The organism is Paeniglutamicibacter psychrophenolicus (genome assembly GCF_030812255.1).
GTDB lineage: Bacteria > Actinomycetota > Actinomycetes > Actinomycetales > Micrococcaceae > Paeniglutamicibacter > Paeniglutamicibacter psychrophenolicus_A.
In genome coordinates this window covers 1-56060 of the sequence record NZ_JAUSSH010000002.1, presented here as the reverse complement: position 1 = coordinate 56060, position 56060 = coordinate 1, and the positions used below count along the sequence as shown (strand labels likewise).

Annotated in this window: 57 protein-coding genes and 1 riboswitch (1 of these 58 running past the window's edge); of the genes, 25 read left to right on the top strand and 32 right to left on the bottom strand. The window is 66.9% G+C overall.

Going from position 1 to position 56060, the window contains the following annotated elements:
- The 11 genes from J2T21_RS03335 to J2T21_RS03285 form a co-directional block, all read left to right on the top strand.
- On the top strand, positions 1–937 hold the 3' portion of the coding sequence (locus J2T21_RS03335) for an ABC transporter permease (protein ID WP_307578477.1). It extends 95 nt beyond the left edge of the window; only the last 937 of its 1032 coding nucleotides appear in the window; the start codon falls outside the window, past its left edge; the stop codon is at positions 935–937.
- Positions 930–1997 carry an ABC transporter permease gene (locus tag J2T21_RS03330; RefSeq protein WP_307578475.1) on the top strand — a complete coding sequence of 356 codons (1068 nt, stop codon included), beginning with the start codon at positions 930–932 and terminating at the stop codon, positions 1995–1997. Before J2T21_RS03335 ends, J2T21_RS03330 begins: the two co-directional genes overlap by 8 nt.
- Positions 1998–2090: 93 nt before the next feature.
- Positions 2091–3155, top strand: a complete 1065-nt coding sequence (gene rhaS, locus J2T21_RS03325; protein ID WP_307578473.1) for a rhamnose ABC transporter substrate-binding protein — start codon at positions 2091–2093, stop codon at positions 3153–3155.
- Positions 3156–3265: 110 nt separating this feature from the next.
- A complete protein-coding gene (locus J2T21_RS03320) occupies positions 3266–4717 on the top strand; it encodes an L-fucose/L-arabinose isomerase family protein (protein ID WP_307578471.1) in 1452 nt (483 codons plus the stop codon).
- Positions 4714–5079, top strand: coding sequence for an L-rhamnose mutarotase (locus J2T21_RS03315; RefSeq protein ID WP_307578469.1), 366 nt, complete (start codon positions 4714–4716; stop codon positions 5077–5079). The genes J2T21_RS03320 and J2T21_RS03315 overlap by 4 nt, the downstream gene beginning before the upstream one ends.
- Complete coding sequence (gene rhaI, locus J2T21_RS03310; protein WP_307578467.1) at positions 5076–6248, top strand: L-rhamnose isomerase; 1173 nt, start codon at positions 5076–5078, stop codon at positions 6246–6248. Before J2T21_RS03315 ends, rhaI begins: the two co-directional genes overlap by 4 nt.
- A 65-nt stretch (positions 6249–6313) precedes the next feature.
- Positions 6314–8350, top strand: coding sequence for a bifunctional aldolase/short-chain dehydrogenase (locus J2T21_RS03305; RefSeq protein WP_307578465.1), 2037 nt, complete (start codon positions 6314–6316; stop codon positions 8348–8350).
- Positions 8351–8355: 5 nt separating this feature from the next.
- Positions 8356–9870, top strand: coding sequence for a rhamnulokinase (locus J2T21_RS03300; protein WP_307578463.1), 1515 nt, complete (start codon positions 8356–8358; stop codon positions 9868–9870).
- A complete protein-coding gene (locus J2T21_RS03295; protein ID WP_307578461.1) occupies positions 9867–10874 on the top strand; it encodes a pirin family protein in 1008 nt (335 codons plus the stop codon). Before J2T21_RS03300 ends, J2T21_RS03295 begins: the two co-directional genes overlap by 4 nt.
- Positions 10875–10951: 77 nt before the next feature.
- On the top strand, positions 10952–11335 hold the full coding sequence (locus tag J2T21_RS03290) for a ribonuclease E inhibitor RraB (protein ID WP_307578459.1): 384 nt from the start codon (positions 10952–10954) through the stop codon (positions 11333–11335).
- Positions 11265–11696: a GNAT family N-acetyltransferase gene (locus J2T21_RS03285; protein ID WP_373457884.1), complete on the top strand. Its 432-nt coding sequence runs from the start codon at positions 11265–11267 to the stop codon at positions 11694–11696. The genes J2T21_RS03290 and J2T21_RS03285 overlap by 71 nt, the downstream gene beginning before the upstream one ends.
- Positions 11697–11709: 13 nt before the next feature.
- Here J2T21_RS03285 and J2T21_RS03280 read toward each other — a convergent pair whose 3' ends face one another.
- Both J2T21_RS03280 and J2T21_RS03275 read right to left on the bottom strand, forming a co-directional pair.
- Positions 11710–11901, bottom strand: coding sequence for a DNA-binding protein (locus J2T21_RS03280; RefSeq protein WP_307578456.1), 192 nt, complete (start codon positions 11899–11901; stop codon positions 11710–11712).
- Positions 11898–13301, bottom strand: coding sequence for an MFS transporter (locus J2T21_RS03275; RefSeq protein ID WP_373457883.1), 1404 nt, complete (start codon positions 13299–13301; stop codon positions 11898–11900). Before J2T21_RS03275 ends, J2T21_RS03280 begins: the two co-directional genes overlap by 4 nt.
- Before the next feature lie 75 nt (positions 13302–13376).
- Here J2T21_RS03275 and J2T21_RS03270 point away from each other — a divergent pair, with 75 nt between their 5' ends.
- Positions 13377–13814 carry an SRPBCC family protein gene (locus J2T21_RS03270; RefSeq protein WP_307578454.1) on the top strand — a complete coding sequence of 146 codons (438 nt, stop codon included), beginning with the start codon at positions 13377–13379 and terminating at the stop codon, positions 13812–13814.
- A 101-nt stretch (positions 13815–13915) separates the two neighbouring features.
- On the opposite strand, the gene dnaB is transcribed toward J2T21_RS03270, so the two are convergent.
- Complete coding sequence (gene dnaB, locus J2T21_RS03265) at positions 13916–16417, bottom strand: replicative DNA helicase (RefSeq protein ID WP_373457897.1); 2502 nt, start codon at positions 16415–16417, stop codon at positions 13916–13918.
- A gap of 620 nt (positions 16418–17037) precedes the next feature.
- On the opposite strand from dnaB, the gene J2T21_RS03260 reads away from it, so the two are divergent.
- A complete protein-coding gene (locus tag J2T21_RS03260; RefSeq protein ID WP_307578450.1) occupies positions 17038–17469 on the top strand; it encodes a DUF1801 domain-containing protein in 432 nt (143 codons plus the stop codon).
- A 90-nt stretch (positions 17470–17559) separates the two neighbouring features.
- On the opposite strand, the gene J2T21_RS03255 is transcribed toward J2T21_RS03260, so the two are convergent.
- The 16 genes from J2T21_RS03255 to J2T21_RS03180 form a co-directional block, all read right to left on the bottom strand.
- Positions 17560–18069 carry a flavin reductase family protein gene (locus J2T21_RS03255; RefSeq protein WP_307578448.1) on the bottom strand — a complete coding sequence of 170 codons (510 nt, stop codon included), beginning with the start codon at positions 18067–18069 and terminating at the stop codon, positions 17560–17562.
- Between the two features lie 68 nt (positions 18070–18137).
- Positions 18138–18251, bottom strand: a riboswitch (SAM riboswitch).
- A gap of 141 nt (positions 18252–18392) precedes the next feature.
- Entirely contained in the window at positions 18393–19019 is a 627-nt protein-coding gene (locus J2T21_RS03250; RefSeq protein ID WP_307578446.1) for a dihydrofolate reductase family protein, read from the bottom strand.
- Between the two features lie 237 nt (positions 19020–19256).
- Complete coding sequence (gene rplI / locus J2T21_RS03245) at positions 19257–19712, bottom strand: 50S ribosomal protein L9 (RefSeq protein WP_113763847.1); 456 nt, start codon at positions 19710–19712, stop codon at positions 19257–19259.
- Between the two features lie 15 nt (positions 19713–19727).
- Positions 19728–19967 (bottom strand): 30S ribosomal protein S18, encoded by a 240-nt coding sequence (gene rpsR / locus J2T21_RS03240; RefSeq protein ID WP_007269381.1) that lies wholly within the window; start codon positions 19965–19967, stop codon positions 19728–19730.
- A gap of 62 nt (positions 19968–20029) precedes the next feature.
- Positions 20030–20623: a single-stranded DNA-binding protein gene (locus J2T21_RS03235; RefSeq protein WP_071213680.1), complete on the bottom strand. Its 594-nt coding sequence runs from the start codon at positions 20621–20623 to the stop codon at positions 20030–20032.
- Positions 20624–20667: 44 nt separating this feature from the next.
- A complete protein-coding gene (rpsF, locus tag J2T21_RS03230; protein WP_071213679.1) occupies positions 20668–20973 on the bottom strand; it encodes a 30S ribosomal protein S6 in 306 nt (101 codons plus the stop codon).
- 182 nt (positions 20974–21155) lie between these two features.
- Positions 21156–23279, bottom strand: coding sequence for an acyltransferase family protein (locus tag J2T21_RS03225; protein WP_307578435.1), 2124 nt, complete (start codon positions 23277–23279; stop codon positions 21156–21158).
- A gap of 66 nt (positions 23280–23345) precedes the next feature.
- Positions 23346–23954 (bottom strand): GNAT family N-acetyltransferase, encoded by a 609-nt coding sequence (locus tag J2T21_RS03220; protein WP_307578433.1) that lies wholly within the window; start codon positions 23952–23954, stop codon positions 23346–23348.
- A 36-nt stretch (positions 23955–23990) separates the two neighbouring features.
- On the bottom strand, positions 23991–25268 hold the full coding sequence (locus J2T21_RS03215) for a M18 family aminopeptidase (RefSeq protein ID WP_307578431.1): 1278 nt from the start codon (positions 25266–25268) through the stop codon (positions 23991–23993).
- A gap of 82 nt (positions 25269–25350) precedes the next feature.
- The gene (locus J2T21_RS03210) at positions 25351–25515 is read right to left on the bottom strand and encodes a hypothetical protein (protein ID WP_307578429.1); all 165 of its coding nucleotides are present in this window, start codon (positions 25513–25515) and stop codon (positions 25351–25353) included.
- Positions 25516–25528: 13 nt separating this feature from the next.
- Positions 25529–26242 (bottom strand): response regulator, encoded by a 714-nt coding sequence (locus J2T21_RS03205; protein WP_307579525.1) that lies wholly within the window; start codon positions 26240–26242, stop codon positions 25529–25531.
- 8 nt (positions 26243–26250) lie between these two features.
- Complete coding sequence (locus J2T21_RS03200) at positions 26251–27585, bottom strand: sensor histidine kinase (RefSeq protein ID WP_307578427.1); 1335 nt, start codon at positions 27583–27585, stop codon at positions 26251–26253.
- 30 nt (positions 27586–27615) lie between these two features.
- The gene (locus tag J2T21_RS03195) at positions 27616–28479 is read right to left on the bottom strand and encodes an ABC transporter permease (protein WP_307578426.1); all 864 of its coding nucleotides are present in this window, start codon (positions 28477–28479) and stop codon (positions 27616–27618) included.
- A gap of 2 nt (positions 28480–28481) precedes the next feature.
- Complete coding sequence (locus J2T21_RS03190; protein ID WP_307578424.1) at positions 28482–29426, bottom strand: ATP-binding cassette domain-containing protein; 945 nt, start codon at positions 29424–29426, stop codon at positions 28482–28484.
- A 147-nt stretch (positions 29427–29573) separates the two neighbouring features.
- Positions 29574–30242, bottom strand: a complete 669-nt coding sequence (locus J2T21_RS03185) for a response regulator (protein ID WP_307578422.1) — start codon at positions 30240–30242, stop codon at positions 29574–29576.
- The gene (locus J2T21_RS03180) at positions 30230–31471 is read right to left on the bottom strand and encodes a sensor histidine kinase (protein ID WP_307578419.1); all 1242 of its coding nucleotides are present in this window, start codon (positions 31469–31471) and stop codon (positions 30230–30232) included. The genes J2T21_RS03185 and J2T21_RS03180 overlap by 13 nt, the downstream gene beginning before the upstream one ends.
- Positions 31472–31604: 133 nt before the next feature.
- Here J2T21_RS03180 and J2T21_RS03175 point away from each other — a divergent pair, with 133 nt between their 5' ends.
- From J2T21_RS03175 to J2T21_RS03165, 3 genes are all read left to right on the top strand, one after another.
- Complete coding sequence (locus J2T21_RS03175) at positions 31605–32678, top strand: CPBP family intramembrane glutamic endopeptidase (protein WP_307578417.1); 1074 nt, start codon at positions 31605–31607, stop codon at positions 32676–32678.
- A gap of 71 nt (positions 32679–32749) precedes the next feature.
- Positions 32750–33391 (top strand): hypothetical protein, encoded by a 642-nt coding sequence (locus tag J2T21_RS03170; RefSeq protein ID WP_307578415.1) that lies wholly within the window; start codon positions 32750–32752, stop codon positions 33389–33391.
- Between the two features lie 11 nt (positions 33392–33402).
- The gene (locus J2T21_RS03165; RefSeq protein WP_307578413.1) at positions 33403–34182 is read left to right on the top strand and encodes an SGNH/GDSL hydrolase family protein; all 780 of its coding nucleotides are present in this window, start codon (positions 33403–33405) and stop codon (positions 34180–34182) included.
- Here J2T21_RS03165 and J2T21_RS03160 read toward each other — a convergent pair.
- From J2T21_RS03160 to J2T21_RS03140, 5 genes are all read right to left on the bottom strand, one after another.
- Positions 34179–34814: a response regulator gene (locus tag J2T21_RS03160; RefSeq protein WP_307578411.1), complete on the bottom strand. Its 636-nt coding sequence runs from the start codon at positions 34812–34814 to the stop codon at positions 34179–34181. The two genes, J2T21_RS03165 and J2T21_RS03160, sit on opposite strands and share 4 nt — an antisense overlap.
- Positions 34814–36037, bottom strand: coding sequence for a sensor histidine kinase (locus tag J2T21_RS03155; protein WP_373457896.1), 1224 nt, complete (start codon positions 36035–36037; stop codon positions 34814–34816). Before J2T21_RS03155 ends, J2T21_RS03160 begins: the two co-directional genes overlap by 1 nt.
- A 665-nt stretch (positions 36038–36702) precedes the next feature.
- Complete coding sequence (locus tag J2T21_RS03150; protein WP_307578407.1) at positions 36703–38115, bottom strand: phytoene desaturase family protein; 1413 nt, start codon at positions 38113–38115, stop codon at positions 36703–36705.
- The gene (locus J2T21_RS03145; protein WP_307578405.1) at positions 38105–39544 is read right to left on the bottom strand and encodes a glycosyltransferase family 87 protein; all 1440 of its coding nucleotides are present in this window, start codon (positions 39542–39544) and stop codon (positions 38105–38107) included. The genes J2T21_RS03150 and J2T21_RS03145 overlap by 11 nt, the downstream gene beginning before the upstream one ends.
- A gap of 88 nt (positions 39545–39632) precedes the next feature.
- Positions 39633–40079: an SRPBCC family protein gene (locus tag J2T21_RS03140; RefSeq protein WP_307578403.1), complete on the bottom strand. Its 447-nt coding sequence runs from the start codon at positions 40077–40079 to the stop codon at positions 39633–39635.
- Between the two features lie 150 nt (positions 40080–40229).
- Here J2T21_RS03140 and J2T21_RS03135 point away from each other — a divergent pair, with 150 nt between their 5' ends.
- On the top strand, positions 40230–41957 hold the full coding sequence (locus tag J2T21_RS03135) for an alkaline phosphatase D family protein (RefSeq protein ID WP_307578401.1): 1728 nt from the start codon (positions 40230–40232) through the stop codon (positions 41955–41957).
- A 27-nt stretch (positions 41958–41984) separates the two neighbouring features.
- Here J2T21_RS03135 and J2T21_RS03130 read toward each other — a convergent pair whose 3' ends face one another.
- From J2T21_RS03130 to J2T21_RS03100, 8 genes are all read right to left on the bottom strand, one after another.
- Positions 41985–42938 (bottom strand): acyl-CoA thioesterase, encoded by a 954-nt coding sequence (locus J2T21_RS03130; protein WP_307578399.1) that lies wholly within the window; start codon positions 42936–42938, stop codon positions 41985–41987.
- 162 nt (positions 42939–43100) lie between these two features.
- Positions 43101–43655: an NAD(P)H-dependent oxidoreductase gene (locus J2T21_RS03125; RefSeq protein WP_307578397.1), complete on the bottom strand. Its 555-nt coding sequence runs from the start codon at positions 43653–43655 to the stop codon at positions 43101–43103.
- Positions 43656–43738: 83 nt separating this feature from the next.
- Positions 43739–44986: a class I SAM-dependent methyltransferase gene (locus tag J2T21_RS03120; RefSeq protein WP_307578395.1), complete on the bottom strand. Its 1248-nt coding sequence runs from the start codon at positions 44984–44986 to the stop codon at positions 43739–43741.
- A gap of 95 nt (positions 44987–45081) precedes the next feature.
- Positions 45082–45483, bottom strand: coding sequence for a TnpV protein (locus tag J2T21_RS03115; protein ID WP_307578393.1), 402 nt, complete (start codon positions 45481–45483; stop codon positions 45082–45084).
- A gap of 32 nt (positions 45484–45515) precedes the next feature.
- Positions 45516–46199 (bottom strand): recombinase family protein, encoded by a 684-nt coding sequence (locus J2T21_RS03110; RefSeq protein ID WP_307578391.1) that lies wholly within the window; start codon positions 46197–46199, stop codon positions 45516–45518.
- 995 nt (positions 46200–47194) lie between these two features.
- Complete coding sequence (locus tag J2T21_RS03105) at positions 47195–47566, bottom strand: hypothetical protein (RefSeq protein ID WP_307578389.1); 372 nt, start codon at positions 47564–47566, stop codon at positions 47195–47197.
- Complete coding sequence (locus tag J2T21_RS20820) at positions 47567–47962, bottom strand: J domain-containing protein (protein WP_373457882.1); 396 nt, start codon at positions 47960–47962, stop codon at positions 47567–47569. It lies immediately after the preceding gene.
- A gap of 245 nt (positions 47963–48207) precedes the next feature.
- Positions 48208–48630, bottom strand: coding sequence for an Hsp20/alpha crystallin family protein (locus J2T21_RS03100; RefSeq protein ID WP_307578386.1), 423 nt, complete (start codon positions 48628–48630; stop codon positions 48208–48210).
- A gap of 117 nt (positions 48631–48747) precedes the next feature.
- Between J2T21_RS03100 and J2T21_RS03095 the strand changes: the two genes are divergently transcribed.
- From J2T21_RS03095 to J2T21_RS03060, 8 genes are all read left to right on the top strand, one after another.
- Positions 48748–49083, top strand: coding sequence for a MerR family transcriptional regulator (locus J2T21_RS03095; protein WP_307578384.1), 336 nt, complete (start codon positions 48748–48750; stop codon positions 49081–49083).
- A 71-nt stretch (positions 49084–49154) separates the two neighbouring features.
- The gene (locus tag J2T21_RS03090; protein WP_307578382.1) at positions 49155–49382 is read left to right on the top strand and encodes a hypothetical protein; all 228 of its coding nucleotides are present in this window, start codon (positions 49155–49157) and stop codon (positions 49380–49382) included.
- Between the two features lie 203 nt (positions 49383–49585).
- A complete protein-coding gene (locus J2T21_RS20815; protein ID WP_373457881.1) occupies positions 49586–50158 on the top strand; it encodes an alpha/beta hydrolase fold domain-containing protein in 573 nt (190 codons plus the stop codon).
- Positions 50158–50526 (top strand): alpha/beta hydrolase, encoded by a 369-nt coding sequence (locus J2T21_RS03080; RefSeq protein ID WP_307578377.1) that lies wholly within the window; start codon positions 50158–50160, stop codon positions 50524–50526. Before J2T21_RS20815 ends, J2T21_RS03080 begins: the two co-directional genes overlap by 1 nt.
- Before the next feature lie 85 nt (positions 50527–50611).
- Complete coding sequence (locus J2T21_RS03075; protein ID WP_307578375.1) at positions 50612–50836, top strand: helix-turn-helix domain-containing protein; 225 nt, start codon at positions 50612–50614, stop codon at positions 50834–50836.
- A 385-nt stretch (positions 50837–51221) separates the two neighbouring features.
- On the top strand, positions 51222–51656 hold the full coding sequence (locus J2T21_RS03070; RefSeq protein WP_307578373.1) for an Hsp20/alpha crystallin family protein: 435 nt from the start codon (positions 51222–51224) through the stop codon (positions 51654–51656).
- A 1463-nt stretch (positions 51657–53119) separates the two neighbouring features.
- A complete protein-coding gene (locus J2T21_RS03065) occupies positions 53120–53704 on the top strand; it encodes an SOUL family heme-binding protein (protein ID WP_307578371.1) in 585 nt (194 codons plus the stop codon).
- 626 nt (positions 53705–54330) lie between these two features.
- Entirely contained in the window at positions 54331–55521 is a 1191-nt protein-coding gene (locus J2T21_RS03060; protein WP_307578369.1) for an AI-2E family transporter, read from the top strand.
- Positions 55522–56060: the final 539 nt, after the last annotated feature.

Sequence of the window (56060 nt, the reverse complement as noted above, 5' to 3'; positions counted from 1 at the left end):
CCTGGTGGCCCTGGTCATCGTCACCGCGGCGGTCAACCCGCTGTTCCTCTCCCCGCAGGGGATGAAGGACCTGATGCTCAACGCGACCATCATGATGCTGCTGGCCGCCGGGCAGACCATGGTCATCGTCACCCGCAACATCGACCTGTCCGTCGGGTCCATCCTGGGCCTGGTGGCCTTTGGCACCGGCAGCATCTTCGCCGCCGTCCCCACCATGCCCATCTGGCTGGTGCTGCTGGTCGGCGTCGGGTTCGGCGCGCTGCTCGGCTCGCTCAACGGGCTGCTGACGGTGTGGGCGAAGGTCCCCTCGCTGGTCATCACCCTGGGCACGCTCTACGTCTTCCGCGGCGTGAACAACGGCTGGGCCGGGCCGCGGCAATTCTTCGCCGGGGACCGGCCCGAGGCCTTCGGGAACCTCTCGGTGGACACGCTGCTGGGCGTGCCGATCATCACCGTGCTGGCGCTGGCCGTCGTGATCGTGCTGGCCGTGTACCTGGCCGGGGCACGGTCCGGGCGCGACCTCTACGCGATCGGCTCGGACCCCGAGGCCGCCAGGCTCTTCGGCATCAACACCTCCACCCGGGTCTTCACCGCGTTCCTCGTCAACGGGGCGTTGGCCGGGCTGGCCGGGGTGCTCTACGCCAGCCGCTTCAACGCGGTGGGCGCGACCACCGGCAGCGGCCTGGAACTGGACGTGGTCGCCGCAGCGGTGGTCGGCGGCGTGGCGATCTTCGGCGGATCGGGCACCGTGATCGGCGCCGCCATCGGCGCGATCCTGCTCAACACCATCACCAGCTCGCTCACCGCGCTGCGCGTGGACAAGTTCTGGCAGCAGGCCATCGTCGGCGTGCTGATCATCACCGCCATCCTCATCGACCGGCTGGCCTCGCTGCGCCACGCCAAGCACCTGCGTGAAAGGGAGGGCCGCAATGTCTGAGCACGCCACCGTGGCAGTGGACACCACCGCCCCGCTCGCCGACGTGGTGCCCGTTCGCGGGCCGCGCTGGTACGCCGGGCGCGACGCCACCATGGTCTACATCCTGTTGGCCTTCCTGGCCTACGCGGCACTGTCGATCCCGCGCTTCGCCTCCCCGGTCACCACCGGGTTCCTGTTGCTGGACGTGGTCCCGACGCTGCTGATCGCCATGCCGATGACGCTGATCATCGTCACCGGGGAGATCGATTTGTCCGTGGCCAGCATCGCCGGGCTGTCCTCCGCGGTGCTCGGCGTCGCCTGGGCCTCGGGCACCGGGATCTGGGTGTCCATCTTTCTGGCGCTGGGCGCCGGGCTCCTGGCCGGGATCTTCAACGGGGTGCTCGTCGCCTACGTGGGGCTGCCCTCGCTCGCGGTGACGATTGGCACCCTGGCGCTCTTCCGCGGGCTGGCCCTGGTGGTCATCGGCGACAATGCGGTGGCCAACTTTCCCAATGAGATCACGGCGCTGGCCTCGGCCAAGCTGGGCACCAGCGGCATCCCGCTGGTGATCCTGCCGGTGGTGTTCGTCGTGCTCGTCTTCGGGCTGGTGCTGCACCACACCGCTTTCGGCCGCGGCCTCTACGCCATGGGGTATTCCAAGGACGCCGCGCACTTCGTGGGCATCAACGTGGGCAATTCCAAGTTCTGGCTCTACGTGGCCTCCGGGCTGGTCTCCGCCGCGGCCGGGGTCTTCTGGACGCTGCGCTACACCAGTGCCCGCAGCGACAACGCCTCGGGCCTGGAGCTGACGGTGATCGCCGCGGTGCTGCTGGGCGGGGTCTCGATCTTCGGCGGCAAGGGCTCGATCCCCGGCGTGCTGGCCGGGGTGCTGCTGATCGGCTCGCTGAACTACGCGCTGCGCCTGGGCCGCGTCTCGGACGTCGTGCTGGTGACGGTGACCGGGCTGCTGCTCATCGCCTCGGTCATCGCCCCGTCGGTCTCCGCGGCCGTGGGCCGCTGGCGGCACAGCCAGAGGCTGCGCCGGCACCTGGCCCGGGACCAGGGGGCCGAACCCGGCTAAGCACCCGCGCACCCCACCGCACCGCACCGCGCTGGAACACCGCACCATCCCACACCCGGCGGGCCACCCGCCACCGAGGAAGGAAAACCCGCAATGTCCATCCCACGCACCACACACACCAAACGAGTCGGCGCCCTCACCGCGACGCTCGCCGCCGCGGCCCTGGCCCTGAGTGCCTGCGCCGGGGGCGGCACCACCCCGGCAGGATCCGAGGGGGCGAGCGGGTCGGCCAAGACCGATGCCACCATCACCTTCATCCCCAAGCAGTTGAACAACCCCTACACCGACGTGGTCCTGGGCGGCGGCAAGACCGCTGCCACGGCGGCCGGCTTCGCCACCGCCAACGTGGTGGGCCCGCTGGAGGCCTCGGCCTCGTCCCAGGTCACCTTCATCAACGCCGAGACCCAGGCCGGCACCAACGCGATCGTGATCGCCGCCAACGACCCCGACGCCGTCTGCTCGGCCCTGGACGAGGCCCGCACCGCCGGGGCCAAGATCGTCGCCTTCGACTCGGACACCAATCCCGAGTGCCGCGACGTGTTCATCTCCCAGGTCGTGGCCAAGGACGTGGCGCTGATCCAGACCAAGCTGATCTCCGAGCAGATCGGCGGGGCGGGCGAGATCGCGATCCTCTCGGCCACCGCGAACGCCACCAACCAGAACGAGTGGATCAAGTTCATGGAGGAGGAACTGAAGTCCAACCCCGACTACAAGGACATCAAGCTGGTCGCCAAGGTCTACGGCGACGACGACGATGCCAAGTCCTTCCAGGAGGCCCAGGGCCTGATGCAGGCCCACCCGAACCTCAAGGGCATCATCTCCCCGACCACCGTGGGCATCGCGGCCACGGCACGCTACCTGTCCACCAGCCAGTACAAGGGCAAGGTCGCGCTGACCGGGCTGGGCCTGCCCAACGAGATGCGCTCCTTCGTCAAGGACGGCACCGTGAGCGAGTTCGCGCTCTGGGACCCGGCACAGCTCGGCGAGGTCGCTGCCTACGCGGCCAAGGCCCTGGTCGACGGCACCATCACCGGGGCGGTCGGCGACAAGTTCACCGCCGGCGATCTCGGCGAGCGCACCATCGAGGACGGCGGCATCGTGATCGTCGGCCCGCCGACGGTGTTCAACAAGGACAACATCGACGACTACGACTTCTAGTCGCTCGACCCTTCCCCGCATTGTGCGGGCGTGCGGTCCGGAGCATCCGGACCGCACACCCGCACACCACCCACATGCTTCTTGTCCCGCAGACCACGAAGGAGTTCGCCATGCCCGAAACAAGTCCCCTGGCCGCGCTCTTGGAGCCCCGCACCAGGCCCAGGACCCGCATCGGGTTGGTCTCCGGGGGCCTGGGCGCCTACTGGGAACAGTTCCCTGACCTGTTGCCCCGGCTCAGGGAATCGGCCGCCTACGTGGCCACGCGCCTGGCGGAACCGGACGTCGAACTCATCGACGCCGGCTTCGTCTCCGACGCCCCCGGGGCCAACGCCGCGGCCCAGGTGCTGCGGGCGGCGGACTGCGACCTGCTGGTCGTCTTCGCCGCCACCTACCTCACCGCCTCCATGGTGCTGCCCATCGCCCAGCGCGCCGGGGCCCCGGTGCTGGTCATCGACCTGCAGCCCACCGCCTCCATGGACCACCCGACCTTCACCACCGGGGACTGGCTGGCCTACTGCGGTCAATGCCCGATCCCCGAGATCGCCAACGTCTTTCGCCGCGCCGGCATCGATTTCCGCTCGGTTTCCGGGCACCTGCGCCAGGACGCCGCATGGGAGCGCATCGGGAACTGGGTTGCCGCCGCCGCGGTGCGCGGGCGGCTGCGCACCGCCAGGCACGGGCTGATGGGCCACCTGTACCCGGGGATGCTCGATGTTTCCACCGACCCGCTGAACATTTCCGCCCGTTTCGGCTCGCACGTGGAAATCCTCGAGTTCGACGACCTGCGCGAGCGGGTCGCCGCCGTCACCGACGCCCAGGTCGCGGCACGCGTCGAGCTGGCCAAGACCGTGTTCCGTCTCGACACCTCGGTGAACGCGGGCGACCTTTCCTGGGCCGCGAAGGTCTCGGTGGGCCTGGATGCCCTGGTGTCCGACTTCGACCTGGACTCGCTGGCCTACTACCACCGCGGGCTTGCCGGGGAAATCCACGAGCGCCTCGGCGCCGGGATGATCCTGGGTGCCTCGCTGCTCACGGCCCGCGGCATCCCGATGGCCGGGGAGTACGAGCTGCGCACCTCCCTGGCGATGCTCGCGGCCGACACCCTGGGCGCCGGCGGCTCCTTCACCGAGATCCAGGCCCTGGACTTCGATGCCAACGTGGTGGAGATGGGCCACGACGGCCCCGCGCACCTGCGCATCTCCTCCGGGCAGCCGCTGCTGCGCGGGCTGGGCGTCTACCACGGCAAGCGCGGCTGGGGCGTCTCGGTCGAGTTCGACGTCCGCCACGGGGAGGTGACCTGCTTCGGGATCGGCGAGGACCGGGACGGGTCCTACAGCTTCATCTCCTCCGAGGGCACCGTGACCGCCGGCCCGCTGCTGGGCATCGGCAACACCACCTCGCGGGTGGACTTCGGCACCGACCCCGGGCTGTGGGTCGATGACTGGTCAGCCACGGGCGTCGGGCACCACTGGGCGCTGTGCACCGGGCACCGCTCGGCGCAGCTGGCCGCCGCGGCGTCGCTGCTGGGCATCGAACACCGCACCGTGGGAGCCCGATCGTGAAGCGCGTGTGCTTCCAGCTGCGCATCAAGCCCGCGCTCATCGCCGAATACACCCGCAGGCACGCCGCGGTGTGGCCCGGGATGCTCACCGCGCTGAAGGAAAGCGGCTGGCACAACTACTCGCTTTTCCTCCGCGCGGACGGGCTGCTCATCGGCTACTTCGAGACCGATGACCTGGCCGCGGCCCAGGCCGCCATGAATGCCACCGAGGTCAACGCCCGCTGGCAGGCGGAGATGGCCGGCTTCTTCGAAGACCTGGGTCTCCCGCCCGATGCGGGATTCCTTCAACTCACCGAGGTGTTCAACCTCGAGGACCAGCTCGACGGACTTGAAGCCCGCGAACAGACAGGAGAAACACCATGACCAGCACGCTTCCCGAGGCGGTCCGGGCACAATTGGCCGCCCAGGAGATCGAGGTCCCGTCCTGGGCGTACGGGAACTCCGGCACCCGCTTCAAGGTGTTCTCCACCCCCGGCACCCCGCGCACCGTCCAGGAGAAGATCGCCGACGCCGCCCAGGTCCACCGGCACACCGGCCTGGCCCCGCGCGTCGCCCTGCACATCCCCTGGGACACCGTGGACGACTATTCCGCGCTGCGGGCCTACGCCGAGGACCTGGGCGTGGGGCTTGGCACCATCAACTCCAACACCTTCCAGGACGACGCCTACAAGTTCGGCTCGCTGACCCACACCGACGCAGCAATCCGGCAAAAGGCCATCGACCACCACCTGGACTGCCTCGAGGTCATGGACCGGACCGGCTCCCGGGACCTGAAGATCTGGCTCGCCGACGGCACCAACTACCCCGGGCAGGGAGACATCCGCTCCCGGCAGGACCGGCTGGCCGACTCGCTGGCCGCCATCTATGCGCAGCTGGGCCAGGACCAGCGCCTGGTGCTCGAGTACAAGTTCTTCGAGCCGGCCTTCTACCACACCGACGTCCCTGACTGGGGCACCTCCTATGCCCAGACCCTGGCACTGGGGCCCAAGGCCAGCGTCTGTCTGGACACCGGGCACCACGCCCCGGGCACCAACATCGAGTTCATCGTCGCCCAGCTGCTGCGCCTGGGAAAGCTCGGGTCCTTCGACTTCAATTCCCGCTTCTACGCCGACGACGACCTGATCGTGGGGGCCGCGGACCCGTTCCAGCTCTTCCGGATCATGTACGAGGTGGTGCGCGGCGGCGGGCTGGATGCGGCCACCGGGGTCGTGTTCATGCTCGACCAGTGCCACAACGTCGAGGAAAAGATCCCCGGGCAGATCCGCAGCGTGCTCAACGTGCAGGAAATGACCGCCCGCGCCCTGCTGGTGGACCGGACCGCGCTGCTGGCCGCCCAGGAATCCGGGGACGTGCTGGGTGCCAACGCGATCATGATGGATGCCTTCTACACCGACGTGCGCCCCGCCCTGGCCGCCTGGCGCGAATCGCGCGGGTTGCCCGCGGACCCGCTGGCCGCCTACCGGGACTCGGGCCACCAGGACAAGATCAACGCCGCACGCCTTGGCGGAACCCAGTCCAGCTGGGGCGCCTGACCCACACCCCCGCCGTTCGCGGCCACCCTGTCTTCACACCCTCGTAGAAACCAAGAGAGATCCACATGAGCAACCCCGTCGTCGCCGCACTCATCGCCAGGTCCAACGCCCTGGGCAGCGATCCGCGCAACACCAACTACGCGGGGGGCAACACCTCCGCCAAGGGCACCGCCACCGACCCGGTCACCGGGACGGACGTGGAGCTGCTCTGGGTCAAGGGCTCCGGCGGGGACCTGGGCACGCTGAAGGAAGCGGGGCTCTCGGCCCTGCGCCTGGACCGCCTGCGGGCGCTGGTCGGCAGCTACCCGGGCCTCGAGCGCGAGGACGAGATGGTTGCGGCCTTCGACTACTGCCTGCACGGCACCGGCGGAGCCGTCCCCTCGATCGACACCGCCATGCACGGGCTCATCGACGCCGCGCACGTGGACCACCTGCACCCGGATTCGGGCATCGCGATCGCCACCGCCGCCGACGGCCGGGAGCTGACCGCCAAGATCTTCGGGGACAGGGTCCTGTGGGTGCCGTGGCGCCGCCCCGGCTTCCAGCTGGGCCTGGACATCGCGCGGCTCAAGGACGAAAACCCGCAGGCCGTCGGCTGCATCCTGGGTGGGCACGGCATCACCGCCTGGGGGAACACCAGCGAGGAATCACAGGCCAACTCGCTGTGGATCATCCACACCGCCGAAAGCCACATCGCCGAGCACGGCCGCCCGGACCCCTTCGGCGCCCAAAGGCCACGGCGTGCCGCACTGCCCGAGGCCCAACGCCGCGCCAAGGCGGCGGCACTGGCCCCGGCCATCCGCGCCCTCGCCAGCGAGGACCAGCCCGTGGTCGGGCACTTCAGCGACGCACCAGAGGTCCTCGAATTCCTGGGCTCGGCACGCCTGGAGGAACTTGCGGCCCTGGGCACCAGCTGCCCGGACCACTTCCTGCGCACCAAGATCAAGCCGCTGGTCCTGGACCTGGATGCCGAGGCAGGCGTCGAGGCCTGCACCGCGCGGCTGGCCGAACTGCATGCCGCCTACCGCGCCGACTACACCGCCTACTACCAGCGGCACGCCACCGATGATTCCCCGGCCATGCGCGGGGCAGACCCGGCGATCGTCCTGGTCCCGGGCGTGGGGATGTTCAGCTACGGGGCCAACAAGCAGACCGCCAGGGTCGCCGGGGAATTCTACCGCAACGCCATCAACGTGATGCGCGGGGCCGAGGCCCTCTCCCGATACGCCCCCATCGACGAATCCGAGAAGTTCGGCATCGAGTACTGGGCGCTCGAGGAAGCCAAGCTCACCCGGATGCCCAGGCCCAGGGCCCTGGCCACCCGCATCGCCTTGGTTACCGGGGCGGCCTCGGGCATCGGACGGGCCATCGCCGAACGGCTCGCCGCCGAGGGCGCCTGCGTGGTCATCGCCGACCTGGATGCGGACAAGGCCCGGGACGTGGCCGCCTCCATCGGCGGCACCGACGTGGCCGTCGGGGTGCGCGTGGATGTCACCAGCGAGGACGAGGTCGCAGCCGGCATCGAGGCCGCGCTGCTGGCCTTCGGCGGGCTGGACCTGGTGGTGAACAACGCCGGGCTTTCGCTGTCCAAGTCGCTGCTGGAAACCACGGTGAAGGACTGGGAAATGCAGCACGACGTGATGGCCAAGGGCTCGTTCCTGGTCTCGCGGGCCGCCGCCAGGGTGCTCATCGACCAGAAGCTCGGTGGGGACATCATCTACATCTCCTCCAAGAACTCGGTATTCGCCGGACCCAACAACATCGCCTATTCGGCCACCAAGGCCGACCAGGCCCACCAGGTGCGGCTGTTGGCTGCCGAACTGGGCGAGCACGGGGTGAAGGTCAACGGCATCAATCCCGACGGGGTGGTGCGCGGCTCGGGCATCTTCGCCGGCGGCTGGGGCGCCAAGCGCGCCGCGGTCTACGGGGTCCCGGAGGCGGACCTGGGCAAGTTCTACGCCCAGCGCACGCTGCTCAAGCGCGAGGTGCTGCCCGAGAACGTGGCCAACGCGGTCTTTGCCCTGTGTTCCGCCGATCTTTCGCACACCACCGGCCTGCACATCCCGGTTGACGCCGGGGTCCCCGCGGCGTTCCTGCGCTGAGCGCCATGGAGAACGCAAGCAAGGCGGGCGACCCGGCGCGGCACGCCTACATCGCCGTCGACATCGGGGCCTCCTCCGGCCGGGTGATTCTCGGGCAGTTGGCCGCCGGGCGCGTGGGCCTGGAGGTCCTGCACCGCTTTCCCAACGCCGTGGTGCCCCGCGGCGGCTCGCTGCACTGGGACATCGGGTTCCTGCACGGCCAGATGCTCGTCGGGCTTGGCCTGGCCGCTGCCCGGGCCCGGGAGCTGGGCGTGGAGATCGCCAGCATCGGCATCGACACCTGGGCGGTGGACTACGGACTGCTGCGCGACGGCGAACTGCTCGGGGCTCCCTTCGCCTACCGCGATTCGCGCACCGAACGCGTCATCGAGTCCGTGCACCGGTTGGTTTCACCTGCGGAGCTGTACCGGATCAACGGGCTGCAGTTCCTGCCCTTCAACACCATCTACCAGCTGGCCTGCGAGCCCGACCTGCGTGGCCTGCGTGCGCTGCTGGTCCCGGACCTGCTGGCCTACCTGCTCACCGGAGCCATGCGCACCGAGGAGACCAACGCCAGCACCACCGGGCTGCTCGATGCCGCCACCGGCACGTTCTCCGGGCAGCTCGCCGAGGCCCTGGGCATGGACCCCGGGCTCTTTGGCGAGCTGATTGCCCCCGGGCAGGTGTACGGTTCGCTGCTGCCGGGGATCGCCGCCGACACCGGGCTGGGACCCGGAACCCCCGTGGTGGCCGTGGGGTCCCACGACACCGCCTCGGCGGTGCTTGCCGTCCCGGCGGAACCCGGCACCGACTTCGCCTACATCTCCTCCGGGACCTGGTCGCTGGTGGGCCTGGAACTCGACGCACCGGTGCTTGGCTCCGCGGCCCGGGAAGCGAATTTCACCAATGAGCGCGGCGTGGATTCCACCATCCGCTTCCTGCGCAACGTCGGGGGGCTGTGGCTGCTGCAGGAATCCCTGCGCCAGTGGCAGCTGGGGGCCGATTCCCTGCCGGGACTGTTGGAGGCCGCGACGACTTGGGAGGACAACGGCGCGCGCATCGACGCGGATTCGCAAGAGTTCCTGGCCCCCGGGTCCATGGCCGACCGCATCCGGGCCGCCGCCGGCCGGCGGGGCCCGGACGGGGCCTGGGTCCACCTGGACCCGGGCGCGGAACCGGCCGCAGTGGTGCGCTGCATCCTTGAATCCCTGGCCCAGGCCTACGCACGCGCCCTGCGCACCGCCACCGAGCTGACCGGATGCCTCCCGGAGCGCATCCACGTGGTGGGAGGCGGATCGCAGAATTCGTTGCTGTGCCAGCTCACCGCCGACGCCACCGGGCTGCCGGTCCTTGCCGGACCGGTCGAGGCCACCGCCCTGGGCAACATCTTGGTCCAGGCCCGGTCCGCCGGCGAGGTTCCGGGCACGCTGGGGGATCTGCGCGCCGTCGTGGCCCGCTCGATGCCCGTCACCGAGTACCTGCCCGCCGCCGCGGTGCAGGGGATGCCTAAAACCGGCCCCGGCACTACGCTGGGGACATGAGCAACCTCGAGGCCGCCCCTGACGAGATGGTTTGCGGAGCAGACAAAACCCACGCCGGGATCGAGCTGTTGGTTCCGCGCAACGTCCCGCTCGGCGGGCCGCGCGCCATGGACGTGCGCCGCACGCTGCCGCAAAAACAGCGCAGCCTCATCGGCGCGTGGTGCTTCCTTGACCACTACGGTCCCGACCCGGTCGGCGACACCGGAGGGATGAACGTCCCGCGCCACCCGCACACCGGGCTGCAAACCGTGTCCTGGCTGTTCACCGGGGAGATCGAGCACCGGGATTCGGCCGGGTTCCATGCCATGGTGCGTCCCGGCGAGTTGAACCTGATGACCGCCGGCCGCGGGATCAGCCACTCCGAGTACTCCACCCCCGACACGACGGTGCTGCACGGCGCCCAGCTGTGGGTCGCGCTGCCCGATTCCGCGCGGCACATGCCGCCGACCTTCGCCCACCACCGGCCCAAGCCGATGTCCGGTGACGGGTTCAGCGTCAGCGTGTTCCTCGGCTCGCTGACCGTGCCGAATCCGCGCGGCACGGACCTGCACTCGCATTCCCCGGTGGCCACGCACACCGAGCTGGTGGGCGCCGAGATCCTGCTGCAACCCGGCGCCTCCATCCGGCTGGGGGTGAAGGCCCACCACGAGCACGGGGTGCTGCTGGACTCCGGGACGCTGAGCGTCGGGGTCGACGAGCTGCCCGTGGACCACCTGGCCTACCTGCCGCCCGGCACCCAGGAAATTACGTTGAGCGCCGGCGCCCAACCCGTGCGCGCCCTGCTCATTGGCGGGGAACCGCTGAACGAGCAGATCCTGATGTGGTGGAACTTCGTCGGCCGCACCCACGAGGAAGTCGTCGAGTACCGCAGGCAGTGGCAGGCGGAGATCGGCGCGGAGCCCGGGGACACCACCTCCAAGCGCTTCGGGGACTTCCCGGCGGGCGAGCCCGCTCCCCTGCCGGCACCGGTGTTGCCCATGGTCAGGCTGCGGCCCCGCGACTGAGCGAGTGACCGGCCACGCGGCGGATCACCGGAGCGCGTCGGCAGCCCAAAGAGGACAAGGTAAGGAGCGAAACCCACATGTCATTGGTGGAGGAACTGGCCAAGTTGCGTCGGGCGCTGGCCGAACGCGCCGCGCTGGGCGACCAACTCGATGCCAAGCGCGAGATGGAGCACTTCGTATCCTTCCGCTCGCTGCGGGAGATCACCGAGGCCGCGGACCACTTCGAGCGCTCCGGCTGGGACGTCGACCGGTCCGGCGGCCAGGACGCCAATTCCCGGTACCTGTTGCGGGTCTACCGGGAACAGCCGCTGGACGTCGAGAGCGCGGAACAGGCGTTGCGCGGCGTGCACGCCATCACCGAAAAACACGGCGGAACCTACGACGGGTTCGGTGCCGTGTTCATCGACGCCGAAGGCAGCGAGCCCAAGGGCTTTTTCGGCAGGCTTTTCGGAACCCCCTGAAAACCACCAATCAGCAAGGAAGCAACACATGAGCGAGATCCGCATCGAACACCGTCCCGAACGCCGGCGCTACGCGCTGCTTGACGGCGAGAAAACCATCGGGGCGGCCCACTACCGCGAGCTGGAAACCCCCGGCGGCATCGATCGGGTCTTCTTCCACACCGTCGTCGACGAGTCCTACGCCGGACAGGGCCTGGCCTCCAGGCTGGCCGCCCAGGCGCTGCAGGACACCGTGGCCCAGGGGCACAAGATCGTGGCCGTCTGCCCCTACATCAAGGCCTGGCTGCCCAGGCACCACGAGTTCGACGCCGACCTGGTGAAGCCCACCAGCGAGCACCTGCGGATCCTGCCGCAGGAATAGCCCGCAGCGCGGATCAGTCCGCCAGTTCCATCCCCAACCCGGCCAGGGCCTCGCGCAGGATCCCAATGCCCCTGGGCCCGAAGCCATGGAGCGCCAGCAGCGCCGCCTCGCCATACGCGGCGGCCTGTTCCAGGGTCGTGATCCCGGCCCCGGACAGGGCGCGGGCGGCAGGTGCGGAGATCTTCGGCAGCGGGTGGGTGCTCATGGCTCCAGCGTAGCGATGGATTCCAGGCGGGCGGAAGTCCCGGTGCCGCTGCGCACCCGCGGGGTCAGCAGCAACAGCGCCACGCCGATCGCGGCGGTGAACACGAAGACCGCCACGAAGGAGTCGTTGCCGCCGAAGGCGCCGAAGACCAGCCCCCCGGCGGCCAACGCCATCGCGGAGCCCAGCGAGTCGGACACGGCCAGCGCCGAGGAGTTGAAGCCCTGGTTCTCGGTGGTGGACAGCGCGATCATGTGCACGTTCTGCCGCGGATACACCAGCCCCATGCCTCCCCCGCCCATGGCCCACGCGAGGATCGCGACGATCGCCGGCAGGTGGAACGCCGCGGTTCCCAGCACCAGCAAGATCGCGCCCACTCCGAGCGCCGAGCCGATGAACATGGCCCGGGCGTTGTCCAGCGACTCCCCCATGCGCCCCTGGATGGCCGAGCCCACGGACCAGCAGATGGCCCCGCCGGTCAGGGAGAGACCGGCAACCGCCGGGGACAGGTCGAAGCGGTCCATCAGGAGATAGGGCAGATAGACCTCGGTGCCGAAGAACGCCGCGGCGGCCAGGCCGCGCACCAGGATCGTGGCCGGCAGGCCGCGCCCGGCCAGCAGCGTCCGGTCCGGCAGCAGCGGCCGCACTGCAACCAGCACCACCAGCACCGCGAGGCCCATGAGCACCAGGCCCAGCGCCGGAACCCGGGCCAGCAGGTTCATGCCCAGCACGGCTGCGGCCGCCAACCCGGCCCAGCCCAGCGCCCTCCAGCTGAAGGCCGCCGCGGGATTCTCGCCACCGCCCATGGCATGCACCGAGGGCATGACCGCGGCCATCGCCAGCACCACCAGGCCCACGACGCCGAGAAAAACCCAGCGCCAGCCGATGGTTTGCGCCACGAGCCCGGCGGCGAACGGGCCAATCAGCGAGGGAACGACCCAGGCGGCGGCGAAGGCCGCAAAGATCTGCGGGTGCAGGCGCGGGACAAAGACCCGGGCCACCACCACATACAGGGCCACGGTGATGCCCCCGCCACCAAGCCCCTGCACCAGCCGTCCGGCCACCAGCACCTCCATGCCCGGGGCCAGGCCGCACACGAGCAGCCCCAGCACGAAGAGCGCCGAGGACGCGTACAGCGGGACGGAGGGCCCGTGGCGATCGGAGTAGCTCCCCGCGGCCACCATGCCGATCACCCCGCTGGCCATGGGCGCGGCAAAGGCCAGGGCATAGAGCGCGGCGCCATCCAGTTCCTTGCTGACCAGCGGCATCACGGTGGTGACGGCCAGGGACTCGAACGCCACCAGGAAGACCAGCGCGAACATCCCGGCGGTGACCCAACGGTATTGCGGGGCAAGCAGGCCCGTCGGGGACCCGCTGGTGGATGCGTTTGGCCGGCTCGACATACCTCGAGCGTAAGGTCTGGCGCGCGGCTCCACCACACGGGCCGAACCGGTGGTGTCCACCGATATGCTTCGGGCATGGAATTCACCCAGGAACTCACCGTCAACCTGCCTCGCCAGCGCTTCATCGAGCTCTTCGATGATCCGGAAAACCTCAAGGAGTGGCAGAAGGGCCTGATCTCCTTCGAAGGCGTCTCCGGCACGCCCGGGGAGCCCGGCGCGACCTCGCGTCTGACGTACCGTCAGGGGCGCGGCACCATGGAGATGATCGAGACCGTGACCAGGCGCGACCTGCCCGAGGCTTTCGACGGCACCTACGACGCCAAGGGCGTGCACAATGTTTGCCGGAACGAATTCCATGACCTCGACGGGAACGCCACGCGCTGGGTGGCCCACAATGTCTTTGAGTTCACCGGCTTCATGCGGGTCGTCGCGTTGCTGTTCGGCCCCATGTTCAAGAAGCAGAGCCTTAAGATGATGACGGCCTTCAAGGAGTTCGCCGAGGCCCGCGCCTAGGTCGCCAGACCTCGGCCCGGGAAAGGCCGGAAAATGGTTCGGGCGGTTGTGCTCCCCTGCGAGGGGGGCACAACCGCCCGAATACGACGATCCGCAGGGAACTAGCCCATGCCATCCTGCGCCATGTTGTTGAAGCGCGAGTAGTGGCCCTGGAACGCGACAACGATGGTCTTGGTGGGACCGTTACGGTGCTTGGCAACGATCACGTCGGCCTCGCCGGCACGTGCCGATTCCTTGTCGTAGATGTCTTCACGGTGCAAGAGGATGACCATATCCGCATCCTGCTCAATTGATCCGGATTCGCGAAGGTCGGAGATCATCGGCTTCTTGTCGGTACGCTGCTCCGAACCACGGTTCAGCTGCGACAGGGCGATGACCGGAACGTCGAGTTCCTTGGCCAGCAGCTTCAGCGCACGCGAGAACTCGGAGACTTCCTGCTGACGCGATTCCACCTTCTTGCCGGAGCTCATCAGCTGCAGGTAGTCCAGCACCACGAGCTTGAGGTCGTGCTTCTGCTTGAGCCGGCGGCATTTGGCGCGGATTTCCATCAGCGACATGTTCGGCGAATCGTCGATGAACAGCGGGGCGTCGTTGAGCCTGCCCATCGTGGTGGCGATTTTCGACCATTCTTCGTCCTGGATCGTGCCCTTGCGCAGGTTCTGCAGCGCGATGCTTGCCTCCGCGGACAGCAGGCGCATGGCGATTTCATTGCGCCCCATTTCCAAGGAGAAGAAAACGGAGGTCATGTTGTTCTTGATGGACGCCGACCGCGCAAAATCCAGTGCAAACGTGGAGTTATGTGTTGGAATGAAGTTTTCGCCGGCGAGGAACAGATGCTCTTCGTTGGACACCTGGATGCAGCGGACCGGAACTGACGGAACTGATCGGACATCAGTGATGAAGCGAGTGGTCCGTTTGCTAGTCGCTCTTGCGTCACGCTCTGCGTGGCAATCGCGCTTGCGAGACAATCCAAACACAATGTCCGAAGTGGCAAAAGTGACGATGTAGCAGGTCGAAGAACTTTCGGTGTGCCCAGCCACTCGCTTTTCGGACCATCCGGTGCGGTATCCAAGGGTGTGGACAAGCTCTCGGAAGTCTGTAGCCAACCGCTTGCTGGTTACCGCGAATTGAACACAGCCACTCGAAGTTACTGTTCCATCGCTGTCGAGCAGCCCGGCCAGCAAGTCTCGTCGCTGCGATTCACTAGCTCGGAGATACTGGAGCGGAATGTGCTTGTTGTTAAGAAGCCCATTGGACCTCAACAAGGCTTGGAGGGATCCATGGTCAAGCCGGCATGGCTCGCAACGCAGTCCTCCACTGCATTCAACGCCGCAATCGGTACAGGTCGAAGTCGGAACAGGTTCCGATACGAAACGTGCTTTTCCGCCACAGGACTGCGAACAACTACGGACGTGCCGAACCTTGGTTACAAATGTATTGCCGCATACAACACAGACCTTTTCGAATTCAAAAGACTCGGATGGCAAGGAAACGCTGTAAGTTATTTTGGCGACCGACTTCACCCGGTATCCGTCAGCTTCAATATGGCTAACGACTTCCGCGTCGGCGGAGGTAATCCTGGACGCTGCGCTCGCCCCATCCCCCAACCAAATTCCCAGGGTGTACGACCGTATCGGCAGTTCTGCCTCGGGCAGAACGAGGGATTTGGACGTTGGAACTGCGTGGTTCAATCGGCTGTCAGCCGTCTCGCAACGCAGGGTGTCCAGAATTTCAAGCGTGGTCCGAATTGTTCCCTTTTGGACGAGAACGGTTCCACCGCTTGCGGCATGCGAATCTATTCGGCGTTCTGCTCGGGTTGTGGTGAGCCACTGGTGCTCAGCATCGGCAACGATGACCGAGCCATCGTTGAATTCGATTTCAAAGCAGGGGCGGTCAACCATGACCTCGGTGGCTGCAGTGACGACGGTTGGCGTTCCATCTGCCGCCAAGACCTCGTCTCCCACTGCCAGGGCACCCATGGTGCTCCACCCCGTGGGGGTTGGGATGGGTGTGTCCAGCGCCAATGCCTTGCCCACGGCCGGTCTGGCGGCGATAACGATCATCTGGCCGCCGTGCAGGCCCTGGGTCAGCTCGTCGAGCTCAAAGATCCCGGTGGGAACACCGATCACGCCCTCGCCTCGGCTACCGGCCGATTCGATCTCATCGACGGTGCCCTCGATGATGTCGCGCAGCGGCACGTAGTCTTCGGCGGTGCGTCGTTCGGCGACCTTGTAGACCTCGGCCTGGGCCTCGTTGACGATGGCGTCGACCTCGCCGTCCTGCGAGTAGCCGAGCTGCACGATCTTGGTGCCTGCATCGACCAGGCGGCGCAGGACCGCGCGTTCGCGGACAATCTCGGCGTAGAAGCCGGCGTTGGCGGCGGTGGGCACCGACTGGATGAGCGTGTGCAGGTAGGCCGGGCCGCCAATGCGGGTGATCTCGCCGCGCTTGGTCAGCAGGTCCGAGACGGTGACGGCGTCTGCGGGCTCGCCACGGCCGTATAGGTCGATGATCGCTTCGTAGATTGCCTCGTGTGCCGGGCGATAGAAATCGAGGCCTCGCAGCACCTCGACACAGTCAGCGATGGCGTCCTTGGAAAGCATCATGCCGCCCAGGACGCTTTGCTCTGCTACAAGGTCCTGTGGTGGAGTGCGTCCATAGTCCGATCCTTGCGAATCGGAGCTGGTTTCGGTGCTGGCTAGCGACACGGGCTTTTCCCTTCAAGCTGCGCGGGTTCCCAGGTTTTCCGCTTCATTACCTTTCCAGTGTCTCAAGGAGCACGGACGATTCGTTAGGTCCAAGCTCACACGTGCCGTAAGGCACCACGAACCTGTGGAAATAGGTGGGGAACACTGTCACCATAGACCTGATTTCCGTCAAACCCAACACGGTTATCCACAGGGCGTGTGGATAACCTGTGAACCTCGCGGCGTGTTGTGTGCACAGTCTGGGGAGAACGTTGTGGATTACACAAGATATTTGGTGGTTACAGCCGTTTGACTAGGCGTTATGCAATTCCATGCCTGTGGATACAAACTAGTTATCCACATCCTCCACAGGCGTAAAAGTGGGTTATACATGCAAAAACCCCGAGATTCCGCGGTTAATCCACCCCCGTTTCCAGAGTTACCCACAAGCTATCCACAGACACGCCGGAGCTCGCCACGGATCTGGGGATTACGGGCATTGATGCACATCACCAAGCCCTGACATACTGGGCCGCATGGCCGCCAACAAGACCGCACCGACACCCATTGATCCCCACGAGTTCATTGCGGCGGTGCCACACCCGACGCGGCGCGCCGACGCCGAGCTCCTGCTGGAGATGATGGAAGAGGCCAGCGGCCGGACCGCCACCATGTGGGGACCGACGATCGTCGGTTTCGGCACCTATCACTACAGGTACGAGTCCGGCCGCGAGGGAGATGCGGCCGCCATCGGCTTCTCACCGCGTTCCTCCAACCTGGCCCTCTACGGGCTGACCAACGCACCGACGGCACCCGCTCTCCTTGCCCAGCTCGGCAAGCACAAGCGGGGAGCGGGCTGCCTGTACGTAAACAAGCTTGCCGATGTCGATGTCGAGGTCCTGGCCCGGCTTGCCCGCGACGGGTACCGGCACATGATGGACGTGGTCCATGTCCAGCCGCAGGGCTGAGCACCGCATCAGCGAAGAAGGCTCCCCGCCTGCCGCTCCGAATCATGGGTTCGGGGTGGCGGGCGGGGAGCCCTTGCGTTTCGGTGGCCTTCAGGAGACCATCTGCTGGGCCTCCAGGCGGCGGAAGGCCGAACCGTGGAACACCAGCGGCGGATTGGTCTCCTCGTGCGTCTGGTGGCCGTGCACGCGCAGGAGCACCACGTGATGGTCGCCGGCCGGGATCTCCTGCTCGATCGAGCAGTCGAGCCACAAGGTGGCCTCATGCAGGAACAGGGCGCCCTCGTCGGTTGAATCCAGGCGAAGCCCGGCAAAGCGGTCCCCGGATTTGGAGGCGATCTGTCGGCAGACGCCCTCGTTCTTTTCACTGAGCACCGAAACCCCGATGCGCCCGCTGGTGCGCACCAGCGGCCAGGTCTTCGAGGTGTTCTGGACCGCGAACATCACCAGCGGCGGATCCATGGATACGCCGACCGTGAACGACGAGGCCACGATTCCCTGCGGCTGCCCGTCGACGATGGCGCAGAGTGCGGCAATGCCGGATGGGTGCTGGGCAAAGACGTTGCGCAGGGTATCGGGTGTGAGGTCAGAGGTGAGTGTCATGGTGCTCAATCCTTCGGCTTCGGCCCACCTTCGCGGCTGCGCGAAATGCACGCATGGAACAGCGAGGTGTGCGGTACTTGCCCCCGGGGTTCCGGAAGGCCGAATCATCACCTGGAGCACCCCACCACCGTGAGAGGGTTGCCGGCCAACAAGCCAGGGCTTGAATGTTGACGCTCTTGATTCACCACTAACGTTAGGAGAAATATTGCGACTCCGTCAAAGTTTGTTTCGACATACGAGGTCATGAAGCGTAAGAATCGAAGATCCTACGACCACATGGCAGGATGCGGCCATCCGGGGGCGATCTTGGGGCGGGTGGCCGTTCAGCCCACGTCCGAGGCACCCGTGTAGGTCGCATAGGCCGGGATTCCGGCGTTCTCGTAGACCAGGATGGCCAGACCGCCTCCCGTCGCCTTGCTGTCGGCCAACCGCAGTCCCGCCGGCGCGCCGCCGGCGGGGAAGAGCCTCCGGCCGCGCCCCAGGACGACGGGAGCGACCACGAGCCTGAGTTCGTCGATCAAGCCCGCGGCGAGCAGCGATCCCGCCAGCCTGGCGCTGCCGTGGATCTGCAGTTCCCTGCCGGGTCGGGCCTTGAGCTGCGCGACACGGGCGGCAACGTCGCCGGAGAGGACCGTGGTCGGGTTCCAGGTTCCCTCGGCCAGCGTCTGCGAGGCGACATACTTGGGCAGCGAGTTCATCAGGGCGGTGAAAGGATCGTCCGGATCGGTGATTTGCGGCCAGTCCCGTGCGAAGGCCTCGTAGGTGCGGCGGCCCAGCAGCAGCCCATCGGCCTGTGCCAGCCATTGCGCGGCCTGGTCGACGAACCCCGCATCCATGTGCGGGACGAACCATCCGCCCTGCGTGAATCCGTCGGTGGTGTCTTCGTCGGGAGCCCCGGGGCTCTGGCAGACCCCGTCCAAGCTCACGAATTCGGTCAGTGTCAGTTTCATCCTCGCGCCTTCCTGTTGGAGCGGCATGCAGGGCCCGTGGCCCGGGTTGGACTGCGGAACCGGTCGACAGCGGTTTCCTGCCGCAAAGCTACGGGACGCCGAGGCCATGCGCCAGACCTCTGGCCAGCCGATCCGCGGGAACGGTGGCCAGGAGCGGACCTTAAACCACTGTGGACCCCGCCAAGGGCGGGGTCCACAGTGGTTGGCCGTCAGCCAAGACGGCGGATGCGCAAGAAATTACTTCTTGGCGGCAACAACCTGCAGTGCAACGGTCGCGGAGACATCGGTGTGCAGACGCACGGTCGCCGAGTAGTTACCCGTCGACTTGATGTGATCGTTGATCTCGATGTTGCGCTTGTCGATCGAGCCCAAGCCAGCGGCTGCAACAGCCTTGGCAATGTCCTCGGTCTTCACGGTGCCGAAGAGGCGACCGGTAGCGCCGGCCTTGACGGTCAGCTTGACCGGCTTGGCCGAGATCGAAGCGGCAAGTGCCTGTGCCTCTTCCAGGGAAGCAACGGCGCGAGCAGCACGGGCGGCCTTGATCGACTCAACCTGCTTCTCACCGCCCTTGCTCCAGGTGATGGCGAAGGCGCGCGGGAGAAGGTAGTTACGTGCGTAACCGGTCTTCACCTCGACGATGTCGCCTGCGGCACCAAGGCCGGTAACTTCGTGGGTCAGAATGAGCTTTGCCATGTTGGTATACCTTCCTTAGCCGCGGCCAGCGCCGGAGTAAGGCAGCAATGCCACTTCGCGCGCGTTCTTGATGGCCTGTGCGATCTTGCGCTGTTCCTGTACGGAAACGCCGGTAACGCGACGGGCACGGATCTTTCCGCGATCCGAAATGAACTTGCGCAGCAATGCTACGTCCTTGTAGTCGATGACAGTGATGTCAGCGGCCTTCAAGGGGTTGGACTTTGGTTTGGGCTTACGGAGTTCAGCCTTAGCCATCGTGGAGCTCCTTTATCAGGTGGAGCCCGCAGAATTTTCTGCGGGATGGTGAATAAATTTGTTTAGAAAGGTGGTTCGTCGGAACCCGGGTTGCCCCATCCGCCGTTGTTTCCTCCGGCAGGAGCTCCCCATGGATCGGCCGCGGGTGCATTCCAGCCGCCACCGGTGTTTCCGCCTGCGTTGCCGCCGCCGAATCCACCGCCGCCGCCTTGGTTGCCGCCGCCGAATCCACCGGCGTTGGCGCCGGCGTTCTGCTGTTGACCACCAAAGCCACCACCGCCACCGCCGGAGCGCTGGGTACGGGTGACCTTTGCGGAGGCGTAACGCAGCGACGGGCCGATTTCATCGACCTCAAGCTCGGTGACGTTACGCTTTTCGCCTTCCTTGGTTTCGTAGGAACGCGACTTGAGGCGGCCCTGGGCGATGACGCGCATGCCCTTGGTCAACGTCTCAGCGACGTTTTCGGCAGCCTCACGCCACACCGACGCACGGAGGAACAGCGTGTCGCCGTCCTTCCATTCATTGGTCTGGCGGTCGAAGGTTCGCGGGGTCGATGCAATGGTGAAGTTCGCCACGGCCGATCCTGACGGGGTGAAACGCAGTTCCGGGTCAGCGGTCAAATTACCAATAACCGTAATGACTGTCTCGCCTGCCATTGGAGCCTCCTAAAGTGTTGTTCTACGAAGATCGAAGAGCAGAATTACTCTGCAACGACCTTTGCCTCTTCCGGGCGGGTGATCTTGGTGCGCATGATGGTCTCATTGAGGCCCAGCTGGCGGTCAAGCTCTGCGGAAGTAGCGGGGGTGGCGGTGAAGTTAACTACCGCGTAAATGGCCTCATTCTTCTTCTGAATGTCGTAGGCCAGGCGGCGACGGCCCCAGATGTCAACGTTCTCGATGGTTCCACCATCGTTACGGACAACGTCCAGGAACTTACCGAGGGTTGGTTCAACGGTTCGCTCGTCGACCTCGGGGTCGATCAGCACCATCAATTCATAAGCACGCATGTGAACCCACCTCCTTTGGGCTAAACGGTCACGGCATTTCCGCAACAGGAGGTTCTTTGCATTTGCTGTCGCCGCAACCCGATTGCCGGGTGCGGCAGAAACAGCCTCAACCATTCTAGCGGAAAACCAGGGATTCTCCCGACCGTGTCCGGTGCGGTGCATCACGCCCTTCGCGCGGGCCCTCAGCCCAATCCATCAACACGCAGCAACGCGCCCAGCCGGGCGTCAAAGACCGGGGCAAGGGTGCGCATGTAGGTGTCCGAGACGTGGTGCTTGTCCCGATACACCAGCACGTTGCCGATCACCGCCGGGCAGAATCCGTCCGCGCAGAACTGGTCGGAGAAATCCAGCACGTCGACGCGTGGTTCGCGTGCTGCAGCGGCACGGGTGGTGTCGTTGGCCTCGAAGGCCTTGGCCACCGGAGCCCCGCAGGACACCAGGTCCGTGGGGTGCTCCGCCACGCAGTCCCGCGCGTAGGTCCTGGTCCCGGGGCGCGGGGTGTCGATGATCGGGTAGACCTTGATGCCTGCGTCCTCGAGCTGCCCCCAGTAGCCGGCGAAGCCCTCGGCCGCACCGCTTTCGAACGTGGACCCGGCCCAGTGGCTGGTCACCACCGCGTCCACGTCCCCGCGTGCCAGGATGCGCTCCAGCGTGTCCTGGTTTGCCCCGCTGCAGGAGATGCTGCCGTTGGCCTCGGCGATGCGCTTGGTGCCGGAGAACGGGCAGGAGTTCTTCAGGTAGGTCAACAGCGTCCACCCGTGGCGCTTGGCGGAGGCCTCCAGCGCCCGATACCAGTGCGTGGCATGCGAGTCGCCGACCAGGGCAATGGTCAGTGAGCCGTCCTTCGCTCCCCTGGAACATTCGCGGGTGCTCGGCGACTGCGGTTTCTGGACGCAATCGCCCAGGTCGGGCAGGTCGCGCTCGGCTTCCGCGGGCACCGGGACGATCTGGTTCACGCCCTGCAGGTAGGCCGGCGCGCCGGAGGCAATCGATGCGGCGCCGAAGCCGGGAGGCGGGGCGGCCAGCAACGTGGCGGCGGCACGTTCGGCGGCGATGATCTCCCGCTGGGCGAGGGTTCCGGGCGCCAGGGCCAGCGCGGCGACCACCGCGACCGCGACCGCACCGGCACCCAGCGCCCGCCATTTCGAGGCGGCAAGCGGGGCCAGGGCGCGCACCGGGGTTTCGATCCAGCGGTGGGAGGCCGCAGCGAGCAGCAACGAGAGCACCAGCAGCCCCAGGCTCTGGGCCGGGCCCGGCTCCCGTCCGGCCAGGAACAGGAAGAAGGTGATCACCGGCCAATGCCACAGGTACAACGAATAGGAAATGTCCCCGACCCATTGCACGGGCCGGGCCTCAAGGAGTTTTTGCGGGGCCAGGGCGCCACGGGTTTCCCCCGCCAGGATCACCGCAAGGGTTCCAGCCACCGGCAGGGCCGCGGAAAGCCCCGGGAACGCGGTGCCCGCCCCGTACCCGAAGGCCGCGACCGCGATCGTCCCGAACCCCGCCCAGGCCAACGCGGTGCGGGCCCGACGGCCCTCGAACCAGCGGGCGCGCAGGGGCTGGGTCCCGGTCCCGGGCGGGGCGAGGAAAAGCGCCAGCAACCCGCCCGCGGCGAGTTCCCAGACCCGGGCGCCGGTGTCGAAGTAGGCCGCCTGATTCCCCGCGGCAACCAGCACCATCGAATAGGCCAGCGATGCCGCGATGACTGCACCGAAGACCAGCAGCAGACCGGTGCGCGGCAACCCGGCGGACGCTTCCCGCCGGCCCGCCGTGCGGCGCAACCCGCCCTGCACCCACCGGTTTCCGAGCCACACGGCCAGCAGCACCAGCAGCGGCCAGAAGAGGTAGAACTGCTCCTCGACCCCGAGGGACCAGAAGTGCTGCAGCGCGGTGGGCGCCTCCTCGGCGGCCAGGTAGTCCACGGAGCTTGCCGCAAGCAGCCAATTCTCCACGGAGAACGCGGAGGCCAGCGCCGCGGTGCCCACGGATTTCCATTGCGTTGCCGGCAGCAGCACCAGCGTGACGGCCAGCACCGCCAGGATCACCGCGAACGCTGCGGGCAGGATCCGCCGCACCCGTGCGGCCCAGAACCCGGGCAGGTCGATGCGCCCGGTTCGGCGCACCTCGCGCAGCAGGTGCCCGGTGATCAGGAAGCCGGAGATCGCGAAGAACACGTCGACCCCGATGAACCCGCCGGGCACCAGCCGGGGCTCCAGGTGGTAGGTGAGGACCAGCAGCACCGCCACGGCGCGCAGGGACTGGACCTCGGGCAGGAAACGGCGTGGCGTGCTTTGCTCGGCGATCATGTCCGCGAGCAAAGCACGGGCGGGTGAACATCGGGTGACGCCCCGGTGGCCGGCAGGCCACGGAGCTCAGGAACGGGCGGCGGGGCCCGGGCGGGGGTCGGTGGCCAGGATGGAGAACACGTGTGCGTCGATCCACCGCCCGTCAAAGAGCAGCGCGGCCCGCGCCGTGCCCTCGAGGATGAACCCGGCGCGCTCGTAGACGTGCCGGGCCCGCGGGTTGAAGTCGTAGACCTCCAGGGCAATGCGGTGCAGGGTCGTATTGCTGAAGGCATGCTCCAGCAGCAGCGCCGTCGCCTCCGAGCCCAGTCCCCTGTTCCGGCCGGCGGGGCCCAGCAGGATCCGGAAGCCGCACGAGCGGTTTTCCGCATCCAGATCGTTGAGCACCACCTCGCCCACGCAGTGCCCGCCGGCCGCATCCACCACCGCCAAGTCGAGCCTGTCGTTGCGCGTGGCGAGCCCCTCGTACCAGGCCCTGGTGGCGGCGTCGAGGCCCGGGTCCGCCGATTCGGCATCCCGGGTCGAATGCACCGACCCGGTCAGCTTCAAGACCTCGGGATCCGCAAGGATCGGGCCCATGGCCGCGATGTCCGCCTTGGTGAAGGGGCGCAGGATGACCCGCTCCCCCGCCAGGACGGGCTTGGTTCCAAGTCCCACCACGGCCCCGCCGTTCTCCATCTGCCCGCCCACCGTCCGCCGCCGACCCGACGCCGATCAGGCGGCGAAGAACGCGGCGGAGATCTTGGCCAGGCGCAACGGGTCCTCCACGCCGCACAGCTCGCGGGCCGAGTGCATCGACAGCAGCGGGATGCCCACGTCCACGGTGCGGATGCCCAGCCGGGTGGCGGTCAGCGGGCCGATGGTCGATCCGCACGGCATCTGGTTGTTGGAGACGAACTCCTGGTACGGGACATCCGCCTGAGCGCAGAGCCGGGCAAAGAGCGCCGCCCCCACCGCGTCGGTGGCGTAGCGCTGGTTGGCGTTGATCTTCAGCAGGGGGCCGTTGCCCAGCAGCGGGCGGTTGGCCGGGTCGTGGCGGCCGGGGTAGTTGGGGTGCACCGAATGCCCGGCGTCCGCGGAGAGGCAGAACGAGTCGGCGTAGGCGCGATTGCGGTCCTCGCCCGTGGCCCCCAGGGTGTGCCCGATGCGCTCGAGCACGTCCTGCAGCAGCGGGCCGCAGGCCCCGGAGCGGGAGGCCGAGCCGATTTCCTCGTGGTCGAAGGCGGCCAGCACCGCGATGTGCTCCCCGCCGCCGGTTTCGGCGTGTTCGATCAGCGCGGCCAGCGAGGCGTGCATCGAGGAGAGGTTGTCCAGCCGGCCGCAGGCGAAGAACTCGCCCGAGCCGCCGAAGACCTGCCCTTCCTGCGCGTCGGCCACCACCACGTCGTAGCCGCCGATGTCGGCCGCGTCCACGCCGGCGGATGCGGCCAGCACGGCCAGCACGTCGGATTCCGCCGGGTCCCCGATCCCCCACACCGGGTTCATGTGCTGCTGCTTGTCCAGGGCCAGCCCGTCGTTCACGGCCCGGTCCAGGTGGATGGCCAACTGCGGGAAGCGCAGCATCGGGGCGGTGCGGGCCAGCAGCTGCGTGCCGTCGCGCAGCACCAGGCGCCCGGCCAGCAGCAGCTCGCGGTCCAGCCAGGAGTTCAGCAGCGGGCCGCCGTAGACCTCGACCCCGGCCTGCAGCCAGCCGTGGGCGCCGGTGGTGGGCTTGGGCTTGAGCTTGAAGGAGGGCGAGTCGGTGTGCGAGCCCAGGATGTGGAAACCCGTCGTGGCGGTCGCGTCCTCGGGCTGCACCCAGGCGATGATCGCCCCGTCGCGGATGACGTAGTGCCCTCCGGGGGCCGGCTCCCAGGCGTCGGCCTCGTTCAAGGCGGTGAACCCGGCCGCGTCCAGCCGGCGGGCGGCCTCGGCGGCGGCGTGGAAGGACGAGGGCGAGGCCGCGACGAAGGCGGCGAGGTCGTTGATGTGCTCGATGGCTGCGCTGGACATTCGATTCCCTTGACGTAGGTTGCGGGCGGGGGCTCCGGCGGTGCGGTGCCGAAAAACGTGCGTGGAGCCGGGGATCCGGGCCCTAGTAGCGGGTGCGGACCAGGGCCACCACGAGGGCGCCGACCCCCAGCACGATGCTAGCCCAACCGGGGATGGGCAGCGCGAAGAGCGTGATCAGGAAGGCGCCGAGCACCCCCAGCACCACGGCCAGCAGCAGCCAGGGGCTGCGCAGGAATTCGGAGTTCATGGGCATGCGTCCTTTAGTAGTCCAGCCCCTGGCTGGGGATGACCAACCCGGTTTCGTACGCGTAGACCACGGCCTGCACGCGATCGCGCAGGTGCAGCTTGGTCAGGATCCGGCGCACGTGGGTCTTCACGGTGGCCTCGGAGAGGAAGAAGCGGTGCGCGATCTCCGCGTTGGACAGCCCCTCGGCCATGGCCCCGAGCACCTCGAGCTCACGCGGGGTCAGGTCCCCCAGCAGCGGATCGCGTTCCGGGGCCGGTGCGGGACGGTTGGCCCCGCCGGCGCGCACGTAGGTTTCCAGCAGCCGGGCGGTGACCCGGGGGGCGACCACCGCATCTCCGGAGGCGACCAGGCGCACCGCGTTGACCAGTTCCTCGGGAGCGACGTCCTTGAGCAGGAAGGCGCTCGCCCCGGCCTGCAGCCCGGCGAAGGCATACTCGTCCAGGTCGAAGGTGGTCAGGATGATGACCTTCGCCTCCGGGTGTTCGCGCACGATGCGTCCGGTCGCCTCGATGCCGTCCATGACCGGCATGCGCACGTCCATGAGCACCACGTCGGGCTTCATCTTGGCGGCAAGCGCCACGCCCTCGGCCCCGTCGGAGGCTTCGCCGAGGATCGCCAGGTCATCCTCGCCCTCGAGGATGAGCCGGAATCCCATGCGCAGCAGCGGCTGGTCGTCGACCAGCAGCACCCCGATGCGCGCGGTGGTTTGGTCGGTGGTTTCGGGCATGGTTTTGCTCACGATCCTTGGTGTTGGGTCTTGGGTGCGGTTTGCGTGCCGGTGCCCGCGGGCGTTTCCCCGGGGCAGCGGGTCGGGTGCGGCAACTTGAGCTTGGCCAGCACGCTCCAGCCGCCGGCGGAGGCCGGCCCGGCATATAGCGTGCCGTCGAAGAGCGCGGCTCGTTCCTTCATGCCGCGGATGCCCTGGGCCGATCCGACCAGTTCGCGGCGTGCCTCCTGGTGCGTGCCGTCGTCGTGGATGCGCACCGTGACGTCTTGGTCCACCCGGGCCACGGACACCTCGACCGCGGTGACGTTGCGGCCGTAGCGCAGCACGTTGGTCAGCGATTCCTGGATGATGCGGTGGACGGTCAGCTGGAAGGTGGCGTCGTCCGGCAGCGCCGGGCCTGAGGTGGAATAGCGCAGCGGCAGCCCCGCCACCTTGAACCCGGCGAGCATTTCCTCCAGCGACCCTCCGGCCGGTTGCGGTTCCAGGGATGCCCCGTCTCCGGTGCGCAGCACCCCGATGACCCGTCGCATGTCCCCCAGCGCGCGCCGCCCGGTGCCGGAGAGCTCGGCCAGCACCTCCCCGGCACGGACGGGATCGCGCTTGAGCACCACCGCCGCCCCGTCGGAGAGTGCGATCATCACCGAGAGCGAGTGCGCGACCACGTCGTGCATCTCGCGGGCGATGCGGGTGCGTTCGCGCACCTGTGCCAGGGTCTGGACGCGCTTGGCCCAGTTGTCCAGCTCGGCCTCGTGCAGCCGGTGGTTGCGCACCGCCGCACCGATCGCCACGGCCGCGGCGTTGGTGCCCAGCAGGAAGGCCAGGGAGAGTGTGATGGTCAGGTTCCGCCCGCCGATTTCCGCCAGCGCGGCCTGGTCCTCTGCGGAATCAGTGAACATCGCCGGCAGCCCGATGATCACGAAGATCAACCCCTGCAGCGCGGTGATCAGGGCTGTCAGCGCGAACATGCGCCTTGCGGCATATTTTGTGGAGGCGGCATACAGCGCGATCCACAAACCGGCGCTGCCGCCGAAATACGAGGAATCCAGCAGCGTTGCGGCCGAGTCAAAGAGCACCACCATGATCAGCACGAACATCGGCCAGCGGCGCCGGAAGTACAGCCAGACTCCGGTGATCGTCAACAGGCCGGTGGTGGCCCAGTGCTCCGAGAGCACCGATTCGACCAGGCTCACAATGGTCAGCAGGAAGTAGAGCAGCACGACGGAGGCGTTGACCAGCACCGGGTTCCGGCGCATGTAGGCACGCAGGGGCCCGATGCGCTGTGCCGAGATCTCGGCGAAGCTGGCCTCCGGGGTTCCGGAGGCCGGCGCCGTGTTTTCACTCATGTCTTGAGCCTAGCGACCTATCGGGGGATTCTAGATGTCGCGGCGCTGCAGCACCACGGCCGCGGCGACCAGCGGGATGACGATCCACGCGGCGACCACCAGCCCGTTCTGCCATTGCTCCAGGCCGCCTGGGGCCAGTTGGAGCTGCATCAGTGCGGCACCTGCCTGGTCCGGCAGGAAGCGCATGGCCTTGGCCAACCAATCGGCAAGGGCACTGAACCCGCCCATGGCCAGCGGAAGGACGAAGAACAGCGCCGCAAGCACGACGATGCCTCCGGCCGAGTTGCGCAGCAGGGCCCCCAGAGCCATCCCGATCAGCGACACCATGACCACGTAGAGAACGCCGACCCACATGGCGCGCTGCAACGCCTCGGAAGAGAACACCAGCTCCAGGTCGTATGCGCCGGCGATGGGCTTGGCAACGGCGAAGGACAGCAGAATCGACACGGTCGCCACCACCGCGGAAACGATTCCGATCATCAGCGTCTTGGCCCAGAACACGGGCTGGCGCGTGGGGACGGCGACAAAGGTTGAACGTGCTGCGCCCGTGGCAAACTCGGAGCTCATGACCATCACGGCCAGCGCCCCGATGATCAGCTGGGCGAAGGCCAGTCCGCTGGTAGGCAGTGCCGCGGTGGCCTCTCCCATGTCCCCCATGGATGCGGCCATTTCCGGGGACTCCGCGGCCATGCCCATGGACCAGCCGATAAGCCATGCGCCCAGTGCGGCGAATGCCACCATCACCACGATGGTGGCCAAGATCAGGATCATGGTGGAGGGAAGCGAGAAGAACTTGATGAATTCGCCGCGCAGCACTCCGGGGAAGCTGAGCTTTCCGCTTCCGGCGGCACCGGGCGCGGCGGAACGTGGTCGTTTCATGGTTGCGGTACTCATGGCTAGCCCTGCTTTCCGGTGCTCGTGGCGGCAAGCTCGTTGCCAAGGTGGGAGTGGTACTCGACCTCGTCTTGGGTCAGCGCCATGTAGGCCTCTTCGAGGGACTGCTTCACGGGCGTCAACTCGTAGAGCAGGATCTGCCTGTCGAGGGCGCGGGTCGCGATGGCCCGGCCATCAAGCCCGGCGACCTGGATGGTTTGGGCATCGACCCGGGTCAACTGCACGTTTTCGGCGGCCAGCGCGTTCATCAAGTCTTCGGCCGAGTCGGTCTTGACCCTGCAGGTCGGCACGTTGCTGCCGCCAATGATCTGCTCGATCGGGGCGTCGGCAATGATGCGCCCGCGCCCGATCACGATCAGGTGGTCGGCGGTCAGGGCCATCTCGCTCATCAGGTGTGAGGAGATGAACACCGTCTTGCCCTGGGAGGCCTGGTGGCGGGCGAGGTTCCGGACCCACAGCACGCCCTCGGGATCCAGCCCGTTGACCGGCTCGTCGAGGATCAGCGTCTGCGGGTCACCCAGCAGGGCGACCGCGATGCCCAACCGCTGGCCCATGCCCAACGAGAAGCCGCCGACCTTCTTGGAAGCGACAGCCCCCAGGCCGGTGAGTTCGATGACCTCGTCGACGCGGGTGTTGGGGATCGAGTGGGTTGCCGCCAGGGCCCGCAGGTGTGTGCGGGCGCTGCGCGACTTGTGCACGGACTTGGCTTCCAACAGGGCCCCGACCTCGCGCAGCGGCGCGGCATGCTCGGCGTACCTGCGGCCATTGACCGTCACGTTGCCAAAGGACGGCCGGTCGAGCCCGACGACCATGCGCATGGTGGTGGATTTTCCGGCCCCGTTCGGGCCAAGGAAGCCGGTGACTTTGCCCGGCTGGACGGTAAAGGTAACCCCGTCCACCGCACGCTTGGTGCCGTAGTTCTTGGTCAACGCCTCTGCTGTGATCATGTCTCCAACGGTACGGAGTTTCTCTCGGTGCGTCGCCGCCCAAGTGGATGATCTTCAGGGGTGAGGCCGTCACTCTTTCGGCGTACGGGTTTCCCCCTAGGGGGTGCCGGAGTTCCGGTAAAGCCACCGCATGCCGCGGGCCCGGAATCAGCCGGCCTCGGATTCGAAGACGCACAGTGCCACCTGGACGCGGTTGTCCATGCCCAGCTTCTCCAGCACCCGGCCGATGTGGGTTTTCACGGTCGCCAGCGAGATGAACAGCTGCTGTGCGATCTCCTGGTTGGAGTGGCCGCGGGCCATCGCCACCGCGATCTCCCGTTCCCGCCCGGTGAGCACGCCCAGCTTCTCGAGGGCCAGGTTGCGCCGCGAGCTCTCCGGGCGCGAACCGGCCACCGAGATCAGCTGCTTGGTGACCGATTCGGAGAGCATCGTCCGCCCGGCGGCCACCTGGTTGATGGCGTTCATCAGTTCGGCCGGCGGGGTGTCCTTGAGCAGGAATCCGCTGGCACCCATCTTCAGCGCGGAAAGCACCATCTCGTCGGTGTTGAACGTGGTCAGGACCAGGATCTTTTGGCCCGGGTCGGCCCGCAGGATCTCCTCGCTGGCCAAGAGCCCGTCCATGACCGGCATCCTGATGTCCATCAGCACCAGATCCGGTGCCAGTGAGTCCACCAGGGACACCGCCGCCCGCCCGTCGGCGCATTCGCCCACGACCTCGACGCGCGGGTCCGATTCGATGATCATGCGCAGCCCGGCGCGCACCAGGTTCTCGTCATCGACCAGCACGATCCGGATCACTTCGTCTACGTTCCCCACGGCAGCCACACCTTCAACACGAATTCGCCTTGTTCTTCCGGCTCGATCTGCACTTCCCCGCCGGCCAGCCGGACCCGCTCTGCCAGGCCGGTCAAGCCCAGGCCGGAACCGGGAGGGCTCCCCGGCCCGGGTGCTTCCCGCGGCCCGACGTCCAGCCTGTTGGATGCCCGCAGGAACAGCCTCTCGCCGCCGCCACCGCCGACCAGAAGCCTGACCTCTTGCCGGGGCGCGTGTCGGCGGGCGTTCGTCAGCACCTCCTGGATGATCCGGTACAGGTGGCGCCCGGTGCCCTGCGGCAGGGCGTCCAGCCGTTCCCGGGTATCGGGCTCCAGCTCGAGGTTGACCGCGGTGCCGGCGGCCCGACTGTCCGCCAGGATCTGTTCCAGCTGGTCCAGCGTGGGTTGCGGCCTGGCCGATTCGTCCTCGCGCAGCGTGTTGGGGTCGCGCAACATGCCCAGCACCTCGCGCAGCTCGCCCAGGGCCAGGTGCGAGTTCTCCCGGATGACACCGGCCGTTTGCCGGGTTTCCTCCGGTGAGAGGTCGCTGCGGTATTCCAGGGCACCGGAATGCAGGGCAACCAGCGAGAGCCGGTGCGCCAGGACGTCATGCATCTCCCGGGCAATGCGGGTGCGCTCGTCCGCCTTGGCCGCGTGGATCTGGGCCTCGCGTTCCCGCTGGGCGCTGTGCATCTGCTCGCGCTGCGCGGCCGCCAGTTGCCGCCGTCCCCCGATGTACATGCCGCCAAGCACCATCACGGTGAGCAGGACCAGGGCCGTGATGGTGGTTTCCCACCAGGCCAGGGCCTCGCCAACGGGTATCAGCACCGTGGCGGCCAGGCGTTCGCCGACCAGCATCGAACCGACAAACAGCGCCGAGGTCACTGCAATTTCCCACGCCTTGCGTCGGGTGGCCAGTGACACCACTCCCATCATGGTGATGCCGGCGGCGAATGCGGAGGGGATGGAAAGCAGTACGAGGGCCGCCACCACGGGCACGGGGAATCGGTGGCGGAACGGGTACAGCACGAACGCCGCCAGCCCGCAGAGGATGTCCAACCCGATCACGAGCCCCACCGCGTCCACGTCCGCGGGGTTGCCGGGGGAATATTCTTCGTAGACCAGCCCGAAACCCAGGAACCCCAGCAGCAGCCCCAGGCCCAGCCGCCACGAATGCGCGAGAATTGCGCGCGGTATCGATGCCTTGGTGGATGCTGCATTCACTGTGGTCATTGGCTTAACGTTACCGGCGGCGCGAACGCGCGGGCATCGGCCGAAAGGACCACATTCCCCTGCCCCGGCGGAAGCGCAAAGATCGTCCGAATTGCCGAGGCCAACAGGGCACCGACTGATACACAATGGTGGCATGAACACCATTCCACCGCCGTACCCGCCGCCGGCCCACGACCCGCAGCCCGGAGCCCACCCCGCCTACCGGGGTCCGGTGGTCCCGGCCCCGGCACCCGTCCCGGCCGAACCGCTGGAGTACCACCGGCTGGCCCGCACCTATGGCGCCTATCGCTGGTGGAAGCCGCTCATGGTGGGGCTCATCGCCCTGGGCCTGTACGTGGGCATCATGCTGCTGGCGGGGATCGTTTTCGTTGTCGCCGCGCTCGGCAACCCCGAGCTGGAGGCCTCCATGGATGCTGTGGTCATGGACACCACCAACATCGACATGTCCGACCCGGCCGTCTTCATACTCTCCATGGCCACCTTGGTCGTGATGCTGCCGGTGATCCTGCTGGCCACCCGGATGATGAACGTGCAGAAGGTCGGCTCGCTGACCTCGGTCACCGGGCGCATGCGCTGGGGCTGGCTGGGCCAGTGCATGGCCGTGGCCCTTGCGGTCCTGGCATTGAGCTTCGGGCTCTCCTTCGCGCTGGATGCCATGGCCGGGCGCGGCATCGCACCGGACTTCAACGCACCGGACATGTGGATGATGCTGATCCTGACCTTGCTCCTGGTTCCGTTCCAGGCCACGGCCGAGGAGTACGTGTTCCGCGGATACCTGATGCAGCTGATCGGCGGCTGGCTGCGCCACCCCGCCTTCGCGATCCTCCTGCCCATCCCGCTGTTCATGGCCGGGCACTTGTACGACATCTACGGGCAGCTGGATGTGGGCTTCTTTGCCCTGGCGGCCGGATGGCTGGCCTGGCGGACCGGCGGGCTGGAGGCGGCCATCGCGCTGCACGTGGTGAACAACTCGGTCATCTTCGGCTTGGGTGCCATCGGGCTGGTCGATGTCAGCGCCACCGAAAGCGACCTGCCAAGCCTGATCGCCTCGATCATCACCACCTCGGTGTTCGTCCTGGTCATCGTGAAGCTGGCGAACAAGCGCAACATCCAGCGCCGGTCCGTTCCACCGGCACCGGCACCGGTGCTCGCCGCGCCCGGACCCTGGGTGCAGCCCGGGCCGTGGGACGCGCCGCCCCAACACTAAGGACACCTTGCGGGGTTCGCCCGCATCCGCGGTATAGGTTGGGGCCAAAGAGCAACATCAGGGGGAAATCGGTGAAGTCAACTGTTCGCGGCGCGGCAAGGCCTGCCCTGGTCGTCCCCTCGCTGGCGGCAGCGGTCCTGCTGCTTGCCGGGTGCGTCCCGTTGGACGACCCCGGGCCCTCGCAAAGTCCCCCGGTCCCCGCACCAATCCAGTCGGCCTCCGCGATTCCCAGCGGTTGGGAGGACTGCCAAGATCCCGTCGCCACGGCAGGAGAGGCACTCGTCGAAGGCTGGAAGGTCTTCGCAGTCATGGCTGTGGATACGGGGCCGGGAGGGATCTCCGGTACCACACTCCTGAACGGAGCCTACAGCCCGCTCATTACCTTCGAAGACGAAGGCCCCCAAGACATGGCACGTTTCACCGGGACGATCAGCGAGGACATAGGTTTTCCCGCGGACGGCCTCCTGTCCGGGGTTAAATCGCTGGAAACGACCTTCCAGGACGTCGAAGGAGAGGGCAGGATCGTGACCTACCGTGCCGTCGAGGAGGCGAGTCTGCCGTTCACCTTGGCCTGCGGGAACGAAGAGGCCCGCGGAACACTCCACACCTGGAACAACACCGAGTCCGGCATCCTCGACTGCACCCTGGCAGCCGAGGAGCCGGCCGGTTCCCCGGCGGCCTTGGCTCGGGAAGAATATTGCCTAAGGGGCTGAGGCGGTTCATCATGGGCGGAAGTTCCTGGGAGCCCGTCGGCCTGGAAAAGGACAAGATCATGGCCCGGCGAAAGAACAGGCAAGGCGCGGCGGTCCTTGGCCTGCTGGCCCTGTTTGCGGCGTTGGTCCTCACCGGCTGCCAAGCGGTCGGTCCCGACACACCGTCGCCTACACGCACCTCGGCATTGCCGTCCCCCGTGCGCAACGTGGTGGTAATTGGCGACTCGCTGAGCACCGGATTCGGCACCAGCCCCGCGAACGCCTGGCCGAACCTCATCGCCGCCTCGCACCGGGACGACACTGTGCCGCTGGAGATCCTCAACACCGCACAAAACGGAAGCGGCTACCTGAACGTCGGCCTCACCGGAACCACCTTCGCGTGGCAGGTGGAGCAGGCGGTGACGCCTCAGGCCGACCTCGTGCTGTTCTTCGGCTCGGTCAACGACCTGCGCCACGACCCGGCGGACCTGGCTCCGGTCATCGCCGAAATCTACGCCTCCGCCCGGCGGCGGGCCCCGCATGCCACCTTCCTGGTGGTGGGGCCGCCGGCCTACAGCGCCCACCCGGAGGCCCGGCGCCTGGCCCTGCGGGACGTTCTCGAGCGGGCGGCGCACTCGGCCGGGGCCCGATTCGTTGATCCCATCGCCGAGGGCTGGCTCGTCGAGGACCTCGACCGGTTCGTGGGACCGGACGGGCTGCATCTCTCGGTGGAGGGAAACCAACACCTGCGGGACAAGATGGAACCGCTCATGTTGGAGACACTGCGCGCGAAGTCCGCCGCGGAAAGCTAGCGGATCAGGCGGCTGCCCCGGGCCCTGTCGATGGCAGCGGTGCGGTTGTCGACCCCGAGCTTGTCATAGATGTGGATCAGGTGCGTCTTGACCGTGGACTGGGAGATGAAAAGTTCGCCGGCGATCTCCTTGTTGCTCTGCCCGCGGGCCAGCAGCTGCAGCAGCTCGAGTTCGCGCGGGCTCAGGTCGGTGGAGTTGGCACGGGCCTCGGGGGTGATGCGTGCGGCAATGTCCGCCGAGAGGACCTGTTCCCCGGCCGCCGCTGCTTCGACCGCAGCCAGCACGTCGGGCAGCGGGGCATCCTTGAGCAGGTAGCCGGCCGCCCCGGCATCCAGCGCCGCCCGGATGTCCGCGTCCGAGTCGTAGGTGGTCAGGATCAACACCGGTGGCCCCTCTTGGGCGCGGATCTTCGCGGTGGCCGTGACCCCGTCCATGCCGTCCATCTGCAGGTCCATGAGCACCACATCCACGTGCTGGCCCAGGGTCTTGAGCCGTTCGAGCTGTGCCAGGGCGGCGGCACCGTCGCCGGCCTCGGCCAGCACCGAGAGCCCGCCCTGCTCGGTGAGCACCGCGCGCAGGCCCGCGCGCACCACGGGGTGGTCATCGACGAGCATGATCTTCAGGTTGGGCATCACAAGCTGCTTTCTGCGGTGGTGAGCGGGATGCGGACGGCCAATACCGTCCCCTCCCCGGGTGCGGATTCGATCTCCAGGGATCCGCCGAGCAGACCCAGGCGCTCGCGCAGGCCGGCCAGGCCGTAACCGGTGCCGTCGGCGCGGGGCTTGGCCGGGATGTCGCCGGTGTCCATGCCGTCCCCGTCGTCGAAGATGTCCAGGGTGACGGCGTCGGGCAGGTAGCCCAGGCTCAAGACCGCGCGGGAGGCGTGGGCATGGGCGGCGACGTTGGCCAGACCGGATTGCGCGGCACGCCAGAGTGCGGCGGCAACCTCCGCCGGCAACGGGGTCGCGGTTCCGTCCTGCCGGAAGGCCACGTCGAATCCGCGGCCGGCGGCCACTGCGGTGCGTTCGGTGGAGGCGCAGAGCCTGCGCAACCGCCCGGCCAGGGAGCGTGCTCCGTCGCCGGCCGAGGACAAGTCTGCGACGAAATCGCGCGCCTCGGCCAGGTTCTCGGAGGCCGTGGCCCCGATGGTCTCGAGCCGTTCGGCAGCCGCCTGGGTGTCCCCCGCGGCCAGGGCCGCCGAGGCGGAGCGGGAGACCAGCACGATGCTGGAGAGCCCCTGGGCCAGGGTGTCGTGGATTTCACGGGCCAACCGGGTGCGCTCGGCCAGGGTCCCGGCGCGGTGCTGTTCCTCGGCGAGCGCCGCACGGGTGGCGCGCAGTTCGTCCAGGGCCAGTCGCTGGTTAACGCCCTCGGTGTACAGCGCCCGGTAGGCCATGCCCATGATGACCGCGAAGATCGCCCCGACCACCGGTCCCAGGACTTGGGGCAGCGCGAGCGATCCGGAGTGGTACCAGCCGGCGGCAACGACCGCGGCCGTCAGCATCGCGACGGCAAAGAGCGAGTGCCGGTGGCCCAGGATGTGCAGGTGCAGGAAGAAGAGCGGGAACGCCAGCCAGGAATAGTCGGCGTGCAGGTAGAGCAGCACCAGCCACAGCACCACGACCCCGGCCAGCCACCACTTGGCCCAGCGCACGGTGCTCGGTGCGCGTCCGGCGGAATGCCGTTTTTCCTGGATGGTTCCGGCCAGGTAGAGGGCGGCCAGCAACGCGGTCAAGGCGATTGCCGTGATCCGCCGGGCCATGCTCGGTTCGGAAAGCAGCACGCGGATGAGTCCGACGCCGAGCAGCGCGGCAAAGCCGACGTGCAGCCCCACGCGCAGGACGCGCAGCACCATCTCGCCGGCCGAGCCCGCTTGGGTATCAAGTGGACGCGGTTCGGCACCTGGTCTCGGTTGCGCGGCGGGAATGGTCACATCACCCAGCGTAGCGCCGCGCACAGGCGGGCCGGCTCCACCGAATGGTTGAGTCCAAGCATCAGCGCTCTCCCGCGAGCTGCCGGGGCTTCACCGGTTCATGGGGGAATCCACCGCCATGTAATAAAAAGATCTGCCAGATGGTAACAACTTTTGTTATTGCTTCTTATATTTCGTTATGCATGTTGATGCCCGTCGGATCACGCGTTCCTCTTTCTCCAGGAGGATCGCTTAAGGTGTCTCAGCTTCGCTCGCGCGAGGCCAGTGATCTTGAAACCCCTCGGGTCACCCTTTAAGCACCTTTGCCTGAAGAACCACGTAAACTTCCCCATCGCGGAATCATCTTGGCCTAGCTTCGCAGGAGGCCTTCGGCGGGCCTAACTCGGACGCACCAGATTCCATGAAGGCGGCAGCCATGGCCGAGCTGGTCAAGAAATGACTACCCGATGAGTCGAGTGGATCCCGGGGAATCTTCCTGACGAAGGTCCCGCCCGCCCCCACTCCTATGCAGGGCATCTGGGGAAGCATGAGGATGTGCATGGGCATAAAGGTTTTCGTCTACTACCACCCCGTGGAATGCCGGACGCCTACCGGCGAATCCCGAACTCGTGGCGCAGCGCGCTCTTGGCCGCCAGGTGGCCGCTCATTCCGTGCACCGAGGGACCCGGCGGGGTCGAGCTGGAGGCCAGGTAGATCCCCTTGGCCGGGGTCCGCCACGGATCGGTGGACAACGTGGGGCGGATCAGCATGCCGCGCATGTCGGTTGCACCACCCGAGAGGTCTCCGCCGACCAGGTTGGGGTTCTGCGCGGCCAACCCCGGCGCGGTGACCGCCTTGCTGTATTCGATGATGTCGGTGAAGCCCGGGGCCACTGCCTCCAGCTGGCGGTTCATCACGGCGGTGAGGTCCGCGGGGTTTCCGTTGGGCACATGGCAGTATGCCCAGAGCACGTGCTTGCCCTCCGGCGCCCGACTTGCATCGAAGCGGCTGGGTTGGGACACGATCGCGTAGGGCGCGGCCGAGACATCGGTGCGCACCCGGCGTTCCTCCCGCCCGATCTGCGCGGCGGTGCCGCCCAGGTGGATGGTGCCGGCACCGGCCAGCTCCGGGTTGCGCCACGGCACCGGGGCGTTGAGCACGTAGTGGATGAGGCAGGATCCCGGGGGCCGGCGCGTGCCGGTGAGGATGTCCTTGTACTTCTGCGGAAGGGCATTCTCCGCGATGGAGGCCATGGCCTCGGGCGAGGTGTCGAACAGGACGGTCTTTTCGGGGAGCTGGGCCAGGTCGGTGACCTCGGTGTCCAGCTCGATGCTGCCCCCTGCCGCAACGAACATGCCCGCCAGCGCATCGGAGATCGCCTGCGAGCCGCCGATCGGAATCGGCCAGCCGCCCGCGTGCGCCGCGGCCGCCAGGAAGAGCCCGGCCCCGGTTGCCGCCGGTCCACGCCCGCCGCCGGCTGTGTGGGCCCCGCAGCCGGCGATCATCGCCGCGGCCACCTGGCCGGTGCCCAGCCCCGGCACCATCAATTGGGCGGCGCGCAGCCCGAAGACGGCCAGCGGACCAAGCTGCCGCGGGATGCGCAGCAGCGGGTTCAGCAACAGCTCCGCGGTCCCCTCCATACGCTCGACGACGGGCCCCAGGATCCGCCGGTAGCCCGGCCCGTCGGCCCCCAGCGCCGCGACGGTCCGCTCCAGCTCCCGCCAGGCGATGCCGGCCCGGCCGTCGGCAAGGGGGTGCGCGAAGGAGATCTCGGGAACCACGAAGTCGACATGCTCGCGCAGCCCGATCTGCCTGAAGAACGGGGAGAGCAGTGCCATCGGGTGCACCGCCGAGCCCAGGTCGTGGATCGCTCCCGTGTAGCCGAGCTCCCGGGTGCGCGCGGCCCCGCCGACGGTGGCGTTGCGTTCGATGAGCCGCACCGAGAGCCCGGCGCGGGCCAGCGTCACGGCGGCGGCCAACCCGTTGGGTCCGGCCCCGATCACTGCGGCGTCATGCGCCATGTCTTGCTCCCAACACGAACCTGTCTTCCGCCCCGGCGAACGCGCCTGCCTGCGGGTCTTCCTGGCCCACCCGGCGCACCGGGTCCAGGTCGGGGTCGAACATCGACTGGCTTACCCGGTACATCAGGTACCCGGTGGCGATCATGTGCCCCAGCACGGCAAACACGTAGAAGGAGGTGGGGAACGTGTTGGAGGCCTTGATGTCGGCGGTGGTGGCGTAGAGGTACATCCAGATGGCCCAGAAGTGCAGCACCTCGAAGAGCTGCCAGATGAGGAAGTCCTTCCACTTGGGCCAGGCCAACGCCGCCAGCGGGATCAGCCACACCACGAATTGCGGGGAGTAGACCTTGTTGAACATGATGAAGGAGGCGACGATGAGGAACACCAGCTGGCCCAGCCGCGGCGCCACCGGCGCGCGCAGTCCCAGGTAGGCGATCCCCGCGCAGCTGGCCACAAAGAGCCCCAGGGCCAGGGCGTTGATGGCTGAGGCGCCCAGGGCCGGCATCCCCGGGACCACGCCGGCGGTGACGTTCCAGATGTGCCAGAAGGAAGAGAGCCCGGCCCCGCGGTCCTCGGTGAAGGAAAAGAAGTGGTTCCACGCGTCGAAGTTCACCACCGCCAGCGGCAGGTTCACCGCCAGCCAGGACATCGCGGCCCCGGCCAGGGACACCCCCAGCGGCTTGTAGCGCCCGGTGCGGATGGCCAGCACGATCACGGCCCCAAAGAAGAGCAGCGGGAAGACCTTCATCGCGGTGCCCAGTCCGATGAGCACCCCGGCGAGGAAGACGGCCTGCCGCGACCAGGCCAGCATGGCCAGGGCCAGGAAGGCCACGGCCCACATGTCCCAGTTGATGGTGGAGGCCAGGATGAGGCCCGGGGCCAGGGCCACCATCGCCGCGTCCCAGGGCCTGCGCCCGGCGGTGCGCGCGGTACTGATGACCACCAGCAGCCACAGCCCGGCCACCAGGAAGAAGTTCACGTCGAAGAAGGCCAGGGCACGGTCGAATTCACCTGTCGGGATGAGCGCGGCGGTCAGCGAGGCGACGACCGACATCAGCACCGGGTACTCGAACTGGGCGCCGGAGGCGAAGGGCGCGAAGGCGTTGTCGGCGAAGCCGCGGGCGTGGAAGAGCGCGGTCCAGTCCGAATAGCAGGCCCAGGCATACGAGTTGGTCCCGCCCCAGCCATTGAGCCGGCAGGCGTTCTTCGAGACCACCGCGAGCAGCGCGGCGATGACCGTAAGGATGACCAGCACGCGTTCGACGGTGAAGAAGCCGGGGTTGGTCCGTCCCGGGCTGCTGTGCCTGCCCAGCGGGCCGCCGATGACCTCGGTGAACTTGCGCAGGAACGCGTCGCTGCGGCTCGGAACCGTGATGCGCATCGGGGCAAGCCGCGGCTTCGGCGGACCTTGGTTCGGTGGCTGGCTCATGGTATTCAGCGTAGTAGGTCAAGCGGCCAAAGCCCCGGCTCCGGACCCGCGGCGCGATGGCGACAGGGAGGACGAACCCGCTTCTCCCCTATCGTTTGCCTTCGGGGAACTGGGCGGCAAGCCGCTCGAGGGTCCTTTCCATGTTCGGCCCGGTGGTCCGGGTGAAGCCCAGCAGCCGCAGCATCCACTTGTGCCGCAATCGGCTGGCATCCCAGGTTTCGCGCACCGTTGTCCCGGACCCGTCGGGTTCCAGTTCGTAGCGCCAGCGGTGCCCGCTGAAGTGCCTCCACGCAATCAGCCGGTCTTGCTCGAATTCGACCACCGTATTGCTGATCCGATAGGGCACGCCCAGGCGCATCTGCATGCCGAACTCGCTCCCGAGGGCGAGCCTTTGTGCCTGGCCGCTTGGGGCCCGCACCGTTCCGGATCCGTCGATGACCGGGTGCATCGCCGGATTCGCCAGCAGCTCGAAGACTTCGTGCGGAGCTGCGGCGATGAATCGTTGGCGGGTCTGCAGGTATGCGGAGGGGCTCATCAGCCCATCTTATGCAGTCCACCCCCGGGACCGGCGCCGGGAAGGTATTTGCGTGCGGGCCACGACGCAGGGCATCGGTGCGCCATGCGGTCTATCCCCAACGATTCAGTTGTGCCATTCTGGGGTGACCGGCACCATCAGGAGAGAATGATGAGCATTGGAAGCACTCCGGCCGGCACCGGCCACTGGACCGACCGGGGCTTGGTGCTCGGCCCGATGCTCCGCCACGTTGACGCAGCCTCTGCCAGCATTTGGGTGGAAACCGCCGCGGCCTGCACCGTCGAGGTCCGTTCCGGCGCGGACGCCTGGCAGGCCGCGACCTTTGCGGCGCACGGCCACCACTACGCCCTGGTCGAGGTCTCGGGACTGGAATCGGGCAGCGTACGCCCCTACACGGTGCACCTGGACGGGACGCTTGCCTGGCCCGTTGCGGACGGGTTTCCCGACCCGGTGATCGCCACCCTGGACCCGGCCAAGGAGCCACGGCTGGCCTTTGGCTCCTGCCGCACCAGTGTTTCGCACGACGAATCCGGCAATCGCACCCACGGGATCGACGCCATGCGCGCCTACGCCCTGGCCATGGCAGCACCCGGGCACGACCACTGGCCCGATGTGGCGCTCTTCCTCGGCGACCAGGTCTATGCGGACTCTACCAGCGACGAGATGCAGGAATTCATCCGCAGCCGCCGCAACATCAAGGAGGCACCCGGGGCCGAACTGAAGGACTTCGAGGAATACGCCCACCTGTACCGGTTGGCCTGGTCGGACCCGGCCAACCGCTGGCTGCTCTCGACACTGCCCAGCGCCATGATCTTCGACGACCACGACATCCGCGACGACTGGAACTCCTCGCTGAGCTGGAAACAAAAGATGCAGAAGACCAGCTGGTGGCACGAACGCATCGTATCCGGGCTCGGCTCGTACTGGATCTACCAGCACCTCGGAAACCTCTCCCCCGACCAGCGTGCGGCCGATCCGCTGTGGCAGCGCGTCGCGGCCCACACCGGTCCCGGCGAGCTGGACCTGACCGCGGACCTGGACGAGTTCGCCGAGCGCGTCGATGCCGTGCCGGAAAGCTACCGCTGGAGCTACTGCCGCGACTGGGATGCGGTGCGCCTGATCGTGGTGGACTCCCGGGCAGCCCGCAAGCTCGAGCCCGAACGGCGCGCCCTGCTCAATGCGGCGGAACTTGCCTGGCTCGACGAGCACATGCGCGGCGGATTCCGCCACCTGCTCATCGGCACCTCGCTGCCCTTCCTGCTGCCCATGGGCCTGCACCACGTGGAATCGTGGGACGAGGCCATCTCCAGCGGCAGCCGCAGGCGACTCAGGGCGTGGCTGGGCGAGCGGTTGCGCCGGCGTTTCGACCTCGAGCATTGGGCCGCGTTCCAGCGCAGCTTCCAGGAGGTGGCGCGGCTCGCCACCGAGGTCGCCGACGGAAAGCGCGGACCGGCCCCGCAGACGGTCACGTTCCTCTCCGGGGACGTGCACTTCTCCTACGTCTCCGAGGTCGAACGCGAGGGCGGCAGCAGGATCCTGCAGGCGGTCTGTTCGCCGATCCGCAACCCGCTTCCCCGTTTCCTGCGCTATTTTGCCGCGGCCCTGGCCTTCGGGCCGGCGGTTCCGTTCGGGGCCTGGATGGCGCGCAGGGCGAACGTGCCAAGCCCGCCGTTTGGCTGGAATCTCATCAAGGGTCCCTGGTTCGACAACAACCTGGCCATCCTGGAGGTCACCGGCGACGGGCTGGCGTTCAGCTGGCTCACCGGGGTGGCCCGGGAGGGGGCCCCGGAATTCCCCGGGCTGGACACCGTCACCGTCGCAACCCTCGGCGCGCGCCGGAACGGTTCGCGGGAAGAGGAACCGCCTGTTCGCAAGTGACAGCGCGCCGGTCCCGCAACCGGGCCTTCAGTAGACGCGCGCCGTGGCGAACCGCAGCGGGCTCAGCTCCGCGCGCCGCCGGACGAGGTCCACGGCGTGGGCGTCCAGGCGCCTGTCCTCCGCGTTGGCGGGCACCAGCTGCCGCACCCCGGAGGCCCGCCCGGACTCATCGCGGGTGACGAAGATGGTCATGCACTGCGTCGTGTCACGCCACTGGGTCTCGCGCGGGTCCCGCGCCCGCACATGCACGGCGATGTGCATGGAGTGCGGGCCGGTGTGGATCAGCCTGGCCTCGAGCTCGACGATGTCGCCGATGTGGATGGGGTTCGTGAAGTGGATGCCTCCCGAGTAGACGGCCACCGCATCCGTGCCGCACCAGCCCATGGCACATGCCCGTGCGACCTCGTCGATCCAGCGCATGACGATCCCGCCGTGCGCGTTCCCGCCCCAGTTCACGTCGCCGGGCGAGGCCAGGAACCGGAACCTCTCCCGCGGCGCGGTGCCCGCCTCCGTGTATTCCTGGGCCCGCATGGCTTCGCGGATCTCGGCACGCGCGGCAACGCGGTCCGCGGCCCCCTGGGCCAGCTGGGCGGCTTCGGCGTCGGCCGGCTCCCACGGCGGGACGGCCTTGGCGCGGCGGTTCTCGTCCATCGCCACGAAAACCAGGATGCAGTCCATGGCCGGCTTGAAGATCCGTTCGCGCACGTCGGCGGCGTCGACCGTGACCACCACCTGCATGCTGCTGCGCCCGGTGTGCACGATCCGGGCGGTGACCTCGATCAGGTCGCCGTTCTCGATGGGCCTGGTGAAGTGCACGTTCCCGACGTAGGCGGTGACGCAGTACCCGCCGGAGTAGCCCACGGCGCAGGCGTACCCGGCCTTGTCGATCCATTCGAGCACCCGCCCTGCCTGGACCGTGGTGCCGTCCTCGGAAACGTCCGTCGGGGCGGCCAGGAAGCGCAGCGTCATCACATCGTTCATGGGGTTCATCCTAACCAGCGGCCCGGGAACCGGCCCCACGGTTACATGCCCTGGGCCCGGGCAAGGGCCTCGCCGAAGACAGCCGTGGCGGGCACCTTGGGAAATGGTGCCCGCCACGCGCCATGCATCGACCCCTTGCGGGTCAACGCGGGAAATCGGAAATCAGTTGCTTTCGGCCACCGCGCGGATGCCCTCAAGCACGGCTGCGACCTGGCTGGCGACCTCTGCGTCGTCCTTCGGGTGGAGATCTGCGAAGCGGACGACCGAGTTCGGGATCGACAGCTTGACGTCCTCCAGGACGTTGGCGCCGGCGATGTTCAGTGCCTTGCGGGCCTCGTCCTGGGCCCAGACCCCGCCGTACTGGCCAAAGGCGGTGCCGATGACAGCTGCGGGCATGTCCTTGGCAACGCTGTTGCCGAAGGGACGGGAGAGCCAGTCGATGGCGTTCTTCAGGACGGCGGGCATGGTGCCGTTGTATTCCGGGGAGACCAGCAGCAGTGCGTCTGCTGCACCCGCGGCGGCGCGCAATTCAAGTGCCGCGGCCGGAACCTGGCCCTCGATGTCCTGGTCCTCGTTGTAGAACGGGATGTTCTCCAGGCCGGCGAAGACGTTGACCTCGACGCCTTCCGGTGCGTTCAGGGCCGTGGCTTCAGCCAGCTGGCGGTTGGTCGAGCCGTTGCGCAATGAACCGACGAGGGTAAGGACTGTGGTTGCCATGAAGGAATTCTCCTGTTGTTCGGGAATGACTGTAGTTTCACCCACTTTCAACTGCGGAGTAGGTCTCCCGATTCCCGACACCACTATGACAAGCGGCACATGCCCATCGCTGCGCGACATCTTCTCCGCCCGATTCGTCCGCAACCCAGGAGTGAGCGCAGTTCGGTCTGTTGGGTGGCCGGGACTGTCAGCGGCTCGGCGACCTTGTTGGTGCTGACCTGGGTGAAGGTTCCATCCTCGAGCGCGGCGATGTGTCCGACCTGTTCGCTGGCGGGCGCCTGCGGCATCCGGGCTGCGGCTTGCACCTCGGCGGTGCGCGGGTCTTCGCCCATTCCGCGGCCTGCGGCCACGGCGGTGGTGGCAATCTTCTGCAACTGCTCATGCAGCCGTGTGGGGACTGCTTTCAGGTCATCGGTCCGCACGTTCACGGTGGCGTTGCCGTACATGCCGTTGCCTACCTCGATCTCCCCCAGGAGCTTGTCCGGGTTCTGGGTGAAGTAGTCATTGATGCGTGCTTCGGCCCCGGAAGCGGTGGCGACGGGACGTGTTTCCAACCAGGCGGCGTTCCCTGGTTCTTCTCCCGGCAGGCGGCGACGGAAGACCAGGACATCGGTCAACGCGTCCGTGCCGGCCGCCCTGCGGTGTGCCCCGTTGGGCAGGCGCACCGCACCAAGAAGATCCGCATTTTCGTAGATTTCCCGCCTCGCGGCCGGATTCTGTGCATCCAGGGTGAAGGCCGAGGAAATCACCGCGACCACACCGCCGGGGCGGGTGAGGTCCAGGGACTTGATGATGAAGTGGTTGTGCATCGAGTGCCGGCCCTGGTTGTGGGTCGTATCGTGCAAGATGTTCCGGCCAAAGGGCACGTTGCCCACCGTGGCATCGAAACGTGCCGAACCGAACTGCGAGTCCGCAAAGGACTCGGTACGGATCGTGGCTCCTGGGTACAAAGCTTGGGAAATACCTGCGGTGATGGGGTCCAGCTCCACCCCGGTCATGGTGGCTCCCTCCGGTGCCAAACCAATGAAGGTGCCAGCACCGGACCCTGGCTCCAAAACATTGCCGCCCTCGAAGCCGAGAGTTTGCAGGGTCTGCCAGATCTCGGTAGCCAGTGCCGGGTCGGTGTAGTGGGCATTGATGACCGTGCGGTTCGCCGCCCGGTATTCGGCCTCGGTGAGGAGTTCGCGCAACTCTGCGCGATCCTCGGCATATTCGGGGCGGTTTTCGTCAAAGACTTCTGCCACCCCGGTGGCTCCCCAGCTGCCCCACCGGGCCAGGATTTCCTTCTCCGATGCGCTGGCCTCACGCTCGGCCTCTTGTAGCCCGCGCAAGGTGCGCAAGGCTTCAAGGTTGGCGCGGAACCGCGCCCTGGCGCCCGAGGGTGCCAAGGCATCCTGGTTGACTGGAATGAACCGTGAGAGCGTTTCTACTGGTTCAGGTCGTGTCCCATCTCTTCCTGGTGCAATTCCTCCAGGGTCTCGCGGTGAAGCCGGTTCACTTCCTTCATGTATTCCAGATAGACGCCCATCGTGCTCGGTTCCTCGTCCTCGTCCGGCTCCTCCTCCAAGTCCTCCGGCTGTGGGGTCAACATCTCGACCCTCACGATTTCCTCCGCCTGCATCTTCGCCGCCGTCAACCGGCCAACTTTCTCCAGGTAGGTTTCCCCCGGCGTATCGCGTCCAGCGATCTGCACCTGCAGACTGTCCACGCTGTTCTCCGCCTCGACCCCCAGGTTCGTGAACCACGTCTCCGGGTCCACGATCGACTCGTACTGGCTCGGGGCCAGGGTCTTCCACGCGTTCTGTGCGAACGTGCCGTATGTGTTCATCACGAACCTCCTCGGGTTCTGGAAAGAGAAAATCATCCAGGGATACTTGGCCCTGGACCTGGGTTTTGCGCGCTCTGGCCACGTGTCGGCTCCCGGGGTGAGATTGCTGGTTTCTTACCAGCGTAGCCATCCCCGGCCAGCCCATCCTGGCGCAGCGCACGAATGATCGTTGACCGGCTGACCTTGAACTTCTCCGCAATGCGGTCCAACGACCATTCCTCGTCCTCCCTCAGCCGGTGTGCTTCGCGCACCTCGTGAGGTTGCAAGCGTGGCGGCCGGCCTCCCTTGCCCTCGGCCGCGGCCAATCCGGCCATGGTGCGTTCGCGGATCAGTTCGCGTTCCATCTTGGCCACGTCAGCAATGACGCTGATCATCGTTTGTCCCTGCATCGTGGTGGTGTCGATGCCTTCGGCCAGGGAGCGGAAGTTGATCTCGCGTTCCTTGAGCGTGTCGAGCAGTTCGGCCAGGCCGCGCACGGTGCGGCCCAGGCGATCCAGTGTGGTGACCACCAGGGTGTTTCCCGGTTGCAGGGCACGTATGCAGGCTTCCAGCTCGGGGCGCGCCATGGTGGCCCCGGACTTGCCCTGGTCCGCGTACACGTCGTAGCAGCCTGCGGCGATGAGCTGCTGGTGTTGGCTCTCCCGGTTTTGGTCCTTGGTGCTGATGCGTGCGTACCCGAGCGAGACCCCCTCGGGGACCATGCGCGGTTCTTCCACGCCGTCCAGTCTTTCCGGCCGATCCATGCTGTATTCCCCCTCGGTGGGCTTGGACCCGTTTCAGGGTCGTGGGCCCACTATACATGTTTCGTACTTGGTTTCTGACTAAATTGTTGATCTGTTTTTCATGGAACCGCGAGAGCGAAGCTTGGTCCCGCTGCACACTCGTGGTCAATGCCAAATAACCCGGTCCCTTAACAGGGGGCCGGGCGGAAGCGTCTTGAGCCACGGGGAACTACGGCGAAACCCCTGACGATGGTGAGCGTGTGCACGATCGCCGGCAGTGGCAGGCGGGATTCAGGGCGGAACGTGACCTGGCGGTGGTGCTCACGCGGTCGGTTGGGTCCCGGCGTCCACATGTGTGCGGGAAAAGACCGAACGAAATATCTTTTGTCGTACCCCTGTGGTCGCGGGGCTAGGCACGGATTTAAGGGACAGCCCCCACGGCCGCACACCTTGGGGGAAAGCGCGGACGCGGGGGCTGGTTATCCCGCCCGGCGGCCTCTTGGGGGACGGCGCTTCCGGGCGAACGCCCTACATTACGCACTGACCCGAGCGAGTGCAAAAGTCGCGTTCGAGCAGGCCTGCATTCGGCGGTACGTCGTGGAGGTACGACTCCCGGGATTGGAAGCGGTCCCGCGCGCGGGGAACCGTCAGGGGGTTCGTAGGTCACTCGGTGGCGGAAGGCCCCTCTATGCCAGAGGGGCCTTCAACGAATGGGGTGGTCTGTCTCGGTTTGGGTTTAGCTTAACGGCGACGTATTCCTCCCCTCTTGGCTTGTGAAAGCCATCAACGGATGCAAGTAGAAATAGGCTAATAATGGGTGCCGCACCCTGTCAAACCCAACCCTGGGCAGTCGTTCCGTGGCTGAATATGGCGGGTGTCAAGAGGATCTTCCCTGGCGGAACCCTCGTGTACCGTGACCGAAGATTGATCTTTTCAAGACACCTCCGACGGCTCAGCAGGGACGGGCCGTCGGATCCCAGAGCTGCGGATCACAGCGGATTGGCACCCTCGATGAACTCCGTGGCATGCTTGAGGGCCTTCTTGAAGGCGTCATTGCGCAGCCTGATGCTCTCCAGCTGTCCGGATTCGAGATAGCCGGTGGCCCCGGGACGCAGCAACCAGATGTCCCCGGCCGGGGGCAGGTAGAACATGGCGAAGGACCGGTGGGCCTCATCTTCCGTCCAGATCGGGACCACCGCCAGCGCGGCCCCGGTATCGATGTTGATCCACTGGGCCCGAGGCATGGGTTGCTCGAGGACTTCCGGGTCCAAAAACGGTGCGCTGCCCTTCCCCCAACGCTTCTCGAAGCGTTCGTGGAAGGTCGGCAGCAGCGGTGAATCGTAGCGTCGCCATGCATTCATTTAGATGCTCCTCCTGGTCGGGGGATCCCACCGCAGTGGGGAAACACTCAAGGATTCTCCGCCACCCGGCCTCGAACCCGGGGATGAGGCCGGACGGAAGGGGGCAGCGGAAGGCTGAGGGATCGGGGGAAGCACCGGGTGGGGGTGGTGTTCCCTGTCGTAGCGGGCACGCCGGATTGGATCGGCCAGGACCGCATGGGCCTCCATGGCCCGTTGAAGCAGAACGGCATGCTGGTTTGCGTCCTCCACCGATTCCGGTGGATGGCGGGTGTCGGGGTGGTGGCGGCGCAACAGGGACCGGTAAGCCCGGGCAATGGCCCCGGGGGAGGCTTGGGGATCCAGGCCCAACACCGAATAGTAATCAGGAAATCCGCCCACCGTACGTTGCACTTCCATTCCGGCACTTCAGGCTCCGGCAGTGCCGGGCACTGCCTTGGTGGCCACTAGTGAAAGCCGTTGGCCCGGGCGCCATGGCCCGGGCCAACGGTGCCGAAAACATTCCGTGGGGGCCGTCCTTGATCGCGCCTTCGGGCGCAATGGCGGGCCACGACGGCTCACGCCCATTTCCCAAAAGGTGGGCGGCCGCCGGACGCTTCCGGCGTTGCGGGGGACACCAAAGGCATCTCCCGCTTCCCGGTCGCCTAGGCGTCTAGCGCCTGGCGATCGGTGTCTGTGGAGGTGATTTCGATCTTGCGCGGCTTGGCCCTCTCGGCCACCGGGATCCGCAGGCGCAGCACCCCGGTGTCGTAGCTGGCCTCGATGTTCTCCGTATCCAGGTTCTCACCCAAGACAAGCTGTCGGCTGAACACACCCCGGGGCCGCTCCGAGGCAAGCATCTCCAGGTCCTTGTCCAAGGCCGGACGCTCCGCCTTGACGGTGACCACGTTGCGTTCCACATCCAGATTGATCGAATCCGGGCTGATGCCGGGCAAGTCGAACTCGACCTCAAACGTGTCGCCATCGCGCCACGCGTCCATGGTCATGGCCGCAGGGCGGGTTGCCGTCCCCAGAACCTGCTGGGCGATCCGGTCGAGATCACGGAACGGGTCTGTACGCATCAACATGGCTGGTGCACTCCTTCACAGTGTCAGTGAATGCCATATTCGGTTGGTTGCCCCCCACAATCTATATTGGTGGGTATAGTTTTTTTATAACACAGGCAGGGCGCCGGCGCAAGAAGCATGCGGCAGGAAATTTGGAAGGGACTCGTGATGTCTACCAGGGATACGAAGAGGCAGGGTGTATACGCGATTTCAGTGGCCGCGGAGTTGGTGGGAACGGGCCAGCAGAACCTCCGAATGTATGAGCGCAAGGGGCTGCTGGAACCGAGGCGCACCGAAGGCGGTACCCGGCTGTATAGCGATGCCGATGTGGCCAGGCTGCGGCGGATCGGCGAACTTCTGGCCTTGGGGCTCAACGTTGCGGGCATCGGGCTGGTCCTGGATTTGGAAGCGGAAAACGACTCCCTGCGAGGGGAACTCTCCCGCCGTCGCGCCGGATACGGCAAGGCCCCTTGAGCCGGCGCCCTGCAGGCCCTATCTTGGAATCCCCCCGAGACTTGGAATCCCACCACACCAGGAGGACGATCATGGGTGAAATTTTCGAACCACTGGATCCCGTCGATGCCCAGGCCCTTGCCGAAGAGACGATTAGTCCAGATGATGCCCGGGCGGTGCATGTCCCCGATCCCGAAACGGGTCAGGACAGTGAGCGGCTCGTGGTGCTCGAGAACCGGCGGGCGGGTGAAACCGAGCAGGAGCTGGATCCCGGCGAGAATCTGGACCTCGAGGACGACACGGATCCGGCACACCAGTAGAAGGTGGGCAGTAAGGACACAAAGCAGGACTTCGCCGGCGTTTTCCGGCGCCACCAGCTCGGTAGCCGCGGGCGTCGTGGACACCGCCATCCTTTCATCCCCGGAGGTTCCGTGGCCGGTCCTGCCAGCTGGATGATGCCGCCGCTTTGCCCGCATGGGGATAACGGCACCGGTTTGCCAGCCCGCAGGCCACCGCGGAACTCGTGGCGGTGCGCCGCCTGCGCCGCTGCGCCTACGGGCCACCTCGCCTGCTGCCCAGCGGCGTGGACATCGGGGTGGATGAGGGTGGCGGATGGCCCCTGGATGGGGTGCGAACCTTTCGCAGACCCAGCGCAGCACCGCATCGTCCATCTCCACGGGGGTGCGTGGATCAACCAAACATTCCCGCTCCACTGGCAACTGATCCTCAGGCTTGCCACGGACACCGGGTCCCGGGTTTTGGTCCCCAGCTACCCCTGGCCCCGCAAGGCACCGCCGCGAGCGTGGTCCCGCAGGTTGCCGACCTGCTCCGGCGCGTTGCCACCACCCACGGTGCGGGAAACGTTTCGGCGCTCGGCGATTCGGCCGGCGGCCGGATCCCCTTCTCCGCCGCATTGCTGCTGCGCGACCTCGGGGTGGCCCTGGTCCACACGGTGCTCATCTCCCCGGCACTTGATGTGAGCTCTCGCAACCCGGCCATCGACCTGCTGGAACCAAACGAGAAGTGGCTGGTCCGGCCCGGCCTCCGGGCCGCCGCGGACCTTGGCGCGATGGGCTCCGGTGGGAAGATCCGATAGTGAGCCTACTGTTCGGACAGATGGCCGGCCTCGGGCCGCTCACCGTGTTCGCCGGCACCCGCGACATCACCCACCCGGATTGCGGGCTCCTGGTTTCCAAGGCCCGTGCGGCCGGGGTGCACACCGAATTCCACCAAGCTCCGGGCATGGTCCACATCTACCCGCTGCTGCTCATCCCGGAGGGGCGTGCCGCCCGACGAACCATGGTCCGGCTCCTGGGCGAGCGGCCGTGGGTCCTGCCACCACCGGCGGGGGCAGGATTCCCCCGGCGCTTAGGACCCTACATTTACCGGGGTGCTCAGGCGGTGATGGGCGGCCGGGCGGGTGCGCAAAACCTTGAAGCGCCGCCGAATCCGTGCCTACCATGAGAACCCACACCGGGCCCCGGAACGGTGCGCTTGCCGGACCAGCCGTTCCTCCGGGGGATGACGGCCACATGGATTGAGGAATGAAATGTTCGAGCGACAGGACCCCGAGGACAACGACTACCTGAAGGTGGCCGAGGCCGCCGCAGCGATGCACCTGCCGCGGATGGCCGTCTACGAACTGGTGCACGAGGGCAAGCTGCCGGCAGTGAGCTTCGGCAAGTCATACCGGGTTCCCGCCCAAGCCGTGCAGGAGTACCTGGCCGCCGCCCGGCACCCGGAGGCACCTGCACCCCTGCACGCGCCGGCCTAGCCACGGGCGGCAAGCACCCGAACGGGGGCCGTTATGGTGGCCAGCAGCCGGGCACCGCAATGCAGCCCCTGCTCCGCCGGGGCGAAAAGTCCCGGGCCGCCCCTCCCCCGGCGGGCACGGCCCGATAGGGGAACGCCGCAGGGGATCGACGGGACAAATAAATCACTGGCCGCGGGGTCTCGGCGCGCGGGTGAGATGCCGCGCGCCATCGCATCCGGGGCCACATGGCCGGGGACCGCGGGATCGGGGACTGCCATGAGCGTGCCTTCAAACTTTTTCGGATCCCTCTTGCAGCATTCTATCCACGGTGCTATAAAAAATCTGTACCCGTTGGAACAGATCTGGCGGGGGCGGAAACAAGCAAGACGCACGAAGGAGAGGAACCATGTTGATGCGCACAGACCCGTTCCGCGAACTCGACAGGCTCGCCGAGCAGGTGTTCGGAACCAGTGCCCGGCCCTCCGCGATGAGCATGGACGCCTGGCGCGAGGGGGACGCCGTCCAGGTCGAATTCGACCTGCCGGGCGTGGACCCCGGCTCGATCGACCTGGATGTGGAGAACAACGTCGTGACGGTCAAGGCCGAACGCGGCGCCCTGAACGGCGAGGGCGATGACTCGAAGGAGATCCTCGCGGCCGAACGCCCCCGCGGGGTGTTCAGCCGGCAGCTGGTGCTGGGTGAGAACCTGGACACCGGGCACATCGAGGCCAGCTACGACACCGGGGTGCTGCGGCTGCGGATCCCGGTGGCTGAGCAGGCCAAGCCGCGCAAGATCGTCATCACCTCCAACGCGCAGGAACAGCACTCGATCAACGCCTAGGGAGGACGGTTTCCCCAAACGGGGACGGCATCTTCCCGGCCGTCTGGGCACAAGGGTGAGAGCCCCGCCGGGGCCCACCATGGCGCCGCACGCGCAATGCGAGGCCGGATCCCGATGTCGCTTCCCCCAGCGGTCCCCGCACCCCAGGGGTGCGGGGACCGCCCCGTGACGGAGCCCGGCCCGTCCCCCGGGGTCGCGGAAAGGGCCTCGCCATGAAGCCACCGGATCCATATGCGGTCCCGGGCTCCACCCGGACGCCCAAACATGCCCGGCACCCCCGCGCCGGAACCCGCGCCCTGGGACACCCAAGGGGACGCGACCTCCACGGCTCCCCCGGGAATCCCCACGGGACCGTGCTGCAAGCCGGCGAACTCGCCTGGTCGGGGGCCCAATCCTTCCAGCGGACCCCAAGAAAACCCCGGGAAATCCGAGGACTTGAACTTTCCGGGAAGTACTACTATATTCTTTGGCATGCGGGAAGAAGAGCAAATTGCCTCCCCCGATCGAGGAAGGTGCAGTTGCTTCCTTTGGGGGAAACCGCATAGCCGTACCCGGCCGTCGGACAGCTTGGGACGGCCACAGCAGTAAGCAGTGCCAGCAGTAAAGAAGTACCAGCAGTACCCAAAGGGCGTGGTCCTCGACAGCTTGAGACGACCACAGCAGTAATGCAGTAGCCGGAGGGCGTGGCCGTCGGACAGCTTGAGACGGCCACAGAAGTAAGCAGTACCAGCAACACCGGCACCATCAGCAGTACCAGCAGTAAAGAAGTACCAGCAACACCGGAAGTACCAGCAGTACCCGGCCGTCGGACAGCTTGAGACGGCCACAGCAGTAAGGCAGCACCCTATGGGGCGGGACAGTGATGGATCTGTATTCATCACTGGCCCGCCCTCTGCCGTTCTTGCCAAAGTTTGCGTCGCTCACCTGCTGTGCCCCATCATGGCAGAAACCGGAGCTGGCACTATCCCACTACTCACCCCGGGATCTGCCCGGGTGTTCCCCCGCCGCCCGCTGAAGTTTCCGCATAGGGTTCCCCCGTGCAACAGCAGGCACAGGCGTTCCCGGGGTTTAGGCTGCGAGATTTAACGTTGGAAACCCCCCTCCGGTAGCGCCGCATTTTGAGGATCGAATTCTGGAACGATGGGATCGGGTCATGTCGCCAATGCAGATGGCCCGGCGCGCAAGAGGGGCCTCACGAAGCCGACGTCTCATACGCTGGCATGCGGATCGCAGCGGCAAATGGGGTGCGATTCACCTACTCGGGTGCCGCCCACGGTGGCCAGCGCCACCGACAGGCTGCCGGCACCCAACCCGAACCAGCGCATTGGCCGGCATCCATTCCTGGTTGATTCAAAACCGAGACACCACTTTCGAGGCATTTCCTCCAGGGACGCGCTCTGCTTCCCGGGTTTGCTGTCCCTCGTGGGGATCCTCTTGCGCAAGTGGCGGAGTACCGTGGTGGCATGACCCGGCAACAGCCTTACCAAACCGTGCAAAGCTACGCTGATTTTGAGGTTCGCCGGTATCCCGAGCACCTGTTTGCCGAAGTCACTACCGCGGGGGGCTTTGAAGAGGCAGGAAACCGCGCGTTCCGGTACCTCTTTGCCTATATCAGTGGAGAGAACGAAGCCAGAGCGAAGGTCGCGATGACAGCGCCGGTAGTGCAGGATGTTGCGTCGGAAAAAATCTCGATGACCGCCCCGGTCCTGCAGCAGGGAATCGAGGCGCACGGAGAAACCGGCGCGTCGCCGACGTTCCGGGTTTCCTTCGTCTTGCCCGAAGGCTTCACGATCGAGAACGCACCGCGGCCATTGAACCAAAAGGTCCGCCTGCGGACGGTTCCGGAAAGCCTTGCCGCGGCGATCCGATTCAGCGGGCGCTGGAGCACCGGGAGCTACCAGCAGCATCTCCAGAAGCTGAGAATTGCTCTGCGTGCGGCCGGGCTTGAGCCGGTGGGCACCCCGCGTTTCGCCAGATTCGATCCCCCCTTCAAGCCATGGTTCATGCGTCACAACGAAATAGTCCTTGATCTCACCGATCCCCGCTGAGAAGGCGCAGACTAGCACCACTTGGCCACCCGGCGACCCCGCTTTCTTCAAGCGCCCGCTGACCGTGCTTTCTTCTGGGATGGGCAAATGAGAAACCGCCACCACGTTCACGTGCGGTAAAGGACCGCTGTCCAGCAACCATCGACGCCCGCCCAGCCATCTCCTGCCGGATCACAGGCCGGGACCCGCATTTCCACACCAACGACTCGGTAGCCCACAAAACCTGCAACTTGTTGCTCCCGTTTGTCGCGCATGCCGATCGGCTTACGGGCGAGTCTGGCTCTGCCGCTTTGACTCAGAAAACCTTCGACAACAACCGGCTAAGAGATTTTTCGGTAAGACGATTTTCTGGAACCAAATGTCTCCCGGAAGTCCGGCATGGTCAACTGTCAAGATCGGCCAGATCTTTTGTCTCGAAAGACTGTAGGTTTTCGAGACACCCCAATCGGCAGGTGCACGGACGCCGACATCGAGTTCCCTTCGACCGGTCGGGGCGGGCCGGCCGCAGTGGCGCCGATGTGGCCGGGTTTCCTGGCCCCATCCGGTAGGCGCTCGATCCTTGGTCGGTCGTCCATGAAGGAGCATGCTGGGAGCAACCAAAAACCATCAGCCAAGGGATGATTTCCATGAAAACCACCTCGACCGTCGGCGGTCTCCTACCGGGCCGCGGATTATGGGCCGACGGATTCGGCCGGGCCGCAACCCGCGCCGCGCAGTTCATTCTGGTCCTGATCGCCCTGTCCGTGGCCATCTACGGGCTGGTCCAGCTCAAACTCATTGTGATCCCCCTTATGGTGGCACTGATCCTGGCCGCCGCATTGAGTCCTGTGGTCGCGTTTTTGCGCGGCAAGGGCCTGCCCGGTGCGCTGGCGACCTGGATCACCTTCCTGGCCGCCATCCTCGTGCTGGGCGGCCTGGTGACCGGCATTGTGTTTGCCGTGCGCAGCGAATGGGACGAACTGGTCACGGCCGCCGGCGACGGGTTCGGGGAGCTGCAGAGGTTCATCGCTTCCGGACCGCTTCCCATTGACCAGGAGATGATCGACAGGGCCTCCGAAGCCGTGACCAGTTTTGCAACCAGCAGCCGATTCGGCGCCGGCGCGCTGGTGGGGATCTCGACGGCGGCCGAAGTCCTTACCGGGGCACTGCTTGGCGCCGTCGTGCTTTTTTACTTCCTGAAGGACGGTGGACGGATCTGGGACTTCTTCCTCCGGCCCTTTCCCGGCGCGATCCGAAACCGGCTTCGCTGCTCCGGGGCCAGGACCCTGGTTGTCCTGGGCCAGTACGTGCGGGGTACGGCGATCATAGCGCTGATCGAGGGTGTGGTCGTGGGCACGGCCCTGTTCATCCTGCGGGTGCCACTGGCACTTCCGCTGGCCGCCATTGTCTTTCTCGGCGCCTTCATCCCGATGGTCGGGGCGACGGTGGCCGGGATTCTTGCCGCCCTGGTTGCGTTGGTCGCCAACGGGCCCGTTGCGGCCCTGGTCGTCGTGGCCATCGTCGTCGGGATCAACCAGCTCGACGGCCACGTCCTGCAGCCGGTCGTGATGGGACGCTCGCTGCACCTGCACGGCCTGGTCATCCTCCTGGCGCTGGCCGCCGGCGTCATCCTCGCCGGACTTATCGGTGCCGTGCTGGCGGTGCCGCTGGCCGCGGTGACCTGGGCAATCATCCAGGTCTGGACCCAGCCGGACCCGGTGGCGGGGCTGGATGTGGCCGTCGGGGCAGGGCCCCCTCCTGGTCCGGCCGAAGCTGCAGGCCACCGACCGCAAGGCAGCGGTGGCCCCAAAAACCCGGAGGACGATCCCAGGCGTTGACTCCGGCGGGTTCTCCCCGGTCTCAACCCTGGGCCTGTGTCTGGGGTGTTCCGTTGCCGGCCGGGCGACACGGTACACGTCTGGACGGCCGGGTATTGGCGACCAGTAGCTCATGGCGGGCCCCAGCCGGGGTGCGCGGTCAACCCCGGAAGCGAGGTGAGCGGCCCCGGTGGTGGCCACTGACACGCCAACACCATCCCACGGGCCCTCCCGGAGACGCCGCACCGAGCCGTCTTCAGGCACGCCGGGCCCCGCGTGCGGTGTCCTGTTGCCCGACCGAGGTACGTCGGAAAAGGCCTAGCCACCCCGGAACAGACACATGTCACTGGAGGGCCACAACATCTCGCTGACGGTTCCCGGAATGCCAAACAGCGCAGTGAAAAAACGGCCATTTATCGTTGTCAGTCACAATTCAGCTGTCAGAATTTTGATGCTCGGGTGTCGGGGGGGGGGGGGCCCCCCCCCCCCCCCCCCCCCCCAAAAAAAAAAAAAAAAAAAAAAAAAAAATAAAAAAAAGGGATCAATATGTTTTGACGAGT

Coding starts and splice junctions, on each gene's coding strand:
- J2T21_RS03330 (WP_307578475.1), top strand. CDS start 930: ATGTCTGAGCACGCCACCGTGGCAGTGGACACCACCGCCCCGCTCGCC.
- rhaS (WP_307578473.1), top strand. CDS start 2,091: ATGTCCATCCCACGCACCACACACACCAAACGAGTCGGCGCCCTCACC.
- J2T21_RS03320 (WP_307578471.1), top strand. CDS start 3,266: ATGCCCGAAACAAGTCCCCTGGCCGCGCTCTTGGAGCCCCGCACCAGG.
- rhaI (WP_307578467.1), top strand. CDS start 5,076: ATGACCAGCACGCTTCCCGAGGCGGTCCGGGCACAATTGGCCGCCCAG.
- J2T21_RS03305 (WP_307578465.1), top strand. CDS start 6,314: ATGAGCAACCCCGTCGTCGCCGCACTCATCGCCAGGTCCAACGCCCTG.
- J2T21_RS03300 (WP_307578463.1), top strand. CDS start 8,356: ATGGAGAACGCAAGCAAGGCGGGCGACCCGGCGCGGCACGCCTACATC.
- J2T21_RS03295 (WP_307578461.1), top strand. CDS start 9,867: ATGAGCAACCTCGAGGCCGCCCCTGACGAGATGGTTTGCGGAGCAGAC.
- J2T21_RS03290 (WP_307578459.1), top strand. CDS start 10,952: ATGTCATTGGTGGAGGAACTGGCCAAGTTGCGTCGGGCGCTGGCCGAA.
- J2T21_RS03280 (WP_307578456.1), bottom strand. CDS start 11,901: ATGAGCACCCACCCGCTGCCGAAGATCTCCGCACCTGCCGCCCGCGCC.
- J2T21_RS03275 (WP_373457883.1), bottom strand. CDS start 13,301: ATGTCGAGCCGGCCAAACGCATCCACCAGCGGGTCCCCGACGGGCCTG.
- J2T21_RS03270 (WP_307578454.1), top strand. CDS start 13,377: ATGGAATTCACCCAGGAACTCACCGTCAACCTGCCTCGCCAGCGCTTC.
- dnaB (WP_373457897.1), bottom strand. CDS start 16,417: ATGCTTTCCAAGGACGCCATCGCTGACTGTGTCGAGGTGCTGCGAGGC.
- J2T21_RS03260 (WP_307578450.1), top strand. CDS start 17,038: ATGGCCGCCAACAAGACCGCACCGACACCCATTGATCCCCACGAGTTC.
- J2T21_RS03255 (WP_307578448.1), bottom strand. CDS start 18,069: ATGACACTCACCTCTGACCTCACACCCGATACCCTGCGCAACGTCTTT.
- J2T21_RS03250 (WP_307578446.1), bottom strand. CDS start 19,019: ATGAAACTGACACTGACCGAATTCGTGAGCTTGGACGGGGTCTGCCAG.
- rplI (WP_113763847.1), bottom strand. CDS start 19,712: ATGGCAAAGCTCATTCTGACCCACGAAGTTACCGGCCTTGGTGCCGCA.
- rpsR (WP_007269381.1), bottom strand. CDS start 19,967: ATGGCTAAGGCTGAACTCCGTAAGCCCAAACCAAAGTCCAACCCCTTG.
- J2T21_RS03235 (WP_071213680.1), bottom strand. CDS start 20,623: ATGGCAGGCGAGACAGTCATTACGGTTATTGGTAATTTGACCGCTGAC.
- rpsF (WP_071213679.1), bottom strand. CDS start 20,973: ATGCGTGCTTATGAATTGATGGTGCTGATCGACCCCGAGGTCGACGAG.
- J2T21_RS03225 (WP_307578435.1), bottom strand. CDS start 23,279: ATGATCGCCGAGCAAAGCACGCCACGCCGTTTCCTGCCCGAGGTCCAG.
- J2T21_RS03220 (WP_307578433.1), bottom strand. CDS start 23,954: ATGGAGAACGGCGGGGCCGTGGTGGGACTTGGAACCAAGCCCGTCCTG.
- J2T21_RS03215 (WP_307578431.1), bottom strand. CDS start 25,268: ATGTCCAGCGCAGCCATCGAGCACATCAACGACCTCGCCGCCTTCGTC.
- J2T21_RS03210 (WP_307578429.1), bottom strand. CDS start 25,515: ATGAACTCCGAATTCCTGCGCAGCCCCTGGCTGCTGCTGGCCGTGGTG.
- J2T21_RS03205 (WP_307579525.1), bottom strand. CDS start 26,242: ATGCCCGAAACCACCGACCAAACCACCGCGCGCATCGGGGTGCTGCTG.
- J2T21_RS03200 (WP_307578427.1), bottom strand. CDS start 27,585: ATGAGTGAAAACACGGCGCCGGCCTCCGGAACCCCGGAGGCCAGCTTC.
- J2T21_RS03195 (WP_307578426.1), bottom strand. CDS start 28,479: ATGAGTACCGCAACCATGAAACGACCACGTTCCGCCGCGCCCGGTGCC.
- J2T21_RS03190 (WP_307578424.1), bottom strand. CDS start 29,426: ATGATCACAGCAGAGGCGTTGACCAAGAACTACGGCACCAAGCGTGCG.
- J2T21_RS03180 (WP_307578419.1), bottom strand. CDS start 31,471: ATGACCACAGTGAATGCAGCATCCACCAAGGCATCGATACCGCGCGCA.
- J2T21_RS03175 (WP_307578417.1), top strand. CDS start 31,605: ATGAACACCATTCCACCGCCGTACCCGCCGCCGGCCCACGACCCGCAG.
- J2T21_RS03165 (WP_307578413.1), top strand. CDS start 33,403: ATGGGCGGAAGTTCCTGGGAGCCCGTCGGCCTGGAAAAGGACAAGATC.
- J2T21_RS03160 (WP_307578411.1), bottom strand. CDS start 34,814: ATGCCCAACCTGAAGATCATGCTCGTCGATGACCACCCCGTGGTGCGC.
- J2T21_RS03155 (WP_373457896.1), bottom strand. CDS start 36,037: ATGGTGCTGCGCGTCCTGCGCGTGGGGCTGCACGTCGGCTTTGCCGCG.
- J2T21_RS03150 (WP_307578407.1), bottom strand. CDS start 38,115: ATGGCGCATGACGCCGCAGTGATCGGGGCCGGACCCAACGGGTTGGCC.
- J2T21_RS03145 (WP_307578405.1), bottom strand. CDS start 39,544: ATGAGCCAGCCACCGAACCAAGGTCCGCCGAAGCCGCGGCTTGCCCCG.
- J2T21_RS03140 (WP_307578403.1), bottom strand. CDS start 40,079: ATGAGCCCCTCCGCATACCTGCAGACCCGCCAACGATTCATCGCCGCA.
- J2T21_RS03135 (WP_307578401.1), top strand. CDS start 40,230: ATGAGCATTGGAAGCACTCCGGCCGGCACCGGCCACTGGACCGACCGG.
- J2T21_RS03130 (WP_307578399.1), bottom strand. CDS start 42,938: ATGAACGATGTGATGACGCTGCGCTTCCTGGCCGCCCCGACGGACGTT.
- J2T21_RS03125 (WP_307578397.1), bottom strand. CDS start 43,655: ATGGCAACCACAGTCCTTACCCTCGTCGGTTCATTGCGCAACGGCTCG.
- J2T21_RS03115 (WP_307578393.1), bottom strand. CDS start 45,483: ATGAACACATACGGCACGTTCGCACAGAACGCGTGGAAGACCCTGGCC.
- J2T21_RS03105 (WP_307578389.1), bottom strand. CDS start 47,566: ATGAATGCATGGCGACGCTACGATTCACCGCTGCTGCCGACCTTCCAC.
- J2T21_RS20820 (WP_373457882.1), bottom strand. CDS start 47,962: ATGGAAGTGCAACGTACGGTGGGCGGATTTCCTGATTACTATTCGGTG.
- J2T21_RS03100 (WP_307578386.1), bottom strand. CDS start 48,630: ATGTTGATGCGTACAGACCCGTTCCGTGATCTCGACCGGATCGCCCAG.
- J2T21_RS03095 (WP_307578384.1), top strand. CDS start 48,748: ATGCGGCAGGAAATTTGGAAGGGACTCGTGATGTCTACCAGGGATACG.
- J2T21_RS03090 (WP_307578382.1), top strand. CDS start 49,155: ATGGGTGAAATTTTCGAACCACTGGATCCCGTCGATGCCCAGGCCCTT.
- J2T21_RS03075 (WP_307578375.1), top strand. CDS start 50,612: ATGTTCGAGCGACAGGACCCCGAGGACAACGACTACCTGAAGGTGGCC.
- J2T21_RS03070 (WP_307578373.1), top strand. CDS start 51,222: ATGTTGATGCGCACAGACCCGTTCCGCGAACTCGACAGGCTCGCCGAG.
- J2T21_RS03065 (WP_307578371.1), top strand. CDS start 53,120: ATGACCCGGCAACAGCCTTACCAAACCGTGCAAAGCTACGCTGATTTT.
- J2T21_RS03060 (WP_307578369.1), top strand. CDS start 54,331: ATGAAAACCACCTCGACCGTCGGCGGTCTCCTACCGGGCCGCGGATTA.